This is a genomic window from Alishewanella maricola (genome assembly GCF_016343785.1).
Taxonomy (GTDB): Bacteria; Pseudomonadota; Gammaproteobacteria; order Enterobacterales; family Alteromonadaceae; genus Alishewanella; species Alishewanella maricola.
This window is the reverse complement of the sequence record NZ_JAEINI020000006.1, coordinates 57,004-114,674: the sequence shown is the minus strand read 5'-3', so window position 1 is coordinate 114,674 and position 57,671 is coordinate 57,004. Positions and strand designations below refer to the sequence as shown.

The 57,671-nt window shown below is 46.1% G+C and carries 57 protein-coding genes and 1 pseudogene (2 of these 58 only partly in view); 21 read left to right on the top strand and 37 right to left on the bottom strand.

Annotated elements, in window-relative coordinates; genetic code table 11:
• The 11 genes and pseudogenes from JAO78_RS10925 to acuR form a co-directional block, all read right to left on the bottom strand.
• On the bottom strand, positions 1-412 hold the 5' portion of the coding sequence (locus JAO78_RS10925) for a hypothetical protein (protein ID WP_226751387.1). Its footprint begins 161 nt before the window's first position; only the first 412 of its 573 coding nucleotides appear in the window; its start codon is at positions 410-412; the stop codon falls past the left edge of the window.
• Between the two features lie 554 nt (positions 413-966).
• Positions 967-1,080: pseudogene (locus JAO78_RS10920) on the bottom strand (IS5/IS1182 family transposase); the annotation flags it as partial.
• A gap of 119 nt (positions 1,081-1,199) precedes the next feature.
• On the bottom strand, positions 1,200-2,663 hold the full coding sequence (gene zapE, locus JAO78_RS10915; RefSeq protein WP_226751386.1) for a cell division protein ZapE: 1,464 nt from the start codon (positions 2,661-2,663) through the stop codon (positions 1,200-1,202).
• A gap of 1,000 nt (positions 2,664-3,663) precedes the next feature.
• The gene (locus JAO78_RS10910; RefSeq protein ID WP_226751385.1) at positions 3,664-4,272 is read right to left on the bottom strand and encodes a hypothetical protein; all 609 of its coding nucleotides are present in this window, start codon (positions 4,270-4,272) and stop codon (positions 3,664-3,666) included.
• Between the two features lie 583 nt (positions 4,273-4,855).
• Complete coding sequence (locus tag JAO78_RS16785) at positions 4,856-4,981, bottom strand: hypothetical protein (RefSeq protein ID WP_255654572.1); 126 nt, start codon at positions 4,979-4,981, stop codon at positions 4,856-4,858.
• A 127-nt stretch (positions 4,982-5,108) separates the two neighbouring features.
• Positions 5,109-7,484 (bottom strand): FtsX-like permease family protein, encoded by a 2,376-nt coding sequence (locus JAO78_RS10905; RefSeq protein ID WP_226751384.1) that lies wholly within the window; start codon positions 7,482-7,484, stop codon positions 5,109-5,111.
• Positions 7,474-8,154 carry an ABC transporter ATP-binding protein gene (locus tag JAO78_RS10900; protein WP_226751383.1) on the bottom strand — a complete coding sequence of 227 codons (681 nt, stop codon included), beginning with the start codon at positions 8,152-8,154 and terminating at the stop codon, positions 7,474-7,476. The genes JAO78_RS10905 and JAO78_RS10900 overlap by 11 nt, the downstream gene beginning before the upstream one ends.
• Positions 8,147-9,412 (bottom strand): efflux RND transporter periplasmic adaptor subunit, encoded by a 1,266-nt coding sequence (locus tag JAO78_RS10895; RefSeq protein ID WP_226751382.1) that lies wholly within the window; start codon positions 9,410-9,412, stop codon positions 8,147-8,149. The genes JAO78_RS10900 and JAO78_RS10895 overlap by 8 nt, the downstream gene beginning before the upstream one ends.
• 20 nt (positions 9,413-9,432) lie before the next feature.
• Positions 9,433-9,924 carry a hypothetical protein gene (locus JAO78_RS10890; protein ID WP_226751381.1) on the bottom strand — a complete coding sequence of 164 codons (492 nt, stop codon included), beginning with the start codon at positions 9,922-9,924 and terminating at the stop codon, positions 9,433-9,435.
• Between the two features lie 450 nt (positions 9,925-10,374).
• Positions 10,375-11,358: an acrylyl-CoA reductase (NADPH) gene (acuI, locus tag JAO78_RS10885; protein ID WP_226751380.1), complete on the bottom strand. Its 984-nt coding sequence runs from the start codon at positions 11,356-11,358 to the stop codon at positions 10,375-10,377.
• Between the two features lie 35 nt (positions 11,359-11,393).
• Complete coding sequence (gene acuR / locus JAO78_RS10880; RefSeq protein ID WP_226751379.1) at positions 11,394-12,020, bottom strand: acrylate utilization transcriptional regulator AcuR; 627 nt, start codon at positions 12,018-12,020, stop codon at positions 11,394-11,396.
• A gap of 374 nt (positions 12,021-12,394) precedes the next feature.
• Between acuR and JAO78_RS10875 the strand changes: the two genes are divergently transcribed.
• Positions 12,395-12,718, top strand: coding sequence for a YajD family HNH nuclease (locus JAO78_RS10875; RefSeq protein WP_226751378.1), 324 nt, complete (start codon positions 12,395-12,397; stop codon positions 12,716-12,718).
• Positions 12,719-12,880: 162 nt separating this feature from the next.
• Here JAO78_RS10875 and JAO78_RS10870 read toward each other — a convergent pair whose 3' ends face one another.
• On the bottom strand, positions 12,881-14,965 hold the full coding sequence (locus JAO78_RS10870; RefSeq protein WP_226751377.1) for a choice-of-anchor I family protein: 2,085 nt from the start codon (positions 14,963-14,965) through the stop codon (positions 12,881-12,883).
• 140 nt (positions 14,966-15,105) lie between these two features.
• Between JAO78_RS10870 and JAO78_RS10865 the strand changes: the two genes are divergently transcribed.
• Complete coding sequence (locus tag JAO78_RS10865; RefSeq protein ID WP_226751376.1) at positions 15,106-16,263, top strand: serine hydrolase domain-containing protein; 1,158 nt, start codon at positions 15,106-15,108, stop codon at positions 16,261-16,263.
• A gap of 105 nt (positions 16,264-16,368) precedes the next feature.
• Here JAO78_RS10865 and JAO78_RS10860 read toward each other — a convergent pair whose 3' ends face one another.
• From JAO78_RS10860 to JAO78_RS10850, 3 genes are read right to left on the bottom strand one after another with little or no spacing between them, the layout of a single operon-like run.
• Entirely contained in the window at positions 16,369-16,866 is a 498-nt protein-coding gene (locus tag JAO78_RS10860) for a CC0125/CC1285 family lipoprotein (RefSeq protein WP_226751375.1), read from the bottom strand.
• An 18-nt stretch (positions 16,867-16,884) separates the two neighbouring features.
• The gene (locus tag JAO78_RS10855) at positions 16,885-17,610 is read right to left on the bottom strand and encodes an anti-sigma factor family protein (protein WP_226751374.1); all 726 of its coding nucleotides are present in this window, start codon (positions 17,608-17,610) and stop codon (positions 16,885-16,887) included.
• Positions 17,607-18,095, bottom strand: a complete 489-nt coding sequence (locus JAO78_RS10850) for an RNA polymerase sigma factor (RefSeq protein WP_226751373.1) — start codon at positions 18,093-18,095, stop codon at positions 17,607-17,609. Before JAO78_RS10850 ends, JAO78_RS10855 begins: the two co-directional genes overlap by 4 nt.
• Before the next feature lie 126 nt (positions 18,096-18,221).
• Here JAO78_RS10850 and JAO78_RS10845 point away from each other — a divergent pair, with 126 nt between their 5' ends.
• A complete protein-coding gene (locus tag JAO78_RS10845) occupies positions 18,222-19,607 on the top strand; it encodes a S8 family serine peptidase (protein ID WP_226751372.1) in 1,386 nt (461 codons plus the stop codon).
• Here JAO78_RS10845 and JAO78_RS10840 read toward each other — a convergent pair.
• The 6 genes from JAO78_RS10840 to JAO78_RS10815 form a co-directional block, all read right to left on the bottom strand.
• Positions 19,587-20,498, bottom strand: coding sequence for a surface lipoprotein assembly modifier (locus JAO78_RS10840; RefSeq protein ID WP_226751371.1), 912 nt, complete (start codon positions 20,496-20,498; stop codon positions 19,587-19,589). The two genes, JAO78_RS10845 and JAO78_RS10840, sit on opposite strands and share 21 nt — an antisense overlap.
• A gap of 56 nt (positions 20,499-20,554) precedes the next feature.
• Positions 20,555-21,367 (bottom strand): hypothetical protein, encoded by an 813-nt coding sequence (locus JAO78_RS10835; protein ID WP_226751370.1) that lies wholly within the window; start codon positions 21,365-21,367, stop codon positions 20,555-20,557.
• Positions 21,368-22,383: 1,016 nt separating this feature from the next.
• Positions 22,384-23,292: a LysR substrate-binding domain-containing protein gene (locus tag JAO78_RS10830; protein ID WP_226751369.1), complete on the bottom strand. Its 909-nt coding sequence runs from the start codon at positions 23,290-23,292 to the stop codon at positions 22,384-22,386.
• Positions 23,293-23,470: 178 nt separating this feature from the next.
• Complete coding sequence (locus tag JAO78_RS10825; protein ID WP_226751368.1) at positions 23,471-24,013, bottom strand: 1,2-dihydroxy-3-keto-5-methylthiopentene dioxygenase; 543 nt, start codon at positions 24,011-24,013, stop codon at positions 23,471-23,473.
• Positions 24,014-24,019: 6 nt separating this feature from the next.
• Positions 24,020-24,694, bottom strand: a complete 675-nt coding sequence (mtnC, locus tag JAO78_RS10820; protein ID WP_226751367.1) for an acireductone synthase — start codon at positions 24,692-24,694, stop codon at positions 24,020-24,022.
• Positions 24,691-25,332, bottom strand: coding sequence for a methylthioribulose 1-phosphate dehydratase (locus JAO78_RS10815; protein WP_226751366.1), 642 nt, complete (start codon positions 25,330-25,332; stop codon positions 24,691-24,693). The genes mtnC and JAO78_RS10815 overlap by 4 nt, the downstream gene beginning before the upstream one ends.
• 143 nt (positions 25,333-25,475) lie before the next feature.
• Here JAO78_RS10815 and JAO78_RS10810 point away from each other — a divergent pair, with 143 nt between their 5' ends.
• From JAO78_RS10810 to deoA, 5 genes are all read left to right on the top strand, one after another.
• Positions 25,476-26,624 (top strand): methionine aminotransferase, encoded by a 1,149-nt coding sequence (locus tag JAO78_RS10810; RefSeq protein WP_226751365.1) that lies wholly within the window; start codon positions 25,476-25,478, stop codon positions 26,622-26,624.
• Positions 26,612-27,388, top strand: coding sequence for an amidohydrolase (locus tag JAO78_RS10805; protein ID WP_226751364.1), 777 nt, complete (start codon positions 26,612-26,614; stop codon positions 27,386-27,388). The genes JAO78_RS10810 and JAO78_RS10805 overlap by 13 nt, the downstream gene beginning before the upstream one ends.
• Before the next feature lie 93 nt (positions 27,389-27,481).
• Positions 27,482-28,657 carry an MFS transporter gene (locus JAO78_RS10800; protein WP_226751363.1) on the top strand — a complete coding sequence of 392 codons (1,176 nt, stop codon included), beginning with the start codon at positions 27,482-27,484 and terminating at the stop codon, positions 28,655-28,657.
• Between the two features lie 54 nt (positions 28,658-28,711).
• Positions 28,712-29,140, top strand: a complete 429-nt coding sequence (locus tag JAO78_RS10795; protein ID WP_226751362.1) for a cytidine deaminase — start codon at positions 28,712-28,714, stop codon at positions 29,138-29,140.
• Positions 29,141-29,142: 2 nt separating this feature from the next.
• A complete protein-coding gene (gene deoA, locus JAO78_RS10790; protein WP_226751361.1) occupies positions 29,143-30,453 on the top strand; it encodes a thymidine phosphorylase in 1,311 nt (436 codons plus the stop codon).
• Positions 30,454-30,605: 152 nt separating this feature from the next.
• On the opposite strand, the gene rho is transcribed toward deoA, so the two are convergent.
• Positions 30,606-31,871, bottom strand: a complete 1,266-nt coding sequence (gene rho, locus JAO78_RS10785; RefSeq protein WP_226751360.1) for a transcription termination factor Rho — start codon at positions 31,869-31,871, stop codon at positions 30,606-30,608.
• A 194-nt stretch (positions 31,872-32,065) separates the two neighbouring features.
• The gene (trxA, locus tag JAO78_RS10780) at positions 32,066-32,392 is read right to left on the bottom strand and encodes a thioredoxin TrxA (protein ID WP_226751359.1); all 327 of its coding nucleotides are present in this window, start codon (positions 32,390-32,392) and stop codon (positions 32,066-32,068) included.
• A gap of 102 nt (positions 32,393-32,494) precedes the next feature.
• Here trxA and rhlB point away from each other — a divergent pair, with 102 nt between their 5' ends.
• Positions 32,495-33,784, top strand: a complete 1,290-nt coding sequence (rhlB, locus tag JAO78_RS10775) for an ATP-dependent RNA helicase RhlB (RefSeq protein WP_226751358.1) — start codon at positions 32,495-32,497, stop codon at positions 33,782-33,784.
• Positions 33,750-35,306 (top strand): guanosine-5'-triphosphate,3'-diphosphate diphosphatase, encoded by a 1,557-nt coding sequence (gene gppA, locus JAO78_RS10770; RefSeq protein WP_226751448.1) that lies wholly within the window; start codon positions 33,750-33,752, stop codon positions 35,304-35,306. Before rhlB ends, gppA begins: the two co-directional genes overlap by 35 nt.
• Positions 35,307-35,357: 51 nt before the next feature.
• Here gppA and hemB read toward each other — a convergent pair whose 3' ends face one another.
• The 10 genes from hemB to JAO78_RS10720 form a co-directional block, all read right to left on the bottom strand.
• Positions 35,358-36,365, bottom strand: a complete 1,008-nt coding sequence (hemB, locus tag JAO78_RS10765; protein ID WP_226751357.1) for a porphobilinogen synthase — start codon at positions 36,363-36,365, stop codon at positions 35,358-35,360.
• A complete protein-coding gene (locus tag JAO78_RS10760) occupies positions 36,355-37,155 on the bottom strand; it encodes a TatD family hydrolase (protein WP_226751356.1) in 801 nt (266 codons plus the stop codon). The genes hemB and JAO78_RS10760 overlap by 11 nt, the downstream gene beginning before the upstream one ends.
• A gap of 2 nt (positions 37,156-37,157) precedes the next feature.
• Positions 37,158-37,667, bottom strand: coding sequence for a hypothetical protein (locus JAO78_RS10755; RefSeq protein WP_226751355.1), 510 nt, complete (start codon positions 37,665-37,667; stop codon positions 37,158-37,160).
• A complete protein-coding gene (gene tatC, locus JAO78_RS10750; RefSeq protein ID WP_226751354.1) occupies positions 37,664-38,428 on the bottom strand; it encodes a twin-arginine translocase subunit TatC in 765 nt (254 codons plus the stop codon). The genes JAO78_RS10755 and tatC overlap by 4 nt, the downstream gene beginning before the upstream one ends.
• Entirely contained in the window at positions 38,406-38,786 is a 381-nt protein-coding gene (tatB, locus tag JAO78_RS10745; protein ID WP_226751353.1) for a Sec-independent protein translocase protein TatB, read from the bottom strand. The genes tatC and tatB overlap by 23 nt, the downstream gene beginning before the upstream one ends.
• 2 nt (positions 38,787-38,788) lie before the next feature.
• Positions 38,789-39,043, bottom strand: coding sequence for a twin-arginine translocase TatA/TatE family subunit (gene tatA / locus JAO78_RS10740; protein WP_226751352.1), 255 nt, complete (start codon positions 39,041-39,043; stop codon positions 38,789-38,791).
• 41 nt (positions 39,044-39,084) lie between these two features.
• On the bottom strand, positions 39,085-40,713 hold the full coding sequence (gene ubiB, locus JAO78_RS10735; protein ID WP_226751351.1) for a ubiquinone biosynthesis regulatory protein kinase UbiB: 1,629 nt from the start codon (positions 40,711-40,713) through the stop codon (positions 39,085-39,087).
• Positions 40,714-41,322: a ubiquinone biosynthesis accessory factor UbiJ gene (locus JAO78_RS10730; RefSeq protein ID WP_226751350.1), complete on the bottom strand. Its 609-nt coding sequence runs from the start codon at positions 41,320-41,322 to the stop codon at positions 40,714-40,716.
• Positions 41,322-42,077 carry a bifunctional demethylmenaquinone methyltransferase/2-methoxy-6-polyprenyl-1,4-benzoquinol methylase UbiE gene (ubiE, locus tag JAO78_RS10725; RefSeq protein WP_226751349.1) on the bottom strand — a complete coding sequence of 252 codons (756 nt, stop codon included), beginning with the start codon at positions 42,075-42,077 and terminating at the stop codon, positions 41,322-41,324. The genes JAO78_RS10730 and ubiE overlap by 1 nt, the downstream gene beginning before the upstream one ends.
• Before the next feature lie 123 nt (positions 42,078-42,200).
• The gene (locus JAO78_RS10720; RefSeq protein ID WP_226751348.1) at positions 42,201-43,223 is read right to left on the bottom strand and encodes a GGDEF domain-containing protein; all 1,023 of its coding nucleotides are present in this window, start codon (positions 43,221-43,223) and stop codon (positions 42,201-42,203) included.
• 252 nt (positions 43,224-43,475) lie between these two features.
• On the opposite strand from JAO78_RS10720, the gene JAO78_RS10715 reads away from it, so the two are divergent.
• Positions 43,476-45,221 carry a DUF885 domain-containing protein gene (locus JAO78_RS10715; RefSeq protein WP_439647510.1) on the top strand — a complete coding sequence of 582 codons (1,746 nt, stop codon included), beginning with the start codon at positions 43,476-43,478 and terminating at the stop codon, positions 45,219-45,221.
• A 90-nt stretch (positions 45,222-45,311) separates the two neighbouring features.
• Here JAO78_RS10715 and JAO78_RS10710 read toward each other — a convergent pair whose 3' ends face one another.
• Both JAO78_RS10710 and JAO78_RS10705 read right to left on the bottom strand, forming a co-directional pair.
• On the bottom strand, positions 45,312-45,554 hold the full coding sequence (locus JAO78_RS10710; RefSeq protein ID WP_226751347.1) for a hypothetical protein: 243 nt from the start codon (positions 45,552-45,554) through the stop codon (positions 45,312-45,314).
• 42 nt (positions 45,555-45,596) lie between these two features.
• The gene (locus tag JAO78_RS10705) at positions 45,597-46,055 is read right to left on the bottom strand and encodes an EVE domain-containing protein (RefSeq protein ID WP_226751346.1); all 459 of its coding nucleotides are present in this window, start codon (positions 46,053-46,055) and stop codon (positions 45,597-45,599) included.
• Positions 46,056-46,118: 63 nt separating this feature from the next.
• Between JAO78_RS10705 and tesB the strand changes: the two genes are divergently transcribed.
• A complete protein-coding gene (tesB, locus tag JAO78_RS10700) occupies positions 46,119-46,988 on the top strand; it encodes an acyl-CoA thioesterase II (protein ID WP_226751345.1) in 870 nt (289 codons plus the stop codon).
• On the opposite strand, the gene plsB is transcribed toward tesB, so the two are convergent.
• Positions 46,985-49,486, bottom strand: coding sequence for a glycerol-3-phosphate 1-O-acyltransferase PlsB (plsB, locus tag JAO78_RS10695; RefSeq protein ID WP_226751344.1), 2,502 nt, complete (start codon positions 49,484-49,486; stop codon positions 46,985-46,987). The two genes, tesB and plsB, sit on opposite strands and share 4 nt — an antisense overlap.
• 80 nt (positions 49,487-49,566) lie before the next feature.
• On the opposite strand from plsB, the gene lexA reads away from it, so the two are divergent.
• From lexA to JAO78_RS10670, 5 genes are all read left to right on the top strand, one after another.
• Positions 49,567-50,187, top strand: a complete 621-nt coding sequence (gene lexA, locus JAO78_RS10690) for a transcriptional repressor LexA (protein ID WP_226751343.1) — start codon at positions 49,567-49,569, stop codon at positions 50,185-50,187.
• 386 nt (positions 50,188-50,573) lie between these two features.
• On the top strand, positions 50,574-51,644 hold the full coding sequence (gene coxB, locus JAO78_RS10685; RefSeq protein ID WP_226751446.1) for a cytochrome c oxidase subunit II: 1,071 nt from the start codon (positions 50,574-50,576) through the stop codon (positions 51,642-51,644).
• A gap of 3 nt (positions 51,645-51,647) precedes the next feature.
• The gene (ctaD, locus tag JAO78_RS10680) at positions 51,648-53,231 is read left to right on the top strand and encodes a cytochrome c oxidase subunit I (RefSeq protein WP_226751342.1); all 1,584 of its coding nucleotides are present in this window, start codon (positions 51,648-51,650) and stop codon (positions 53,229-53,231) included.
• Between the two features lie 10 nt (positions 53,232-53,241).
• Positions 53,242-53,796, top strand: a complete 555-nt coding sequence (locus JAO78_RS10675; RefSeq protein WP_226751341.1) for a cytochrome c oxidase assembly protein — start codon at positions 53,242-53,244, stop codon at positions 53,794-53,796.
• Between the two features lie 2 nt (positions 53,797-53,798).
• Positions 53,799-54,677: a cytochrome c oxidase subunit 3 gene (locus tag JAO78_RS10670; protein WP_226751340.1), complete on the top strand. Its 879-nt coding sequence runs from the start codon at positions 53,799-53,801 to the stop codon at positions 54,675-54,677.
• A gap of 6 nt (positions 54,678-54,683) precedes the next feature.
• Here JAO78_RS10670 and JAO78_RS10665 read toward each other — a convergent pair whose 3' ends face one another.
• Entirely contained in the window at positions 54,684-54,893 is a 210-nt protein-coding gene (locus JAO78_RS10665) for a DUF2909 domain-containing protein (RefSeq protein ID WP_226751339.1), read from the bottom strand.
• Positions 54,894-54,914: 21 nt separating this feature from the next.
• On the opposite strand from JAO78_RS10665, the gene JAO78_RS10660 reads away from it, so the two are divergent.
• The 4 genes in view from JAO78_RS10660 to cyoE are tightly spaced (at most 1 nt apart) and all read left to right on the top strand, a layout consistent with a single transcriptional unit that may run on beyond the window.
• Complete coding sequence (locus JAO78_RS10660) at positions 54,915-55,640, top strand: SURF1 family protein (protein WP_226751338.1); 726 nt, start codon at positions 54,915-54,917, stop codon at positions 55,638-55,640.
• On the top strand, positions 55,633-56,145 hold the full coding sequence (locus JAO78_RS10655; RefSeq protein WP_226751337.1) for a redox-active disulfide-containing membrane protein: 513 nt from the start codon (positions 55,633-55,635) through the stop codon (positions 56,143-56,145). Before JAO78_RS10660 ends, JAO78_RS10655 begins: the two co-directional genes overlap by 8 nt.
• The gene (locus JAO78_RS10650) at positions 56,142-57,134 is read left to right on the top strand and encodes a COX15/CtaA family protein (protein ID WP_226751336.1); all 993 of its coding nucleotides are present in this window, start codon (positions 56,142-56,144) and stop codon (positions 57,132-57,134) included. Before JAO78_RS10655 ends, JAO78_RS10650 begins: the two co-directional genes overlap by 4 nt.
• A gap of 1 nt (position 57,135) precedes the next feature.
• On the top strand, positions 57,136-57,671 hold the 5' portion of the coding sequence (gene cyoE / locus JAO78_RS10645) for a heme o synthase (RefSeq protein ID WP_226751335.1). Its footprint extends 376 nt past the window's final position; 536 of the gene's 912 nt are visible here — the first part of the coding sequence; it begins with the start codon at positions 57,136-57,138; its stop codon lies beyond the right edge, outside the window.

Sequence of the window (57,671 nt, the reverse complement as noted above, 5' to 3'; positions counted from 1 at the left end):
TTGGATTTGCCAAATCAACTGCATAAATCCTTAAAACACCATCAGTGTTAGTGCTGAAACTGCCTTTTGTAATTTTCGTATAAAAAACGACTTGTTGTGGAGAATCAGAGTACTTAATGGCTTCTGATAAGTTCTTGCACTTTTGCCAACCTCGGAACCAAATCTCCTTTTCCTTAAAAGACGTAAACAAAATAATATCGTCTGGGCCAGATATTCTAGAATTACACCTAAACGAGTATAGAGTCCCCTCTACCTTTGTTAATTCAGCCTTATCGACGCCATCAGTGTAGTACCTGAAATGCCACGTTAAATACAACAACACAGCGATTAGTATAATTTGAAATGGCACAGGCAAGCGTTTTAACCAAGCCATAGTTTTAGAGCGTTTAGGCATCGCTGGGATTTTTTGCACGATTTACTCCCTTTTTTTCTCAGTCTCGTTCAGTCTTATTGACTCGACCTATACCACTGGCACTCCACCAGCCATCTTAGCAATATCTCTTATTTGGGAAGTGGCTCCAGCCGCATCACCTATATTGTAGCGATAAGCTTGGTTTTGCCGCGTAAAAAAGCAAAAAATCAGCTTGCCGCTTAATGGTCTGTCTTTATAAATGCGCTTGGTCTGCTTAGCGCTTTTTAAACTACAGCGAACGTAATAACGAAAAAATGGGGGCGCGTAATAACCTGATGATAGGTAGCGTTGCGGCAATTAACACTAAGATCAGCATAAGACAGCTTACCAAAATTAATAGAGCAGGTATTAATGCAATCGAGAAACTATTTAGCCAGCCAGCCAGCTGGGCTGAGCAGCCAAACGAGTAATGCAAAGGCTAAGGGCTGGCTGATGATGGCTGCGATTAAAGCTTGTTCCCACACTTGGAATATCCTACTCGTGGCTAACGTAAAAGATATTAGGGTCAGATGAACATTAATCTAGAAACCTTCATCTGACCCCGGTTTTCCCGCAAGGAGTTGAGGCCAAGGCAACAGAGCGTCCATCCGTGATAAAAAGATCTCTTTACGCGTTGTACGACGCTTGTTGGAAAACTCACTATCTGCAAAAGTAAGTTGATGGCTCATGATGCGTTCTTTATGAGTTATCATTTGTGGCAGATTATTTCATATTAGGGACTTATACGCATGTTCCCTAGGTAAAAATCTGCCATAGTTTCAATGGTTTGCAAGGTAAAGCGCTTTCGTCATTGCCGTCCCCATTCCTTTCCACCCATTTCTACCAACCGAGACGCGGCTCGTCGAAAGGAAAAGGCGAGATCATTGGCGGCTGATAATTGTGCCAGTGACACGCCACTTCGACCCGTCGCCGACCATTCAAATTGTTCACCCTCTTTGGTGCGAATCATGGTCGTCGCAAAGGAACTCGAGTTTCCCCCCTTTTCACTGACAAACAACTCTTCATTTCCATCACTGCTTTCAACTTGCGCGTCAAACTCGACAAATAATTCATCGAGTGGGACTTTTGCCGCTAGCACCAAGCGGGTGCGAGATTCATAACACACGTCAATGAGGGTCACGAATCGTCGCGCTTCGTCGAGGTGATTGACGTCTAATTGCGGTACCTGGTCCATGATGAGGACCTGAAATCGGTCGCAGAGGGAAATATAATCAGCCGCGCCGAGTGGTTGGTAGCATAACTCGGAAAAGTCAAACCAGGCGCACCGGTCATTCAATCGGGCGACCTGGACGGTGCGACCGAAGGGAACGTGAATGGCCTCGGCCTCAGTTCCGGATGCAGTGCTACCAAATATTTCTTTCAACTGCGCCTGCATGTTGTTATCACTATTATTATCGCCGTGAACATCCTTGTTTGACCAAAAATAGGATTGACCATCAGCTCGAGTTTCGAGTCGATAATCCTTGGCGGAATCCTCCATGGAGATAATGTCGAACGTGTGTTTTAACATGTCTATGAATGGCAAAAAGAGGGATCGGTTAATGCCTCCCTTATACAAGGCATCGGGGGAGCGATTCGAGGTGGCCACCACCACGACATTCCAATCCAATAATAATAAAAAAAGTCGTTTTAAAATCATGGCATCGGCAACGTCAGTTACTTGAAATTCATCGAAACAGAGGAGTTGGGCTTCCTGTGCCAATTGCTGCGCAATGATGGGTATCGCATCATCTCGTGGGTGCTTCTGTTTGTAGACAAAGATTCGATGATGGACGTCTAGCATGAATTCATGAAAGTGGACGCGGCGTTTGGTAATTTTTACGTGTTTGAAGCTGTGGCTGTCATTATTACAGCAAGAATCATCAGGAACATTAACCGACGCGTAAAAGAGATCCATTAGAAAGCTCTTGCCGACCCCGACCGGTCCATGAATGTACATGCCTCGCGGTGGTGGACCAAAAGACCACAAATGGAATTTCTTTCGAAGAAAGGACTGAGCGGATGCCAAGGATCGCGTCAGTAACAGTAACAGCGGACTGCTGCTTGTAGAGCTGCTCTCTGTCGGTCTGTCGGTGCGCACGGGTACTGGTGGGAGCGAGGTAAGAGACTCGTGCAGGGCATCGAGTTTTGCCGCCAGAGCGACTTGCGCGTCATCTCGTCGCACCTCCTCCGCATCCACCTTGCGTTCATACGCCGCTGTCACGGGGCCTGTCGGGAGGGACCGCCGAGCAACGCGATGTTGTGCTGCCATATTCTTCATCACCGTCTTCATCATCAAGTTGATGAGTTTATCAACATGGTAAGGAAAGTACGATCAAGTCCGCTTCTTCCCGCTTTTTTCGATTGTCTCAGGTCTAGGAACTTATTCGCAATTTACCTCGTCGGTTTCCCCAAGATCTTCAATGAGTTGCGAAAATGTATAAGAGATATTAGGGTCGGATGAAGATTAATCAAGAAACCTTCATCTGCCCCCGGTTTTCTCAGTTAACAAATCTATCGGAAATGGAATCGCTACCACGACAAAAATCAAAGCAAAAAAGGTTGAGCATTTAATAAAGTGCATGGGATTAATTGCCTAACGCTCCGCATAAATGGCGGCTAACAGTTGGCTAAACTTAGCGAAGAATGAGCGCCAGCCAACTGTTAGGCGTCCATTTTAATGCGTTTGTTATGTATTAAACGCACCTAGCTAAAATACCGTTTGAATAACACTGGGCAAAGAAATTTAGAGTGTTCAATATCAGGTAAACTGTTACCAGGATGAGAGCAATAACTAAATACTGAATCAACAAAGTAAGCAAGATCTATAAGGTATTTATTAGCTTTTTTTAGAGTGAAGAGCTTTACTTACTCGAATCTTTTTTAAGTCAGCTAAATCATTTTTATCAAATTGAAGCATTTTTTTGCTGAATGCTATCAGATGCCGAGCTTTCAGAGCTTAACGTTTTCACCGTTGGCGAGACACTTTCTTTTGCGTCGCCAAAAGAAAGTATCCAAAGAAAATGCGACCCCACTTCCGCTCGAAAGCCCTACTGCTCATGCGCTTTCCAAGGCGAAAACGTAACTCGCGCGGCGCTACCGTCGCCGCACTCAAACACCCGTTTTCTTAAAACCTTGGCCAACGATGATCAGTCGGCTCGCTCTAAGGGGAATTAAAGCCAGAGCGGTATTCGCTTAGCTGAATAGCTTGTTTGTGACAATAGCGGACTTGGCAATTTATCGTTCTATATGAAACAGTGCAGGTAGTACGGTTATTGTACGCTTAAACTCTCAACTTGAGCTTGTAAGTCTTTTCGATGGTCGTTAAGCAAAATTATGAAAGAGTCGATTGAGTCTCGAATTTGATTTAATCGATTATTTAAGACTTCATCAGTAGCTGGATAATGTCTTTTGGTTATTATTCCAAGGTCGTACATAGCGAAACTTAAAGACATGGCAGCTCGTTCCATACGGAGAAAACTTGCGGTTTTTTGATGTGTCAGGGTGTATCTGTTGAATAATACCTGATCGAGTAAACCTGAGTTGGCATCGATTTCTTTGGTAATGCTTGAAAAAACCTTTTCTTGAACGTCTATATTTTCATCAAGTGACTCAAAAATCTGGACAGACAGCGAAGTCAGGTGGCTATACAACTTTCTGCCGATCAAAGTATTTTCCAGTATAATTTCTAGTTTAAGAGGCTTCTTCCACACACTGACTGTATGAACTGCAAATATGACAGCTCCGAGAGATATTAAGGCAGACAAAATTGACGCGTAGTTTGCTAAATTACTAAGAGATATATCCCATGAGAAAGCTGTTACAGCCCCTGCAAAAAAAACTAGTACCAAAATCAGAGTATAAAAAAATGAATCTTTCATTTTAGATATCCATTGGCGATGTAGAATTTTCAAAGTTAATATCCCTAAATACGCATGCACATTCACAAAACTAATAAGATCTGTCAACAATTAACTTATGATCCATATTAATGCTAGCTAGTGTTAAAACTAAAAAAGTACTCAGGTGTTATGAAGTGCATCCTCAATCGGGATTATTAGGGTGGGACAAAATTCCATTGAACGTCCAATAATCGCTCAAATCAGTAATAATCTTAAATCGAAATACTCCAAAGGCTGAAGTCCTTTTAAACCCCATTACGTTTTCGCTGCAACGTGGGTCGAATTTTCTTTGGTGACTTTCTTTTGGCGAGACAAAAGAAAGTTACTCGCCAACGGCGAAAAAGTGGTTCATTTAATGAGTAATTGCGGACATGCGCATAGACATTTTGATGCGGCAGAAATTTCTGTTGTTCGCTCAATGCAGCTATTTAATACTTTTAGGCAAGAGAGTAGGGGTTTAATTTTTTATTAATTAAACTCAGTGATGCAGGCGAATTATTTCGCTGCTGTTAAATCAAAACTGCCCGCAAAAGCGGGCAGGTTATCAATGTAACGCTAAGCATTACTCAGCAACTTTCACAATAACTCGGCCGCGTACTTTACCTTGCAGCAGGTCGTTCGCGGTCGTGACCACTTGCTCTAAGGTAATATCGTGGCTGATGGTGTCAAAATCTTCTGCCGTTAACAATTCACTTAGGCGTTGCCAAGCACTATAGCGATAAGCTTGGTTTTGCCGCGTAAAAAAGCAAAAAATCAGCTTGCCGCTTAATAATCTGTTTTTATAAATGCGCTTGGTCTGCTTAGCGCTTTTTAAACTACAGCGAACGCAATAATAAAAAAATGGGGGCGCGCAATAACCTGATGATAGGTAGCGTTGCTGCTATTAACACTAAGACCAGCATAAGACAGCTTGCCAATATTAATAGAGCGGGTAATAACGCAATCGAGAAACTATTTAGCCAGCCAGCTGGGCTGAGCAACCAAACAAGTAATGCAAACGCAAAAGGCAGGCTGATAATGGCTGCGGTCAAAGCTTGACTGGCAGCACGAAATATCAAGCGCCAATCTTCAGCACCCAGAGCCAGTAGTACAGCATATTCTTGCTGTTCTAAGGTAATGCGGCTGCGGATTTGAAAATATAAACTAAAAAAAATCGTAAAAAGTACAGTGATGATGATCACTGCACTGAACCCTAGGATATATCGATTGGCTCGATCTTGTTGAGCGACTAAATCAGATACTTTACGTTGCGCGGCAAACTCAGGTTGCGACATCTGTTGCGATAACCAATCGGTTAAACCTAGGCTAATAGTAGCTTGCAACTGTTTAGGGTAATAAAACTCTATGGTACGGCTGGATGCTGCCCACAAAGCAGCGGAATTGATATGCAGATAAATTGTCGGTATTGGGCTTTGGCTGCGCCCTTGGTGCGGTAAGTTGTCAACAGTTGCTTGAACAACATGGCGCCCAAGTAGACCACCGAGATCAAGCTGGCTGCCTTGAAGAGGTATTCCAGGTTGTTTGCCTAAAAATTGCGCTAAGCTGTGGTTGATGATCACGCCTTGCGACCAATCTATTTCACCTTGTACTAAGCTTAGCCCCAGTCGAGAAAAGTAATTACCACTGACAATTTGCAATTGCACCGCGATGGGATTGTCTAAGCGGCCATCTTGGATTTCTATCATGTTCTGGCCACTAAAGGGGGTTAATGCAAAAGCAATATCTTCTGCTTTAAGTTGTGGCAAAGTGTTTTGCACTAATGCTGATACATCCACCCCCTGGCCACGTTGTTTCACCTGTAATACCACAACGTTATCGTCTAGCGCATTATCGTAAAATTGTTGCCATTGCTGCCAACCGAGGTTAAGTAAAAAACCTAGTGCTACTGCAGCGCTCAGTAATTGGCTGCTTAAATTAATTTGCGCCAGTAATTTTTGGCTGAAACTTCGCGATTGACCTACCTTGCGACTAAACAGCGCTTGCCTGTTAAGACGTAGCAAAGGAAAACACGTACAGCACAGCAGCAATAAAGCAATTAAGGTCAGTGCAGCTAACCAGCGTAAACTATCTAGCGGTAGGCCTTGCTCACCCACGATGACGAGGTAACTGTTTTGCTGCATTAAAACGTCATGTAACAGAATTAATATCAGCCAAGAACACAGCGCGACACTTATAAGCATGACAGAGAACAGCAGTAATGGACCTTGTAATAAATGATATAGATTGGCCCCTAGCGTCAGTTGAATGCGATAGTTTTCTTGTTGTTGAATTAAGCGGTTAGTAAAAATCGCTAATGTATTAAAACTTAACACCAGCATAAAACCGACCAACAACACCAAGGCCAGTTGCCATTGTTGCTGCAGCTTTTTCTGTGCGGGTGGATCCAGCGTTAAACCCTCTAACACCATCAGTTTTGAACCGTCTCTGGCCATGTTCATGCCAGGCACAGTCAGGTCTTGTTGGCGCAAGTGTTGAGTTAATTCCGTTGCGGCTAATGATTGTTTAGTAAACAGTAACCCATAGTAAAACGGTGCTGCTTTTAAAAAGCGATCGAGCATAACGCCAGAGTCTGCAGCAAACGGCGTTAAAAAACGTTTAAAGTTATCTGGTAACCAAATATCTGGTTGGTGTGGTCCAATCCGGTTTAGTGCGGCGGGTAGTACGCCAAGAATAGGCACAGGGCCGTTAAAACGAGGATGGAAAAGTGTTGAGTCAACGATGGTCGTTGAACGATTAGTTTGTTCTCGCCAGAAGCGTTCACTGAGCCATACTCCTGCCTCCGTTTCAGAGTGGTTCAGCATGGCAATGCCAAGCGTGGCTGCAAAGTTGTTAGCATAAAACAATACTTGCAACTCTTGCTCAGGCAGTGATGCGATAGCGAAACGGTTTTGTTCTAGTGAAAACCACGTATAGTCAATTATGCCGGGTGTTTGAGAGGCGATATCAATAGCTTGCAGATGAACTGGCGCTAGCCTTTTATCATGATGTTGCTGAGCAAGGGTGTAGATATTCCCTACTGGGTTCGACCAAGCTGGCGGTGCACTAAATAGCGCGCTACCTAATTGTAATAGTAAGGTCAGAACGGCTGTCGCAATACTAAAACTGCAAAGTAAAAACAGTAATTTAAAGCGTTGACCCTGCCAATAGCGCCATTCTATCGATAATTGAAAGCGTAAAGGATTATTGTGCATCAGTCAGACAACCATCCACCAGATGGATCGCTCGCTGGCATTGTTTAGCGATTGCCAAATCATGGGTAACGAGCACCACTGTTGTGCCTTCTGCAGCCAGTTGCAATAGCAAGTTTACGATGCTTTGTCCGGTTGTGGTGTCTAAATTACCGGTAGGTTCATCGGCTAAAATTAAACTGGGTTGGCTAACGAGCGCACGGGCAATTGCCACACGTTGCTGTTGTCCTCCAGACAGTTCGGCGGGTAATGCATTAAGTTTATCGGCTAAGCCGACTTTGATTAAAGCCGCTTCGGCAGTTGCGCGGTAATGACTACTCGGTACGGTAGTATTAAAACGCAGTGGCAGTGCAACATTCTCAAGTGCCGTCATGTCACCAATCAGGCTAAAGTTTTGAAATATCCAGCCAAGGTGTTGATTACGGATCTGGGCTTTTTGTTGACGATTAAGCGTGTTCACAGATTGCTGGCGTAAATAGTACTGGCCCGAGCTAGCCGTATCGAGTAAACCAAGAATAGAAAGTAATGTAGATTTACCGCTGCCAGATGGGCCTGTTATCGCCACGGTTTCACCATCATTAATCGACATTGAAATGCCTTTTAAAATAGGATGCTCTTGTTTGGCTTGCCAAAAGCTGTGGCTTAACTGCTCTAAGCGAATTAACTCAGCCACGCGTTAGCTCCTTCAGACTAATTTGCTCTTGGCTTTGCAGGTGGCTTGGCGGGTCAAGGAGAAGTTGCTCACCTACCTTTAAGCCATCAAGAATTTCCATGTAATCTTGGCTTCTAGAGCCAATGGTGATTTGCCGTTGCTGGAAATACTCGCCGTGTTTAACAAAGACGTTTAAAGCTGTTTGCCCTTGGCGGATACCTAACACCGGTGTGACTCGCAGTGCTTGATGGGACTCTGCAATAATAATTCTGGCGCTGATGTCTAAATTTGTTCGGGCATTGTCAGGCAGCATTTCTGGTAACTGAACTTCAACCCTAACTTGATTATGTTGCACGCTGGGATGTACCCGAATAATCTGGCCTTGCATTTGCTGCTGCCGAATTTGTACCTGTACTTGTTGCCCTGGGTGCACCTTATTGACCTCGCTGGCAGCGATGAGAATATCAGCATAAAGCGTTGACGGATCAGTAATTTGCGCCACAATATCTGCGCGCCTTATCGGTTTGCCTACTTCGATTTGCTCACTTAACTCGTTTAGTAGGCCAGTGCTATCGGCTCGAATTTGTAACTGTTGTATATCATATTCAGTCATAGCGAGTTGCTTCTGGGCTTCTAACAAACGGTAATGGTGTGCATTTTCGTCTGCTTGCCGTGCTTGTTGAAAGGCGCTGAGATTTCGCTGACTTAATGTATGCTTTAATTTAGATTGTTCAAGTTTGGTTTGAACGCGCAGATAGTCCAATCGAGCAATAATTTGTTGTTGAAGTAGGGTTTGTAAGGTGTGCATTTCTTGTTCGGCAAAGCGTATTTCGGCTTCAAGCATCGCCACTTCATTTTCTAAAGTGATTTTTTCTCGTTCTAACCGCGCGGTGGCCGCTTCCATTGCGGCTTGAGCTTCTAATACCGCTAATTCGGCTCGTTCTTTTTCCCGATCCAATAACGGGTTGCGCATACTGATTAACAGATCACCTTGCTTGACTGCTGAACCTGGGTAAAGGTGCAGTGTTTGAATCACGCCGTCAACTTCAGCCATAACACTATGATTATATCGAGGGAGTAATCGACCCTGACCTGCAACAAACTCCAGTACGGGGCCGATATCCACTACCGCAAGATTAAGAGCGGGTTGCTGGTTTTGCACCAGCTTTTGCCACGAATAAAACATCAGCCAGCATAAAAAAATGGCTAATACTAACCACAGCGTAACCATTCTGAGTTGATGCCAAAGAGCGTGTTTTTGCGGGATCTGTAAAGACACTCTGCTGCTCCTTTGGTTGGTTAAAACGAGCTTTTAAAGCCGGTCATGGGTGTTAAGATCCGATAGCGCGGTAATGTGTTTAACTGTGCAACTAAGGCCTGTTTTTCGTCATAGTGTTTTCTGCTGCTTGAACCCGGTTGGAAAAGCACCTCTAACATGCCGGTAGGCGGCTCAAAAAACAGCACGGTTAAGCCGGGCTCTGCTGGCCAATTAAGGTTGAGTAATTCTGCTAATTGCTGTGCCGAATAGGGCATTTCACACTGCTGTGACTCAAACAGCGTTTTAAGATGAGGAAATGCCGTTTTAGCTTCTTCAGCACTGAGCCAATGTGCTGTGCGGGTGTCAAAAAGGTAGACTGCAGGAAAGGTAAATTCACATTTACCGTTACTAAATAAGCGCTCAACAGTAGGAAAGTCGGCGGGTATTGCCTCTCTCCAGGCATCAGTTGCCAGACTAACGTTACTCAGCAAACTGCAATAAATACCGAAGAGTGTTATGGGCAAGGTTTTCATGTTGTTGATTATCCTTAATAGCTAAATCATGAAAAAAGCAGTCTAGTTATTTTAAAATTCGCAGTGGCATAGGTTCTTGGTGTCAATAACATTGAACTTAGAAAGCGTCCTTTGCGGTTTGAATTTGTTAAGCATCGATGCTTTTGGCATAGCGGGATCTCGCTCTTGCAAGATACACATAACAATTAAATTCATGTTACCAATGTCGATAATAGTGTAGTTTTTGTATCTTTACATCCTTTTATTATCTCTTGGAGATACTATGAATTTTCATTGTGTTTACTTTTTAGCATTATTTTCGGGGGGGAAGTCATTTTTTATTATTTATAGCGAAAGTGAGTAAGGTGTTAATTTTTATCGTTTCAATTAAGTAATAAAGGCCGTTTATTTTGCCACTGCTAAATAAAAATGCCCGCTAAAGCGGGCAGTTTATCAACCTAACTCAAAGCATTACTCAGCGACTTTCACAATAACTCGGCCGCGTACCTTACCTTGTAGCAAGTCGTTAGCGGTGCTGACCACTTGCTCTAGCGAAATGACATGGCTTATCGTGTCAAAATCTTCAGCGGTTAACAATTCACTTAACCGTTGCCAGGCTTCAATTCGATCTGCTAATGGGCGCATTACGCTATCAATGCCGTATAACACGACACCGCGCAGGATAAAGGGCGCCACGGAAGAGGGGAAATCCATGCCTTGTGCCAAGCCGCAAGCAGCAACGGCACCACCATAACGGGTGCTAGCACAGGCGTTGGCGAGGGTATGGCTACCGACGCAATCGACAACTCCTGCCCAACGTTCTTTTTGCAGCGGTTTGCCCGGCGCACTTAATTGTTCACGGGCTAAAATGTCGGTTGCACCGAGTTTTTTCAGATAGTCACTTTCTTCAGGCCGCCCGGTGGCCGCCACCACGTTAAAACCCAGCTTGCTGAGTAAGCGCACGGCATAACTACCGACACCGCCATTGGCACCCGTCACTAAAATTTCACCTTGCTCAGGGGTAACGCCATGTTTTTGCAGCGCGAGCACACAAAGTATCGCGGTATAGCCTGCCGTACCTACACCCATCGCTTGCGCTGGGCTGATGCCTTTAGGAAGCGGGATCAGCCAATCACTTTTTAAACGGGCTTTTTCAGCTAAGCCACCCCAATGACCTTCGCCCACCCCAAAGCCGTTGAGCAGCACCTTATCACCGACTTGAAAACGGCTAGAATCAGATTGCAAGACTTCGCCAACCAAATCGATGCCGGGCACCATGGGGAATGCGCGCACAACCGGCGCTTTGCCGGTAATGGCCAAGCCGTCTTTATAATTGAGGGTACTGGTTAACACTTTTACGGTGACATCACCGGCAGGCAGTTGTTGCTCGTCTACGGTTGTTAACTCAGCGCGATAACCTTGCTCATCTTTATTAATTAAAATGGCCTTAAACATACGATTCTCCGTTTTACAGTGGGGTGTAATTAAAATTAATGGGTAAGTTGTTTCAAAAAGAACTGACCAAATTGTTGTAACGGTTGTGCGGATTGCAACAAGCGCGCTCGCGCGACCGCACCTTCCCAACCGATCCAAAATACTTCTGCTAAAGCTGCTGGGTCTTTATCTGCCGTGATCTCAGCTTGGGCTTGTGCTTGTTTTAAGCAATTCGCGACCAATGCTTGCCAGCTGCTATAGGTCGCCACAATAGCGTGGCGAAAGGTGTTGGGTAATTGCGGTAGTTCCAGTTCTAAATTACCGATCAGGCAGCCCCGACTAAATTGATACTTGGCCATACCGTTACTGGCATCGCTCATAAAATGGCTAAGCCGTTGCAAAGGGGGATAACGGGTGTCGTTAAGATGTTTGCTTAATTTCGCTTCAAAGTACTGGCGATAGTGAGCTAATACTTCTAACCCATAAGCTTCTTTGTTTTCGAAGTAATGATAAAACGAACCTTTGGGGACCTGCACCGAGCTTAATATAGTATCCAAACTGCTTTGGTTAAATCCTGACGAGGTCAACCATACTAAGCCTGCGCGCAGCAGCACGGCCTTGGTATTCGGATCGGCATCTTGGTTTTTCTTCGGTCGGCCGCGTTGGCGCTTTTGGTTATCCATAGCTCACTTTAATTAATTAGACTGTTTGGTCTAATTTAGGCCAACTGCTGCCATTTTGCAAGCGACAGGGCTGTCGACTTTGGTCTAGGTGTTGAGAATGTTTAGTCTAAAAGACGCGGTAAGGACCACAATGGTTTAAAAATGGGTGGCAGCCGCTAAGTCATTTAAGCTCAGGTATTAACCCCTGCGGTTACGCCCACTCAATGGTGTTGCTGCAATAGAGAGAGCCGTTGCAATAAGCTGCATTTTTTGCGGTGACGCAGCGCTGATGAATTGCATCAATCAAACAGGCTGGTAAGATAACCCTTCATCGAAATGGTTTGCCTCGCAGTGGCGGTTATCTGCCATGCCAACCCAAAAATACTAGGACAGTCATGAGCAAAAGTGCCTATCAGCAACAAGAGCAAGGTTATCGCGATAAAGCGTTAAAAATGTATCCCTGGGTTTGTGGCCGTTGTGCCCGTGAATTTGTGCACTCAAACTTGAGAGAATTAACGGTGCATCATATTGATCATAATCACAGCAATAACCCTGCAGATGGCAGCAATTGGGAGCTGTTGTGTATTTATTGCCACGATAACGAGCACAATAAATTCCACGAATATGTGTTGTATGGCGGTACCACCGAGCAAAAGGTCGCAGCGGCAACGCATAATCCTTTTGCTGATTTAAAAGCGCTGCTGAATAAACCTAAATAAGGACGGTTACTCTCTTTTCTGGCCTGGTTTTGGCTGTCCGTAGCGGCAAACCTGTTACTGCTCAGTTACGTTATTGGCAAATGGTAGTTTAGGCGTTGTGCTAAGGCCTAACACCTGCGTGGTTTCGCAGCAGGTGTTAGGCGATAACGTCAAGCGCAATGTTTACTGTAACTGGATATGATATACGCTAGTGGTGCCACTGACTTCATTGCCAACAAGCAGCATGGGTTGGCCGCTAGGTGAATGTTTTGCGGGTACAAAAAATAAACCTTCAGGACCCAAGTCGCCGCTGTTGCTTAAATTGAGTGACGGATCAGCTTCATCCCAAAAATCACGGCTATTGAAGTAATCTTGAAAAATCGGCGCTGCAGGATTACTGATATCAAATACCACTATACCGCCCATCCGCTCTAAGCCTATAAAAGCATAATGCTTATTACCAATTTTGCCGACAGCTAAGCCTTCTGGCTCGGGTCCTTTATTATCGCTGCGATTGTCAAAGGCATCACCTTCTTCATGGTTGCTGTTAAACCAGTCTTTGCAAGGTATGTCGCGGTTACTACCCAGCCTACAATCGTCACTGGCTAGCAGCTGTTCTAAAAAGTCGCCAGAATCATATTTTAATGACATATCTGTGGTATCCCAGATGGCAAAGGAGCGCGCCCCGTAGGTATAGAGTTTGTCATACATCAATCTGTCGCCTGTTTCACCCAACGCAGGTAAAGTGCCATCGGCTTTGTAAAGCAATGGTGAGCCATCAGCATGAGTTTGGTAACCCATGGTCCAGCTCATGTTTACGCGGCCTAACAGATCATCTTCGCGACAGTTGCCGGGTTCGCCCAGCGCTGCGCCACAGTAAGCGAAAACGCTGGGGTTAAGTAGGGCGCCGGCTGCTAACTCACCTAAATGGGCGGGTAAGTCATCGCCACAGCGTCGATCAAAACCATTACGATGCACTAAATGTTTAACGCGGAACTCTTCGATAAACCCCTTGTTGGTATCGCCATTACAAGGAGTGTTGCCGGCGGTACCAAAATAAGCGGCGTTGTTTTCGCCCCAAGCTCGGGCATCCCCCTCGTTGGCCGTGATGAGATAAGTGGTATTGCCCACTTGATAAGCGGCCATCGCATCAGGTTGGTACATACCGGTGATACCGGGCCATTGCGCAATATTAATACTGTCTTCAGTATCACTCAGGTCAAGGCCATGGCCACTGGCACCATGATCTTTAAAGCCTAGTGGTAATATATTGGTAACAGTGGCGTCGTCGATATTGATAACGGCGATGGCGTTATTTTCTTGTAAGATCGCCCATGCGGTTTTACTGTCTGGCGCAACGGCAAGATATTCAGGTTCCAGATCTTGAGCCACGCTAGCATTCGGGCCATACACCCGAACACCGGTTGTTAAGAGTTCGGCTTTTGCTGTGTTGAAGGCGTTAAATCCGGCCGTGCGTACTTGTGCTTGAGTGATATTATTCAGATCACTGACACTAATTATGCTGATTGAACCTTCAGGATCAACTTGATAATCGTCACTGGGCTCACCTTCATTAGCAACTAATAAAAACTGACCATTTGGGGTAAAGGTGAGCATATCAGGTAGCGCACCTACTTGTACCTGAGCCAGTTTGCTCAAATCTTCAGCGCGATAAAAGGCGACAAAGCCGTTATCTGTTTTATTTGCAGCTTCAATGGCTACTGCAATTAGTCCTTTGTATATTGCTACGCTATTAACTTTTGCACCCGCAGCGATATCTGCCACGGAAATGCTGCCTATTTTCATTGGAGCGATTGGATTGTCTACGGCTAACACATCCAGCTCACCCAGTTGTGCGTTAACGACAAAGCTGCGTTGTGTTGCGGGGTCAAATGTTATAATTTCAGCTGCGCTTTGCCCAAAAACACCGCTTTCATATCGGCCAGTAAATGCCAGCTTGATGCTATTTGGTGTAATTTCTGCCGCCGCGGCATTACACAATAAAGACGTTTGCGAGACTTCATTATCGTCGAGTTGATTATTGCGATTGGTGTCTAAGCCTGTTTCCAGTTTTACTTCACCGACGTCACATTCACGATCTAAGCCAATTTGAGTTGTGCGAATAACAGTGTTTAAGCCAGCTGCACCCTCTGAACCTGCAGCACCATCGCTGCCATTTTCACCATCGTCACCAGAACAGCCGGCCATTATTAGCGCCATGCTAGAAAAACAGATTAACCGAGCCAGTCGAGTTTTGTTAAAGCGCATTATCATCTCCAGGGTTTTTGCAAATGAAAGCACTTTAAGCAGTAAAGATGACAGCGGGGTGTTGTTTACATGACCAAGTTGTGACAGTAGCGCCATTACTGTTAGCATGGGCTTTAAAACCAATTTTAAATGAGCCCGCTATGAAGTTAACGTTGATCAGTGCCTTAATGTTATTTAGCAGCGTTGCGATTAGCGCTGAAACTTACTACCCCCCAGCCGGTACTTGGCAGCAGGTTAGCCCACAAAGCTTGGGCGTTAACGCCAGTAAACTGCAACAAGCGGTGGATTATGCGATTGCCAGCGAAAATCCCGCCTCCAAAGATCAAGCCCTAGTGCAAGCCACCACCTTTGGCGCACGCGAACCCTATGATCAGATTATTGGCCCAATGTCGGTAAGAGCCGCGGCCAATGGCATGGTGATTTATCAAGGTAAAGTGATTGCGACTTGGGGTGATACGCAAAGTGTCGATATGACACACAGTATTAGTAAAACCTTTTTAACCACGGTAACCGGTTTGGCTTTGCAGCAGGGCTTGATCCACAATGTGCAGGATTTAGTTGGCCCTTATTTACCTTCAGCGAGTGATCTCTTTGCCAGTGAGCACAATCAGCAAATTCGCTGGGATCATTTGCTGCGGCAAACCAGTGATTGGCAAGGCACCTTATGGGGTAAACCCGATTGGGCTGATCGCCCTGAGGGCGAAGCAAAAGACTGGCCCAATCGGCCACTTTATACGCCGGGTAGCCGTTACAAATACAATGATGTGCGCATTAATGTGCTGGCGCTGGCCACCACCTATGTCTGGCGCAAGCCATTACCCGTCGTGTTACATGAGCAAATTATGAAACCGATTGGCGCCAGCAGTACCTGGCGTTGGCATGGCTATGACAACAGCTGGATAGAACTGGATGGCCAGAAAATTCAAAGTGTTTCTGGTGGGGGGCACTGGGGCGGCGGTATGTTTATCAATGCTTGGGATTTAGCGCGTTTTGGTTATTTATTTTTACGTGACGGCAATTGGCAAGGCCAACAATTAATTAGCCAAGACTTCATTCGTGCTGCCAGAACGGGCGGCAGTGCCAAAGCCGATTATGGTTATGCTAATTGGTTTCTCAACCCCGGCCGGCAAGCGTTACCGGCTGCACCAGAAAGTGCAGTAACCTTTCAGGGCGCAGGGCGTAACGTTATTTACCTCGATCAAGAGCATGATGTACTGCTGGTTGCACGCTGGATTGGAAATGGCGATGAGTTGAACCAGTTAATTGCTAAAGTGTTGGCGGCGTTACCAAAAAAATAAAACCGCCTATTTAACTGCCCACGTTGCGCTAACCTTACGTGGGCAGTAATTGCGGCTTGCTTGCCGCGCTGTTTTGTTTAAGCCGCTTGCGATTGAGCCTAGTAGTTAAAGCGTTTTCGCGGGGTAAACTTGCTGGTTTTCTGGTGAAACACCTTTACCCATGCGAACTTCTAAAGCCACCTCAACATGCTCGCGGCTGGTGCTCACGCCAACGCCAACACCGGCTTCATAACTGGGTCGATTAACCGTGCGGGTACGGCAACCTAATAACGTACACTTTTGTTCGATATCGCGCTGGTAGGTTACGCCAAGTTGGCTGTTCGCTGCAGTTTCACGTTCTTTCAACGTTTCTTTGTCGACTAACACAAACCAGTCATAGCCTTGTTGTGCCGTTAATTCGGCAGCACGACGTAAGGCATAGGCTTTGGTTGCGGCTTGATCATCGCCGCGCGCTTTAAAGGTCACGCGATAATAGTTATCGCTAATTTGTTGTTCTGCATAACCAAAGCCATTGCCTTTAGCGGCCCGATAACTGGGTGCACTGCTACAGGCGGCCATACTAAGGGTAGCGATAATGACGATATAAGGTAAAAACGCTTTCATAATATTCTCCTAGTTTTGTTATGGCTGCAGCCGTTGCTGCTCTTCGGCTAAGGTTAATGCTGGGCCGACCATAAATTGATCAAGCATGGCATCCAGGGCCGAGCCGCCGCTTGCTGTTTGATAACCGGTTTGCACCATCACCGGCAGGCTGGCAATCGAGGCTTTTAATTGCCATTGACCTTGTTGCTGACAGGCAATATTTTCGCTGCGCTCGCTGACACTTTGCAGACTATACTGTCGGCAAAATTCGCCATGTTGATTAACAAAGCTCAATTGCGGCGTCAGTTGTTGTTCTGCGATCTGATATGTTTGCCCGCTGGCCGAGCAGCTGAGGTGCTGCTGCACCGCCGGTTGGATTGCCAGCATACTGCCTGGCTCTGGGTTATTAAGTTGTGAAATACCATAGCCACCAAATAAAGCCACACAAGCTACGGCTGCGGCATAGCGCTGCCAGTGCTGTTCCACTTGCCGCCAACGTGACATGCTAACAACATTATTAGGCTTGCTATCATTGGCTGCGGTTGGCGCGTCGTTTTCGGCTAACAGCGCTAATAAGGCCGCTGGCACAGGGCGCTGTTCAATTTCGCTGTAGTGCTGTTGTAATATAGGGTCAACCATCGCTAAATCGGCCAAGCGGGCAACCAGGTCATCGTTCAGTGCTAATTGTTCGCGCACCTGTTGCATCTCGGCCTCGGGCAGCGCCGCATCTAAAAATGCGGATAATTGTTCATCAGTAATCTTCATGCGGGGCTCCCAGTTAGCGGTTTAAAGGCGGCGACCATGGCGCTGCGTGCGCGTGCCAAACGGCTCATAATGGTGCCGGTGGGCACCGCTAATACTTCGGCGGCTTCGGCATAACTCATGCCTTGTACGGCAACTAATGACAACACTTCGCGTTGGTCATCGGGTAATGTATTCATTGCGCGGTCAACTTCCTTTAAGTGCAAGTCATTGATCAGGTCCTGTTCGCCATCACTGCTGTTTTCAGCTTGCAAGTCGGGATTATGTACGGCATTTTGCCGAACTTTTTGCGCGCGATATTCGTCTATCCAAACATTGCGACAAATTTTAAATGTCCATTGTGCTAAGACGATACCCTCTGGTGCTGGCGCGTTTAACAAGCGTAATACGGTGTTTTGTACCAAGTCATCGGCGTCTGCCATACTTCCGGTTAGCGAGTAGGCAAAGCGGCGTAATGCCGGCAAAAGTAAGGTTAATTCGGCTTTCATGGTAAGGTTTATCTCCTATTTACCTTGATAACGGTTGGGCCTAGCGTTTTATTCCAGCATACGGGGAATATTTTTTGCTACCAGACGTTTTATAAGTAAATAAACGTATTAATGATCGGGGTAAAGATGCGATTAGCCATATTGTATAGCAGTGTGTTGTTGTGTTTAAGCAGCGCCGCACACAGTCAGTTACTACCAGAGCAGCCAGTGACGGGGGTATTACTACCGCAAGTGACCGAGCGGCTGGAACGTACCACGCAAAGTCTGGCACAGCAAAAGTTATTGCAGCAACAGCAGTTGCTTGATCAACAGCGGTTAACGGAGGCGTTGGCATTAAAAGCTAACTTAGCCGATCCGTTAACAGTGTTGCCTGAGGTATTGCCAATCGTTAATGTACAAGGCCAAGTGCGCTGGACAGAGGTTAGGGTTGAACAAGGCTTTCGGGCTGTAGAGCGGGAATGGTTGTTATTAGTTTCGGACACTGAGTGGCAACAGTTACAGCAACGTTGGCCAAGGTTGCGCGAGTACACACAGCAACAACAAGACTTAGCCGCCATTGGGCTATTAATGATTACCTTAAAAGTGCCAGAGGAGCTGGATTCAGCTGCGGCTTTAGACCGTGAGTTTCAGCAAACTTTAACTAAGCTGGCCGGTCGTAACCATTTATATCAGCCGCAACAAGCGAGCACCACGACCACCACCACTGTTACGTCGCTGCAAACTCATATGTGCCAGTTACCGGTCACACTTGGCATGATCGACACCGCCATTGCCGAGGCGCTTCCGGCGCTGACTCCCGAAACCGAGCGTTTGCACATTAGCCAGCAACATTTTTTACCGGAAGACATTCCACGTAGTTATGGTCACGGCACTGCAGTAGCGGGAGTATTAGCGGCAAAACATCCACAAATCACCCCTTTGTTAGCCAACTTACATTTATATAGCGCCAGTGCTTTTTATCCGAGCAATGAATTTCAACAATCGGCTACCTTAGCGCATATTTTAAGTGCGTTAAATTGGCTCGTCAGTCAAAACGTGACGGTGGTTAATATGAGTCTAACCGGTCCGGCCAACCCGGTGTTAGCAGCGACAATTCAGCAATTAGCCAAGCGAGACATTATTTTAGTTGCGGCAGCAGGCAATGGCGGGCCTGCTGCCGCGCCTTTGTATCCTGCAGCTTATGAAGAGGTGTTAGCTGTCACCGCAGTGGATGCGCAGTTACAGCTGTATCGCTGGGCTAATCAAGGCGATTATGTGGAATTTGCCGCGCACGGCGTGAAGGTTAATACCTTAGCGGTTAGCGGCGAAGTGTCGCCGCAAAGTGGCACGTCTATGGCAACGCCGGTGGTTAGCGCGGCGGTTGGTTGTTTGCGGGCGCAATATCCGCATTGGTCTGCAACACAAATTCGGCAGCATTTACGACTACAGGCCCGCGATTTAGGCGAGCCTGGACAGGATAGGGAATTTGGTTATGGTGTGATTAGCGCGCCATTAAAAGCTGACTTGCAATGACACTGAGCTGCGGGTTTCACGATAATCTGCGCTTTCAAGCGTTGAGCTAAAATCACCGTGCTCTACAGCGGTGACCACACTAAACACTGGCGTGACATTCAGCTGCCACTTGGCTTCTAGTTGGCTGTGCGTATCTTGGCGTGGCGCGGTATCAGTGTCGAGCTTTTGGTAATCACGCTTGGAGATTTTCATACCGAGTTGCAGTTGTTGCGTCAGATGCCATAAATCAAAACGACCGGACACTTTAAGGCGCAGCCCAGGTGCACGGTAACTAAAGCTGTTATCTTGGGTGTCTTCATCTTCATACACCAAGCCTAAACTGACAAAGTGTTGCCCTTCGGCAAAAAACCAGAAGCTATCGGTACTGATACTAAGGTTGTTGGCACCTCGAGCGCCAATGTTAGCAAAGGTTTTTTCGGTCGCAGTAATAGCAGGGCGCACAAACCAGCTGTCAGATGCGCTATGCATGGCATACACACTACCTTGATTTAACGTTAAAAAACGTTCGCCAGCTAACTCTGCCATGGCGTAGTAGTAATTGGTACCGTAGGTGGTGTTGCCATGTTGATAACCGGCATCAATATTGGCTAAATGCAGCCTAGTATTGAAATCGTCCGCTTCGCGGTAGTTTTTATCTTGCACAGAATAGCTACTACTCAGTGTCCACTTTGGATTAACTTGCCAAGTCGCGTTCAGATCTGCCGCAAGTAAAGTGGCCACATCAGAACGGCCAGAGGCTTGCTCCAGTTGGCTAATATTAACGTTAGATTGTTGCTCTAACCCTGCGCTTGCCTTGCCTGAGATATCCCAGTTGTCGGCACTAAAACTGGGTGCGCTCGAAAACAAACTTACAGCAGCTGTTGTTACAGCCAGACGAGTGACGAATAACATGGTAATTCTCCTACAAGAAAAAGGCGCCGACGGTGTGGTCGGCGCATCAGGGGGGCTTATAAACCGGTAGATAACTTCAGCGTGTTGCGCACGGTGTTAGATACTTCAGCGCTGACGGCTTGACTTACACTGTTCATCACTTCGGCATTGGCATTTTGCTGCACCAATTGGTTGGTATTGCTGATCACTTGTTGTTGAATGGTGCCAGCCGCATTGCTAGTAATTGCTGCTGTCACTTGTTCGGTTGCTGATGCACTGACACTGCTGAGCAGATCAGTATTGACTGCCGATTGTAATGTTTGTGCAGCGGCGCTAGTTAAGTCACTTGCAGAAGTCGCACTGGCAGTAAAGCTGGTCATAACGGCGCTACTGGTTGATGCGGCTAAAGTAGCAACATTGCTGCCAGTATCTAACAGCGCGGTCTCGCCTAAACTCACTAAGGTTTCGGCATTTGCTGCCAATGGTGTTGCCAGTTCAGTGACTGCCGAGGTGGTAGCTTGGGCTTCTTCATTGACACTTAGCTCTTCAGCTGGCGCTGTTTCAGTTGCTTCTTCAGGTTCGCCGGCTGCTTCATCACTTTGTGGTTGTTCAGTTGTCACTTGCATATCAGCGTTGGCATTGGTTTCGCTGTCCATCTCAGCGGATGTCTCAGTTTCTGGCGTTGCGGCAGAGTTGGCAGCTACATTTGCGTTAGTTTGTTGATTGGCATTGGCTGAGCTGGCACTGTTGTTACCGGCTGCAGATAACTGTTGTTGCAGTTGTAATTGGCTAGAGGTATTGGTTTCAGCAGTTACGGCAACTTGCGCTGCAGTTGAGAATACAGTGAAACAGGCTAAGGCGATTAATGTTGGCTTGAATAATGTTTTCATGATGTTTTCCTCGTAATGTCATCAGTGACACTGCGATAACGACTCAGCTGTTCGTTTTATTCCAACGACCAGTAAAAAAAATTAAAAAAAAGCGCGCATGCTGGCGCATTAGTCAAGTTTTTGCAGGTGAATTCTATTTTTTACTGTTTAATATGAAGGGCTTATTGCTAGGTAATTTATTTTTGAGTCCATAAAAAAATAAATAAAAAATTTGCACCAAGCATTAGGGCTTCTTGACGTTTGATGGTTGTTTTTGCAGCTGAGTGGCTGGTATTTATACAAGGCAGAGCTTGTGCCGTGTAGTTATTCTACATAAACAAGCGACCCGTTTGTCTGGAACAAACGGGAACAGCTCTGCTGGCCGAAGGCGAAATATAGGATATATTTCGTATAACGCAGTAGAAATGCCAGCCACACGCTGCCCGAAGGGTTCGTCTGGCGATGCTTTGCTCTTTGTCTTTCGTCGTTTATTTAGAATGACAAACCGGGTATCGCGTACTGCACTTCTCATTTCGCGATCAAAACATCGCCAAACGAACAAAATCTAATCAGCAAACGGCAACAAGCCCTAGTGACTGTTGCTTTTGGCTAGGTAGCCTAAGAAATTTTGGGCAAAAAAATGCCCGGTTTATAAAAACCGGGCTAAGACAAGGTAGACAGGTAAGGGTAGGTTAAACCCTTCAACAACTTTAACCGCTGCATTCGAATCTCGAACACGGGTTAACTATAGAATTTTGTAGCGATCGGTACAAACGATAAAAAAAAACCTGATAGATTAAATTTATTCAACTGTATTATGGGAACTTTTTAAGGTTAATAAAGCGGCGATAATAGCCTAAAATGCAGTAAATGCGGGGTATTTGCGCAAAGAGTAGTCGATTAGGCTGGAAAATTCGCAGCTGCGAAATAAAGAAAAAATAGTCATTTACGCGACTTGGCAATCATGAATAAATTAGCTTGAGCGAGGAAGAAAGCGATTGGCTGTTATGGTCTTAGCGCATATTGCAGAGAAATCATCACTTAGTCATGGCGGGTAAAGAGAAGTCGGCGGTATGAAAGCTTTTTAAGATCCAATCAATCAGCAGTTTAATTTCCGGACGGTCGGTATCATCATTATGTTGCACGAGGTAATAGCGATCGCGACTGACTAATTCTTGTTCAAATAATTTAACTAAAGAGCCGCCAGTAAACCATGCGTGGCTGATGGGCATTGGAATTAACGCAACGCCCAAACCCTGTTGCGCAGCACGTGCTACACTAAACATACTATCGAGTTGGATAATTTGTTTCGGCTGAAATTGATGATAACCGACACGTTCGGCCCATTGATGCCAAGCAGTTGGCCGTGCTTGATGCAAAATAAGCGGTGTTTTTTCTAATACCCGGTAGCCTTTGTTATGCAATTTTTGAAATAGCGCCGGGTTACAAGCGGGTAAGTAACTGATTGGGAATAAATCGTAAACGGAAGCGTCTTCAGGTTTTTTACCGGATAGAACCACAGAGACATCGGTATACTTAGTGTTTTCGCGTCGTGATTTAACGGTTTCTAACTTTAAGTTGATATTGGGGAATTGCTCTGACCATCCCCGCAAACGTGGCACAAACAGTTCACTGGCAAAGAATTCAGGCATGGAAATACTAACTTCACGCACGCGCTCAACTTGGCTAAATTGGGTAATGGTTTGGCTTAACTGTTCCAGTAACGGTTTTATTTCAAGATAAAATTGCTTGCCCGTTTCGGTTAATTCTATGGCCCGCGTTTTCCGTTCAAATAAGCTTAAATTTAAATTGTCTTCAAGTTGTTTGATCTGATGGCTGACAGCAGAAGGCGTTAAGTACAGCTGTTTAGCCGTATCTTTGAAGCTTAAACATTCAGCTGCAACACAAAAACAACGTAGACCGCGAAGCGGTGTTTGCAAAGACATAAAAGACTTACCTGCAGTAAAGCATGGGATAAATTGGTTAGTTTAGGTGTTAAGTATGACAAAATTAATGCAAGAGCTGAACCACTAAATGCAATATCTTCGCATTCAGTGGTTTACTGGCAACAATAAGCTGACTTTAAGCACAAGATGCACGGAGTTGGTGCATTTTGCGCTAAATTTAGTCTAACAGCGGAAACTGACGAGACACTGCACTGCCGGTAAAATGGGCGACCCAGCCTTCGGTATTATTAAAAAAACGGATAGCGGTAAAATCTGGGGCACTGCCCATATCAAACCAGTGCGGTGTGTTGGCAGGCACGCTAATTAAATCATTTTGCTGACATAACACTTGATAGATTTCATCGCCTAAATGTAAGCAAAATAAGCCTTGGCCTCGCACAAAAAATCGTACTTCATCTTCCGTGTGGATGTGCTCATCCAAAAACTTTTGTCGCAATACCGCCTTGTCAGGATGGCTTGGATGCAAAGAAATGACATCGACAGTGCTGTAACCTTGCTGTTGTTGTAGTTTGGCAATATCTGAAGCATAAGCCAACATTACTTGCTCAGCGCTGCTGTTTTCATCAATAGGAGCATTGGCTTGCCACTGCGTAAATTGCACGCCTTGTTGTTGTAACTGTGCACTGATCTCATGCGCGTTGCTTGAAGAAAAGCGAGCTTGTTCCGGTTGATTAATAGCGAAAATACGCAAAACACTCATGCTTATTTATACCTCTATTTGATAAAAGTTTTCGGCAACGGGGTGATCGCTAGCGGCTTGTTGTTCACGGATTAACTGCACCGTAGCCATGCCTGCTTGTCGGGCGGCATCTAATTCTGCGACGACATCGGATAAAAACAACACCTGTGCTGGCGGCAATTGCAGCTGTTTTAAAATAGCTTGATAACTGGCTAAGTCGCGTTTCCCCCCAATGCGCGTATCAAAATAGCCACTGAGTAAGGGAGTAAGATCACCCGCGTCAGAGTATTTAAACAAGAGTTGTTGGGCAGTAACAGAGCCTGAGCTGTAAATGTACAATGGAATACCGCGCTGTTGCCACGTCTGCAATTGCGCTACGGCATCGGGATACAGATGGCCCGTAAAATGACCTTGCTGATAACCCTCTTGCCAAATCATGCCTTGAAGGCTTTTTAACGGCGTTATTTTTTGATCGGCATCTAACCAGAACAACAAGGCACTAATGCATTGTTCTATATCTGCTTCTGGTTGCTGTAGCTGTTCGCGCACGGCGGTGAGTTCCGCCAAGACCGCCGGTTGCTGTTGATGCTGACGAACAAAAGCCGCTAAATGTAAGCGAGCATAAGGAAACAGCACCTCAGTGACAAAGCTAATGCGTGTTGTGGTGCCTTCAATGTCGGTAATAATGGCTGAATAAGTCACGGTTTTCCTGTAATTTTTAGACGTTCAAGCTCGCAGTTTATGAGAAATTCCCAGCCTTCTAAATGCCTTTTTGCTTCAGCTAAACTGTATCCCCACACATAAAGGCCATGGCCTCTAACTAACAGCGCAAATGGTAAGGCTTTGCTTTTCCAGCGTTGCTGTACTTGTCGAGCTAAAGCCGGAATATCTTGGGTGTTGTCAAAAATCGCTAAAGTGAGCGTTTGCTCATGGCTCTGAATGCCGCTGATGGCTTTTTGCATTTCATAACCACGAAATGGGTAGTTATCGGCACCGATCAAGCAAGAAAAAACGGTAGCATGCACGGAATGGGTATGCAAAACGGCTTTGATCTGAGGGTCCAGTTGATAAAGCTGAGCATGCAGTGCGGTTTCTGCCGAGGGAGTACCATATTGGCAATGCAGTTGATCGGCTTGCCAGCTCACCGGTAATAAATCTTGGGGGCTAAGTTCACCTTTGTCTTTACCTGATGCGGTAACCAACGCCATATTGTCAGTTTGACGGATCGAGAAGTTGCCGCCGGTGGCGGGTACCCAGTGGCGGCTGGCGATCCAACGGCCTAAAGTGCATAGCGCAATAGCGTTTGGATTAAGTTGTTGCACCTGTGCGGTATTATTCATCAGAACCTTACCTTCATAACGGTTTGCCTCATCGCGGGAAATAATAAAGCCATACGTTTAAGTGTTTAAGCGTATAGATGTCTATACATGAAATAAGCCAAATGATAGCATTGAAGGCGGTTTTCGCAACTTTTTCTGCACTTATGTCGATAGTTTCCAAGTTACCTGCGGTAGGTACCACCATCTTTAGTCAGATGTCGCAATTAGCGGCAGAGCATCATGCCATTAATCTGTCGCAAGGTTTTCCGGATTTTGCAGCTAATCCGTTCCTGTTACAGCGCTTAGCTAAGCACAGTGCGGAGGGTTTAAATCAATATGCGCCGATGCCTGGTGTGCCGATGTTACGAGCACAAATTGCGGCGTTAACCGCGCGTTGTTATCAGCGACAGGTCTGTGCCGATAATGAGATCACGGTAACGTCAGGTGCAACGGAAGCCTTATTTGTGGCAATCCAAATGCTCGTGCAGCCTGGTGATGAGGTGCTGCTGTTTGATCCCGCCTACGACAGTTATGCTCCGGCAATTCAGTTAGCCGGTGGTACGCCCGTGCATGTTAGGCTGCAAGCACCTGATTATCAGGTTGACTGGTCACTAGTATCCGCGGTGATGACGCCTCGGACCCGATTAATTATCGTCAATAGCCCGCATAACCCCACCGGTATGGTGTTTAAGGAATCAGACTGGCTGGCTTTACAGCAGTTGGTGCTGACACATCAACTGTATTGCATCAGTGACGAAGTGTATGAGCACATGGTGTTTGACCAGGCTGCACAACTGAGCGCGCATTGCTTCGCGGCATTAGCGGCGCGTACCGTGGTGGTATCCTCTTTTGGTAAAACCTTTCATGTTACCGGTTGGAAATTAGGCTATGCCATAGCCCCACCTTCGCTCACTGCAGAGTTTAGAAAGATTCATCAATATGTCACCTTTGCCAGTTTTACGCCGGCCCAATATGCCATTGCGGATATGTTGCAACAGCAACCCGAACAGGTTGCCGAGTTGGGGCAATTTTATCAGCAAAAGCGCGATTTTTTTGCTGCGGCGCTAGCGACTAGCCGATTTACCTTGCTTCCCTGTGCCGGTACTTACTTTCAGTTGTTAGATTACCGTGCAATTGCTGCCGAAATGACCGATGTGCAGTTTTGTCAGTGGCTCACCACTGAGCATAAAGTGGCAGCCATTCCGCTTTCTGTGTTTTATCAGCAAGGTTCAACAGATCGGATTATTCGTTTATGTTTTGCTAAAGAGCAACATACTTTGGCGCAGGCTGCGGAGATCTTATGTCAACTTTAAAGGTCGCGGTGCTGCAAACCACGTTAGTGTGGCAAGATTGCCACGCAAACCTGGCTCAGTTGACGGCGCAATTAGCTGATTTAGAGCAGGTAGACTTAATTGTGCTACCTGAAATGTTTAGTACTGGCTTTAGTATGGACAGCTCGCAAGTGGCAGAGCCTGAACCGGGTGAGGCCTTGTTGTGGTTAAAACAGCAAGCTGCGTTGTATCAGGCGGCCATCACTGGCTCAGTTGCTGTGCGCACGGCAGAAGATCATCGGGTAAATCGATTATATTTTGTGACGCCGGATGGCTCAGTGCAATTTTATGATAAGCGGCATTTGTTCCGTATGGCCGGAGAGCATCATGCTTATCAGGCTGGGCAGCAGCGCGTTATTGTTAATTACCGTGGCTGGCGCATCTTGCTCCAAGTCTGTTATGACCTGCGTTTTCCCGTATTTAGCCGTAATAAAAATGACTATGATGCGATGATCTACGTGGCTAACTGGCCAGCACCGCGCAGTCGTGCCTGGTGGGTGTTATTGCAAGCGCGGGCGATTGAAAATCAAGCTTATGTGTTTGGCTGTAATCGGGTGGGTGAAGATGGTAATGGCATGCAGTATGCGGGTGACAGTTTAATTGTGGACTATCTGGGAAAGCCAATAGCAGAGCTTGCCGCAGACGAAGCCGGAGTGCTCTATGCCACAGCCGATCTTAAGGCATTACATGCTTTTCGTGAAAAATTTCCAGCCGCTTTAGATGCCGACCACTTTAACTTGGTTTAGCGTTAAAACGTGATCCGCCATACTGCCTAGCAGGGATGAAGCAATTATTTCGCTGATACCGAAGCTCATTCGGTCAGCATTTTGGAGTAGGTTATGTCGCGTGCAGCGCCAACCGCAGTGATTTTTAGTGGTTTTTTTCTGTTAGGTAATTTGATCATTTTATGGGGCATTTTATTGCCTGATATGGCCAAAGACCTACAAATGTCGACCAGTATCAGTGGTCTATTTTTTAGTTTGTTGTCGATGGGTGCCATTTTTGGGGCGGTGATGGGCGGCAAATATGCGCAGCGTTTTCACTTTTTAAGGTTGTTTGCCAGCTTGGCGTTGGTTGAAACCTTGTTACTGTTATTGTTCTCATTTATTACAAGCTGGCAGTTATTACTGCCGCTCATCGTGTTAGTGGGCATGACTTACGCGGTGATGTTTACTGTGGGCCACACCTTGATCGCGAGATTGTTTGCGAATAAACGCGCCGCGATGATGGGGCTGATGGATTTTATGTTTAGTTTAGGGACCTTGGCCGCGCCATTATGGGTCGTGGTGTTATTTTGGGTGCTAGACGATTGGCGCTGGCCGCTGCGCTTTATTGCGCTGGGTTTACTGTTATTAGGGTTCTACAGCTTATATGTCGCCAAGGCGCAGCCACAAATGGCCAGTAAGGCGGAGCACAAAGGCAGTAGTTTGTCTTATGTCAAAGTGCTGCGCCAGCCGCTATTTTTCTTAATGTTTTTGGTGATGATTGGCTACGGCGCAGCCGAGTGGGGCCAAGGTAATTGGTTTGTCAGTTACGCAGCAGACGGTATCGGTATAGAAACCGAGCAAGCGCGATTATTACTTGCTTGGTTTACCGGTGGTATGGTGCTCAGCCGCTTGGGCTTCGCTTTACTACTGCGGTGGTGTAGCCCAGCGCAATTAATGTTGCTGCTAGCCTCGCTCGCACTGAGTGGTGCTTTGTTATTAAAACTGAGTGTCGGTTTGCCACAACTTACCGCAGGTAATTTATTACTGGGCTTAGGCATCGGCGGCTTATTTCCACTGATGTTGGCAACCGCGATGGGTATGGATAGTGATAATGGCCCTGTGTTATCGGGTATTGCCAGCATTGGCACTTCTGTGGGCTTTCAATTTGCCGGTTTAGCCACTGGGGTGTGGGCGCAACAGGCTGGTATTTTAAACGCTTACTGGTTAGTACCTTTAGCCTGTGGCTGGCTACTGCTGATGATTCTGTTGTTCTGCCGTCGTTTAACGTCATTAACCGCAAGCGCTTGACCGCAGCCGAAAACCCAGCAAAACTATATGCCCATTAGTTACTGAGTTTTAGCTGTGAAGACAATTAATTGGGCCGCGTTAGAAGCGGCCGCCAAAGACGCTGCGGCACAGGCTTATGCCCCTTATAGTCAGTTCCCTGTCGGCGTAGCTGTACTGGCCGAGAATGGCCACATCTTTGCTGGTTGTAACGTTGAAAATGCTTCTTACGGTGCAACGGTATGTGCAGAGCGCAATGCCATCGCCGCTGCCGTGTTGGCGGGGCATCGTAAATTACTGGCCGTGATGGTCTATACCCCACAAGAAAAGCTGACACCGCCTTGCGGTATGTGTCGTCAAGTAATTGCTGAGTTTTTCCAACCAGACAGCCTTATCGCCAGTTGTAACCATTTAGGTCAACAGCAACATTGGGAACTGCAATACTTATTACCCGATGCCTTTACCCCTAACTATTTAGCTGCTAGTAACAAGATATCAAAGGATTAAGCATGGCGATCCCACAGGAAATTATTAAAAAAAAACGGAATGGCCAAGTATTAACTGAGGCCGAGATTAAACAGTTCGTACAAGGTTTAACAGACGACAGCTTTAGCGATAGCCAAGCGGCTGCGCTGGCCATGGCCATTTATTTAAACGGTATGACGGTAGCCGAGACCGTATCCTTAACGTTAGCGATGCGCGATTCAGGCACGGTATTGAATTGGCAAGGTCAGTTAAATGGCCCGGTAGTTGATAAACACAGTACGGGTGGTGTGGGTGATAAAGTCACGCTTATGTTAGCACCGATGGTCGCAGCCTGTGGTGCCTATATGCCAAGTATTGCCGGCCGCGGGTTGGGCCATACGGGGGGCACAGTAGACAAACTGGAAGCAATCCCAGGCTATAGCTGTACGCAATCACTGAACCGTATTCGCCAACTGTTACCTGAGTTAGGTTGCGTTATTGTTGGTCAAAGTAGTGAGCTCGCCCCTGCAGATCGTCGTTTGTATGGCATTCGTGATGTGACGGCCACGGTAGAATCTATACCACTGATTACCGCGTCTATTTTGTCGAAAAAGTTGTCTGAAGGCTTAGATGTGCTGGTGATGGACGTTAAAGTGGGCAATGGGGCCATTATGGCAACGGCGGATGATGCTGCTGCGCTGGCGAACAGCATTGTTAACACTGCAACCGGTGCAGGTGTCGCTACCCGCGCGTTAATTACTGATATGAATCAAATCTTAGGGGCTACTGCGGGTAATGCGTTAGAAGTGATGGAAACGCTGGATTATTTAACCGGTAAATACCGTGAGCCAAGATTACATCAATTAACCTTAGAACTCGGTGCGAATATGCTGGTTCTAGGCAAGGTGTATGCCGATAAAGCCGCTGCAGTAGCTGCGTTAGAGCACAGCCTGAGTTCGGGTAAAGCGGCAGAGATTTTTGCGAAGATGGTCAGTGCCATGGGTGGCCCCGCAGACTTGTTTGAAAAGCCTGCGCAATATTTAGCGGCAGCACCAGTGAGTTTAGTGATCGAGTCACCTCAAGCAGGAGAACTGCACTATGCCAACACCGTTGGTTTAGGCATGGCCGTTGTAAGATTGGGTGGAGGGCGTTCGCATCCTGCACAGAAAATTGACCCTGCGGTTGGCTTTAGTCAGATTGTAAGTGCGGGAAATCAAGTCAGTATAGGGCAACCTTTAGCCACCGTGCATGCGGCAACCACGGCTGCAGCCGAGATGGCAAAAGCAGAGTTTTTAGCTGCGTGTCGTTTTGATCGTACCGCGGTAGCACCGTTAGTACATCAAGTGATTGGTTAACGCGAGTGACGGTTTGCTATTGAGATTTTTTAAGCGGTGTTTTTACGCACGAAACGAGTAGTGCATAACGCGCTATGCGGTTTGTTTTGTTAAATGCTGCATACAGTCACAAAAAAACCGGCTTGAGCCGGTTTTTTTATTAACAACTCAACTTAAGACTTTTGACGCTTCATCGCATCAAAGAATTCGTCGTTTGTTTTAGTCATTAACAACTTATCGATAAGGAATTCCATACAATCGGTTTCATCCATGGGATGTAAGATTTTCCGCAGGATCCACATTTTTTGTAGTTCTTCTGGTGACGCCAGTAATTCTTCACGGCGCGTACCTGAACGGTTAAAGTCGATAGCAGGGAACACACGGCGCTCAGCGATTTTCCGCGATAAGTGCAGTTCCATGTTACCGGTACCTTTAAATTCTTCGTAGATAACCTCGTCCATTTTAGAACCGGTATCTACTAAGGCTGTGGCGATAATGGTTAAACTGCCGCCTTCCTCAACGTTACGTGCCGCACCAAAGAAACGCTTTGGTTTGTGCAAGGCGTTTGCATCCACACCACCGGTTAATACCTTGCCTGAGCTAGGGATCACGGTGTTGTAAGCGCGAGCTAAACGCGTAATCGAGTCAAGCAGGATGATCACGTCTTTCTTGTGTTCAACCAAGCGCTTGGCTTTTTCGATAACCATTTCAGCAACTTGTACGTGACGGCTAGCCGGTTCATCAAAGGTAGATGCAATTACTTCCCCTTTCACTAAACGCTGCATCTCGGTGACTTCTTCTGGGCGTTCGTCGATTAACAACACCATCAGTACACAATCAGGATGATTGGCGGCGATAGATTGGGCGATGTTTTGCAACAGAATGGTTTTACCGGCTTTTGGTGGCGCGACAATTAACCCGCGCTGCCCTTTACCGATAGGTGAGGCTAAGTCTAGGACACGTGCCGTGATATCTTCGCGGCTACCGTTACCCCGTTCCATGCGTAAACGTGAGTTCGCATGCAGCGGCGTTAAGTTTTCGAATAAGATTTTGTTACGCGCATGCTCAGGTTTGCCGAAGTTAACTTCGCTGACTTTTAGCAGGGCGAAGTATCGCTCACCTTCTTTAGGTGGCCGAATTAAACCGGAAATGCTGTCACCCGTACGCAAGTTAAAGCGGCGGATCTGGCTAGGCGAGACATAGATATCGTCTGGGCCAGCTAGGTACGAGCTGTCAGAGGAACGAAGGAAACCAAAGCCATCCTGTAAGATTTCTAAGCAACCATCACCGTAAATTTCTTCACCGTTTTTGGCATGGGATTTAAGGATGGCGAAAATGATATCTTGTTTGCGCAGACGAGCCATGTTCTCTTGGCCCATAGACTCAGCTAACTCAACCAGCTCGCTAATTGGCTTCAGTTTCAGTTCTGTTAAATGCATATTTGATGGGTTCTTGTTGGTGGAAACAGATTAAATGCTTATCAATTCGATAAATATGGGATAGAAGTTGGTTTATTCGACAGACAAGCGTGGTTCAGGGTGTTTGCTACTGCACACAATAGCAGCTGCGATAACGTCCGTCCAGCGGACAATAGAAAAAAGGCGTACAAAAAATACGCCTTTTTAGCACATCGTTAGATATTGCTGTCTAAAAACTGCTTTAATTGCGTTTTTGACAGGGCACCTACTTTAGTAGCGGCAACTTGACCATTCTTGAATAAGAGTAAGGTTGGAATGCCACGAATACCAAATTTTGGTGGTGTGTTCGGGTTTTGGTCGATGTTGACCTTGGCCACTGCAACTTTACCCGCATATTCAGATGCGACATCATCCAGGATCGGCGCGATCATTTTACATGGGCCACACCATTCCGCCCAGAAATCAACCAGTACTGGCGTTTCTGCTTTTAATACATCAGCTTCAAAGCTGTCGTCAGAAACCTGTAAAATATGTTCGCTCATCTATTTCTCCGTTCATGCTGTGCAGTTACACTGCAAAAAATATATTATCAATTTAATCGCGGCTGTTTCTTATTGCAAGCGTAACAGTTATGCTAGGTAGATATGAATAAAACACACTTAACATCGCATAAATTCGCCGATTTCGGATTGGCACCACAGGTTCTTGACGCTCTTGCAGCGCAAGGTTATGACTATTGTACGCCAATTCAGGCACAATGTTTACCCCTAGCGCTTGCTGGGAAAGACATTGCAGGTCAAGCACAGACGGGTACGGGTAAAACACTCGCTTTCCTTACTGCGACCTTTCATCATCTGCTTACGCATGAACCCAAGGGTTCAGGTCAACCGCGTGCCATTATAATGGCTCCTACGCGAGAGTTGGCCGTTCAGATCCATAATGATGCCGTTATGCTAGCGCAAAAATCGAATCTGCGCCTTGGCTTGATTTATGGGGGCGAGGGTTACGATTCTCAACGCCAATTGTTAGAACAAGGCGTAGATATTTTGATCGGCACTACCGGTCGCTTAATTGATTATTTAAAACAAGGCTTATTTGAGCTGTCACAAATTCAAGTGGTGGTGTTAGATGAAGCTGATCGCATGTTCGATCTGGGCTTTATCAAAGATATCCGCTTTATGTTTAATCGTATGCCGCCAGTCACTGAGCGGTTAAGTTTACTTTTTTCAGCTACTTTGTCTTACAAGGTACAAGAACTGGCCTTTGAAAAAATGAATCAGCCAGTGCATATCCATATCGCACCAGAAGAAATGACCGGCAGCCGGATCAGTGAAGAGCTGTTTTATCCAGCACATGAGCACAAAATGGCTTTGTTGCTGACGTTATTAGAAGAAGAATGGCCAGATAAAGCCATTGTTTTTGCGAATACTAAGCACGCCTGTGAAGACGTGTATCATTGGTTAGATGCTGATGGTCACCGCGTCGGTTTACTGACTGGCGATGTTATTCAGAAGAAACGTTTAAAAATTCTCGACGATTTTACTACCGGTAAGTTAGATATTTTAGTTGCCACCGATGTGGCTGCGCGTGGTTTGCATATTCCGATGGTTAGTCATGTATTTAACTATGACTTACCCGATGATTGCGAAGATTATGTGCATCGTATTGGTCGAACCGGCCGTGCGGGTGAAAGTGGTAAAGCGATCAGTTTTGCATGTGAGCGTTATGCCCTAAACTTAACCGCGATCGAAGAGTATATTCGGCATCCGGTACCTGTTACCCAGTATGATGCTGATGCCTTGTTAACTGATGTTACACCACCGAAGCCACGTGTTAGACGCCGTCCAGCACAAGCACGAAGTGGTGCAGGTAACCGCGGTAATAGTGGACGCCCGAGTAATGGCACAAGATCTCCTCGCAGCCGCCCTAGATAATCACTCCCTCGACAGCGATCACGCTGCCTCGATACGCTCACCGCATAGTGATATTTATGCGGTGATTGATCTCGGCTCCAACAGTTTTCATATGTTGATGGTCAAAGTGGTTGGCGGTTCTGTGCAAGTTATTGGCCGGGTAAAACGCAAAGTACGTTTGGCTGCGGGTTTAAATGACAACTTAGTCCTCAGCCACAAAGCCATGAAACGTGGTTGGGAGTGTTTGGCGTTATTTGCAGAGCGCTTGCAAGATATTCCGGCTGAAAATATTCGCATCGTCGGCACTGCCACCTTACGTTTAGCCCAAAACGTCAAAGTGTTTTTGCAAGAAGCAGAAGCGATCCTTGGCCAACAGGTGCAAGTGATTAGCGGTGAAGACGAAGCGCGCATTATTTACTTAGGTGTTGCACATACCTCCAATAGCGACAGCAACCGCTTGGTGATCGATATTGGCGGTGCCAGTACCGAGGTCGTCATTGGCCAGGGTTTTACACCGACTTTACTATCTAGCCTGAATATGGGCTGCGTAACCTACCTTGAGCGTTATTTTACAGACCAACAATTAAGCGAAGATAATTTCTCGGCGGCGATTCAAGCGGCTGAAACGGAGATCGTTAAGATCCGTGATTCTTTTCTTAATGAAGGTTGGCAAATTGCGGTGGGGGCGTCAGGCACCGTGCAAGCCATGCAAGAAATCTTGGTGGCACAGGGCAAAGACGAAGTGATTACACTGCGCCGTTTAGAAGACATTATGCAGCAAGCCATGGCGTGTGGTCCGGTTGAGCAATTAAGTATCTTAGGTTTAGCGCAAGAACGTAAACAAGTGTTTGCCTCTGGTTTAGCGATTTTGATTGCGCTGTTTCGGCAGCTACAAATCAGTGGCATGACCTTATCCGGTGGCGCTTTACGCGAAGGCGTGCTGTATAGCATGTTGCCGGGCCTGCAAGACAGTAATGTGCGTAATCGTACGGTAAACAGCTTGATGGTACGTTACTTTATTGACCAGCAACATGCCGAGCGGGTTGCCGAGATGGCGACGGAGTTGGCTGGGCAATTACAAGGCCGTTGGGATCTGCAAAAGTTTGAAGGGCACAGTATGCTTCGTTCAGGTGCCTTATTGCATGAGCTGGGCTTACTGATTGAATATAAAAATCACCATCATCATGGTGCTTATATTATCAATCATTCTGACTTGCCCGGGTTTACCCGTGCGCAACAGCAGTTAGTGATGGCTTTGGTGTATAACCATCGTGCTGATATTGCACGGGAAGTGATCGCCAGACAAACTATGACCTCGGTGTTATTAACCGTGCGTTTAACGCGGATCTTACGTTTAGCGGTGATTATGTCGATGCGGCGTCGGCTGGAGGCTTTACCGCAGGTAACGATTAGCGCTAAGGCAGAAACCCTAACCTTAACCATGCCAGCGGGTTGGCTAGAGCAGCATCCGTTAATGCGTGCTGAGTTAGAACAAGAAGTACAATATCAGCAACAGGCGGGTTGGGAATTAATTATCAATTAAGTCTGCTTGCCGCCATTGCTAAAAGCAAGGCAGCAAGCATCCTCTTGTAACTTAACCGTTTTGTTTTAACCAGATCGCGACCTTCTTCGCAAAATACGTCAAAATGCCATCTGCGCCTGCCCGTTTAAAGGCTAATAACGACTCCATAACCACCGGTTGCTCTGCAAGCCAGCCATTTTGGATAGCGGCCATATGCATGGCGTATTCACCACTAACCTGGTAGGCAAAAGTTGGCACGCCAAACTCATCTTTCACGCGACGGACAATATCCAGATACGGCATACCAGGCTTTACCATGACCATATCTGCACCTTCTTCCAGATCCATGGCCACTTCGTGCAGGGCTTCATTGCTGTTTGCCGGATCCATCTGATAATTCTTTTTATTACCGCCTTTTAGGTTGCCAGCTGAGCCAACCGCATCGCGGAACGGGCCATAATAGCTGGAGGCATATTTAGCAGAGTAAGCCATGATGCGGGTATTCACATAACCGGCTTCTTCTAATGCTTCGCGGATCGCCCCAATTCGGCCATCCATCATATCAGAGGGCGCCACCACATCGGCACCGGCTGCGGCATGCGACAATGCCTGTTTGACCAGTGCTGCGGTGGTAATGTCGTTTTGCACATAACCCTTTTCATCAATAATGCCGTCTTGGCCATGCGTGGTAAAAGGATCTAATGCCACATCGGTAATGATGCCCAATTCGGGTGTATGTTCTTTTAATAACTGAACTGCGCGCTGCGCTAAACCATCGGGGTTCCACGCTTCCTCAGCGGTTAATGATTTATTGGCGGTGGGAGTGACTGGGAACAGCGCGATAGCAGGGATCCCCAGTGCGACTAATTCTTTTGCTTCTTCGAGTAGCAAATCCAGTGTTAGCCGCTCTATGCCAGGCATTGAGGCAATGGCTTCGCGTTTATTAACACCGTCGATAATAAACATCGGATAAATCAGGTCGTTCACTGTTAGCTGATTTTCTGCCATTAAACGTCGGCTAAAATCATGCTCACGCATGCGGCGTAAACGGCTAGCAGGAAAAAAACGGTTAGTGTGCATCAATAATATCCTCAACGGGTAATTGCAATAAACGACAGCTATTTTGGTAACTCTGCTCGGCTACTTGCGCTATGCTTTGCCCCGTTAAACGCGCAACTTCGGCGCCAATAGCAGGCAATAAAGCGGGCGTATTATGCCGAGGGCGCGGCCTGATAGTTCGGGGGGTTAAATAGGGTGCGTCGGTTTCTAAGATTAAACGATCAGCCGGTAAATATTGAATAGCTTGCTGTAAGGCTTGGCCTCGGCGCTCGTCACATAACCAACCGGTAATACCAATATAAAGCCCAAGCTCAAGGTAGGCTTTCAGTTGGTTAGTATCGCCCGTAAAACAATGGGCAATGCCACCACGAAGCGGGGGTTGTTCTTTTAGCATGGCTATTTGCGTAGCAAAGGCATCGCGTTCGTGCAGATACACGGGTAATTGATACTGCTTAGCCAGCGTGAGCTGTTCGGCAAAGACCTGTTGTTGTTGGTCGCGTGGTGAAAAATCGCGATTAAAGTCTAAGCCACATTCGCCTATCGCCAATACATGGTTTGCTTGCAGCTGCAGGGCAAGTTGTTGCAGCCAGTCTGCCCCGACGTTGCCCGCTTGGTGCGGGTGCACGCCAGCAGTACTGTAACAACCGGTATGTTGCTGGCAAAAGCTGAGATTTTTCTGGCTTTCGGCTAAGTCGCTACTAATTAATAAACAATCAGTGACACCCGCGGCATTTGCTGCAGCGATAATGGCGCTTTCTTGGGCCGCGAATTGGGCACTAAAAAGATTAAGCCCACAGTCAAACCAGCGCATGATTAGTCAATGCGTCTTACTTTAAGCGTACGGTTGTTTTTATCATTGGCTAGATAAAACGATCCGACCGCGCCACGCTTAATGTGATGTACCTCACCTACACTGATGGGATAAAAAGCAGAATGAGTTTGGCGCCACACTTGGTTATTCTCGAATTCTACAATCACTTCTTTGCGCAAGCTATAGCTGACTTTACGCACGATAGAGGTAATTTGCTCAATATTATCCACGGCTTGCTTACGTTCGTGACCAAATTGGCTTTCTATCGTTTTAAGATCAACTTCGGCTGCAACCTCAGGCTTAGTTTGCACGACTTCTGCAGGTGCAAGTGTCGGTGCTGAAGTACTTAACGTATTGGTCGATGTATTAATGGCATCATAACAGGCCAAGCGTTGCGCTGTTTGCGTTAGCGTGCGGCACTGTTCAAGTGCATTCGCAAGGGGGCTTTGTGCCATGCTGAACGGGCTGAAACACAGCAATAAACTGCTAGTTGTTAACAAGCGTTTGATCATGGTTGTTGCTCCTCAGTGTTGTCTGCTGCACTGTTATCGGCTTTAGGCTCATAAAAGCGGCTAAGCCACAGGCCCACTTCAAATAGCATCCACATTGGAATAGCCAATAACGTTTGTGATAACACATCTGGTGGGGTTAATAGCATGCCGAGAATAAAGGCCCCGACAATAATGTAAGGCCGTTTTTCTGCCAAGGTGGCACGGCTAACGCTACCACTCCATACCAGTAATAGAATGGCGATAGGAATTTCAAAGGACAAACCAAAAGCAAAAAACAGCTTCAGAACAAAGTCTAGGTAACTGGTAATGTCAGTGGCAATGGTTACACCTTCTGGCGCGACGCTAGTGAAAAAGGCAAAAACCAATGGGAAAACAATAAAATAAGCGAAAGCGATGCCACCATAAAATAACAAGGTACTGCTCGCCACTAACGGCGCCATTAAGCGTTTTTCCCGGCTGTATAGCGCTGGGGCAATAAACTGCCACACTTGCAGTAAAATATAGGGAATCGCTAAACAAATAGAGACCATAAAGGTTAATTTAAACGGCGCAAAGAAAGGCGCAGCCACATCGGTGGCAATCATGCTGGTACCTTCTGGTAGCACCGCCAGCAAGGGTTTGGCTAGTAAAGCGTAGATGTCGCGTGCAAAATAAGCCAAACAAAGGAATACCAGTAATACTGCAATAACAGAGCGCAGTATTCTATTGCGTAATTCAATTAAATGACCAAGAAGGCTATTAGGATCCGGTTTTGTTTTCATCTTTTACGACAGTCTCACTGGAAGTAGGGGTGAGGTCTTTGCCAAGTTGTTGAGTTAAGTTGTTCAATGACATTTGGGCATTGGATGGTCTTACCGAATTTGCCGCTTCAGTTAATTCTTTGATGGCTGCTTTTTCATCATCACTAAGATTAAGTAAGTTTTTAGCTTCAGCATCTTTAAGTTTTTGATGTAATTCGTGTATCCGTAGGTTGTCGCTGAGTTCGGCTTGCATTTGTTGGCCAAACTGCTTCACGCTACGCACTGTTTTCATGGTACTGCGGATAGCACCTGGTAAACGTTCTGGCCCAAGCACGAGTAACGCTACTATGGCAATGACGAGGAGTTCCCAAAAGCCCATAGTTAGTGTTTATCTTTCTCAGAGTTAACAGACTGTGTAGAAGTTGACTCAGTTGCACCATGCGATTTCTCAGCAAGTTGCTCTGGTTTTTTAAAGCTTTCGTCTGTTTCGTCGTCGGCTTTTTCATCTTTTACTGAGTTACGAAACCCTTTGATAGCAGCGCCAAGATCATTGCCTATGCTGCCTAGACGTTTCGTGCCAAACAATAACACCACGATGACTAAGACAATTAATAATTGCCAAATACTGATACCCATGTTGCACTCCTCATCGATGCTAAAACTATGTTATGCGCTGGCTAAGCCAAAAGGGCTTTAATTACAAAGAAGGCGGCGAACAGCCCCAGTGTGGTAGAAAGCCAAGTGTTCCCTTGATTGAGCGTTATACTAGCACTAATCACGCTGGCTGCAGCAAGAATAGCGTTAATTATTTGCCGATTGCTTTGTTGTTGCTGCAGTTGCAGTTGTTGTAGTTGCAATAACAAGGCTTGCTGCTGTTGTGGGCCTTGCTGCAAATAGCGATGAAATAATTCCGGCATTTGCGGCATCTTCTCAGCCCAAAACGGCAGGTTTTCTTTTACTTGGCGCCAAATAGCCGGTAAACCGACTTGTTGTTTTACCCAATTCTCTAAAAAGGGTTTCGCTGTTTTCCACAGATCCAGTTGCGGATAGAGCTGGCGACCTAGCCCTTCGATATAAAGCAAGGTTTTTTGTAAAAGAACCAGTTGCGGCTGCACCTGCATTTCAAAGCGTCGCGCGGTATTAAATAAATTGAGCAGGACTTGGCCAAAGGAAATTTCGGCCAACGGTTTTTGAAAGATCGGTTCACACACGGTACGGATTGCGCTTTCAAACTCTTCTACTTTGGTATGAGCCGGTACCCAGCCCGAATCCAGATGTAGCTGTGCCACTTTGCGATAATCACGGTTAAAAAAGGCGACGAAGTTTTCAGCTAAATAGCGTTTATCTTCAGCATTTAAGGTGCCGACGATGCCACAGTCGATGCCGATGTACAGTGGGTTATCGGGATGTTCACGCGAGACAAAGATATTACCCGGATGCATATCGGCGTGAAAAAAACTGTCGCGAAACACCTGCGTAAAAAACACTTCTACACCGCGTTTGGCCAGCAATTCCATGTCGGTGCCTTGTGCTTGCAGCGCCGGAATATCCGATACTGGAATACCATAAATACGTTCCATCACCATGACATTGTTGCGACAGTGATCAGCGTAAACCAAAGGAATATACAGCGAATCTGAGCCTTCGAAATTTCGTTTTAATTGAATGGCGTTGGCGGCTTCACGTTGTAAATCTAATTCATCTAAAATGGTTTTGCGGTATTCCGCGACGACTTCGCGTGGTCGCAAACGTTTGCCGTCAGGTAAAAACCGTGCTGCAATTTGCGCTAAGCTATCCATTAGCGCTAAATCAGCCAAAATTTGTTTACGAATACCGGGGCGGATCACTTTGATTACGACGTCTGCGATACGGCCATCGTCTTGGCGCAATTGCGCGGTATGCACTTGGGCAATAGAGGCTGAGGCTAAAGGTGTCACATCAAAATCGGCAAATAAATCACTGATGTGGTTTAACGCTAGTGCTTGCTCGATCAGTTGCTGTGCCTCCTCTCCAGGAAAGGGTGCCACTTTATCCTGCAAAATACTTAATTCATCCACCAAGGCGGCGGGAAGCAGGTCGCGGCGAGTCGAAAGCATTTGGCCAAATTTAATCCACACAGGCCCTAAACTTTGCAAGGCTAAACGCAATCTGGCGCCCACGGCGTGTTCTGGATAACGATTACGTAACCAAAAGGCACAACGACGGAATAAACGCGCGTACCAAGGTTGCCAGTGTTTTGGCAGTAGTTCGTCCAGACCGTATTGCAGCATAGTTTTTTGGATCTGGTAAAAACGACTTATCCGCACCTAAAGCTCCTGGTATTGTTTTAACTGGCGACGTAACATTTCTAATCGTGCCTGTAGCTCGCTAAGTTCTTGGGTAAATTGATCTGCTTCTAAACGGGTTGGGCTGAGCCGCAGTTCATCTTGAACCAACTCCAGTTGTAATTGGCTGAGTAATTTTACTTTTTCTTGCAAATAGGCTTGTAACTGGCTCAAGGTAATACTGATTTTATGTGCTGCGGCATCACCGATATAGCCCGATAAAGCGTGCTGCCAATCGGGATTTAATTGCTGTAAAAAATAAGAAAATTGCTGGGCAACTTGTAAATCACCATCAATGTCTAGAGCATCACTTTTAATCAATTTAGTGAGCTGGCTGGGATCACGCAGCTGGCGTAAGGTCGCTAAATTTGTAGAGATTTTACAATCAGTAGCCTCGTTATGCATATTAATCAGTAACGAGTCATGACTGGCGCTAACCACTAAGGTTAAGTTTAAGTCGCGTAAACAAAAAGACAGCTGCTTGCCTTGCAGACGCTGTAAAGCAGGCTTACAAGCAGGATCCATCGCAATTAACTTACGGCTGAGTTTTTCAGCAATGGCACAAAGTAATTGCGGTAGTAAGGGTAACATTAGAATTTATACCCGCGGTGTAACGCTACAATACCGCCGGTTAAGTTTTCGTAGGTGACTTCGGCAAAGCCCGCAGCGCTCATCATGGCTTTTAAGGTGTCTTGGTCAGGGTGCATACGGATAGATTCTGCCAGATACTGATAGCTTTCTTTATCATTCGCAATTAATTGCCCCATAAAGGGCAATAAGCGGAACGAATATAAGTCGTAGGCCTTACTTAACCATTCATGGCTAGGCTTAGAGAACTCCAGTACCAATAAGCGCCCCCCCGGCTTTAATACGCGAAAGATGGAACGTAAGGCGGCGTCTTTGTCGGTGACATTGCGTAAACCAAAGCCGATAGAAACGATATCGAAGCTATTATCGGCAAAAGGCAGGGCTTCTGCATTCGCTTGCACATATTCAATATTATTGACCAAGCCCAAATCACGTAATTTATCACGGCCAACATTGAGCATCGATTCATTGATATCGGCTAATACTACCTTGCCAGTGGTGCCGACGCGTTTTGAGAAAAGTGCGGTAATGTCACCTGTTCCTCCGGCTAAATCAAGGACCTGCTGGCCAGGACGCACACCACTACAATCAATGGTAAAGCGTTTCCACAACCGATGAATGCCCAGTGACATGACATCATTCATAATATCGTACTTGGCAGCTACCGAATGAAACACATCCGCAACCATGGCAACCTTTTGTTCTGCCGGTACCGATTTAAAGCCAAAATGTGTCGTGTTGTTGTTGGAATCGCTCATAACAGTGCCTGATTTAAATACTAGACTGTTAGTGTAAAAGATTACTGCAGCCGAGCCAACAGGCGTAACTGCAGAACAGGGGAAAATTCGGTAGTCAAGTCAACGACTGCCGTAAACGGCAACTTAGGCAAATGCTAGCATGCTTTCACTGGCAACTTGATTACGCCCACGCTGTTTAGCGAGCAGCATGATGCTGTCAGTACGTGCTAAGAACTGATACCAGTTTTCTGATGATTGATACAGGGCGACACCAAGAGAAATGGTGATTTTAGGCAAACTCTTTTTGTCTTTTGCAGAAATAAAACGGAGTTTTTCTACGCCTTTACGCACTTGTTCGGCAATTTCATTAGCAGTGCGTAAATCAACATCGGGTAGTAATAACAAGAATTGTTCACCACCAGAACGAACAGGTAGGCCGCTTTCTTGCACATAACTGCGCACTTTAGTTGCCACTTTAGACAATATTATGTCGCCAATAAGATGACCATAATCCCGATTAAAGCGGCTGAAATGGTCTAAGTCGACCGCGATGGCCGCAATTTGTCGATCAGGCTGTTCACTAAGCCATAAATCAACTTGGCTTTGCATCGCTACGCGGTTATACAAGCCGGTTAAGGGGTCTTGTAAACGCTGTTGCTTGATTTGCTCAAGTTCATTGCGTAGTTGGTGGCTTTGTTGATTGGCACTTACCAGCTGTTGATTTAGCTGTTGCTGTTGTTTGCGGTAAGTCAGGGTAACTTGTTTTAACTCTGCTAATGCCGGTGGCATTGGCATGGCATCTTGTTCAAGTTTAAACACGGTATGATCAAGCTGATCAATAAAATCTTCAGTGGCTTCAGCCGCTAAGTCGGTATAACCAGACAGGCGCGTGACCATACCAGAAACATCTTGCAGTAACTGCTCTTGTTGTTGTTGTTCGGGAAGCAAATGACGGTTGTATAACTCCGCCATAATAAAATCATCAAAGCGGGCTTTTGCAGCCAGTTTTTCTTCAATTGCTTGGCACAACGCGTTGTTGTTACCACTGATATACTCATACCCAACCGTGTAGTTTGTCGGATGAGCCGCCAGCTGGTTATGTTTCAGAAAAGCAACGACTTGAGCGGCTTTATCCGTGGCTTGCTGCATCGTATCTTTATACTTCATAGCACGACTTAGAGCTCCGTTAACGGTAAGCTGTTAATTTACAAAACCATAGTACGTGATATAACGTCAGTGGCAACAGGTTTTATGGATAATTTGTTATATTCAGTGAATAAATCCCAAAGTTGATACGGAATTTAAAATTCCATTACTTAATTCTCACGATAGACATCAGTAATACTGCGTTTCGTAGGGCTGCTATCTGAGAATAAAGCCGCTACAATCAAGAATGAGCGATTAAAACAGGGTGTGTTTATGCTAATGACAATAAAAAGAGTGGCAGGCGTATTAACTGCATTAGCCTTGCTGAGTGGTTGTGCTTCAAAAGCGCCCGCACCAGCAGCCTTAAGTTTTGAAGAGGTGGCAAATACCATTTGGTTGGCGGAAAGAGCTCTTCAAACTGCCGCACCAGGGCAGTTAATGGATATGTCTGCTGAGGCCATGAGCTTGCGGCAAAATCAGCGTTTAGCATTACAGCAACGTTTATTGGCGATTGACAGCTCGCAGTTAAATGAACAAGAGCAAATTGACTATGCCATTTTGGCCTATCGTTTAGCTGATGAAATTGACCAGTATCGTTTTAATGCCCATCTGATGCCGCTGACATCTGAATCCGGTTTTCATACTGCTTTAGCGTTTAGCTTGCAGCGTACTGCCATCAAAGACATTAACGATATCGAGCAGTACTTACAGAAGTTAGCAGCGGTACCCCAGTATATGTCGCAGCAAATTAGCTGGATGCGTCAAGGTTTAAGTCAGGGTATTACTCAACCCAAGGCCGTGCTGGCGGGATACGAGCAAAGTATTAGCTCTTATATTGTGACAAATATAGAACAAAGCGTATTTTTTCAGCCTTTATTGCAAAAGCCGGCGGCTGTAACCGATATGCAATGGCAGCAGTATCAACAACAAGCCAAAAATGTGATCAGATCAGAAGTGAATACGGCTTTTCAAGCGTTTTATCAGTTTATGATTGATGAGTATCTGCCTGGGGCGCGGGATGATATTGCCGCAAGCAACTTGCCCGATGGTAAGGCGTTTTATCAAAATCGTTTAGAGCATTACACAACGTTAAAATTAACACCTGAACAGGTGCATGCTACCGGTGTGGCTGAAGTAAAACGTATTCGAGCTGAAATGCAGCAAGTGATTAATAGCTTGGGATTTGACGGCAGTTTTGCTGACTTTGTTCAGTTTTTACGCACCGATCCACAATTTTATCCGCAATCAGCAGACGAACTGCTGCGTTACGCCGCGTATTTGTCAAAACGCGCCGATGCGCAATTACCGCGTTTTTTCAAGCTATTGCCGCGGACACCTTATGGTGTGGTAGAAGTCCCTGCTGAAATTGCTCCTAAATACACAACCGGTCGTTATTCGGGAGCAACCCGTGATGATCAAGCAGGTTTTTACTGGGTTAATACCTATGCGTTAAATCGGCGGCCATTATATGAAATGGAAGCGTTAACGCTGCATGAAGCGGTGCCGGGCCATCATTTACAAATTTCCTTGGCCAGAGAGCAAACAACACTGGCTGATTATCGTCGCACATTTTACACCTCAGCTTTTGGTGAAGGTTGGGGCTTATACGCGGAGTACTTAGGTATTGAGATGGGTTTTTATCAGGATCCCTACAGTAACTTTGGCCGCTTAACTTATGAAATGTGGCGCGCCGCCAGATTAGTTGTGGATACCGGTATGCACAGTTTAGGTTGGAGTCGGCAACAGGCTATCGATTTCTTAGCACAAAATACCGCACTGTCGTTACATAATGTGCAAACCGAGATTGACCGTTACATCAGTTGGCCAGGGCAGGCTCTGTCGTATAAGTTGGGTGAGCTAACCATTAAACGTTTGCGACAAGAGGCCGAGCAGAAACTGGCTGAGCGTTTTGATATTCGAGAGTTTCATCAGGTGGTATTAGGTAATGGCAGTGTGCCATTAGCGGTGTTAGAGCAACAAGTTCGGCGTTATATTACTCAAAAACTGGCTACAGAGTAGATAAATCAGTCTAAATAAGTATGCCGGCAAGTGCCGGCATACTTATTTTAAACCTGAAGCGAAGCTGTAATAAGCAGCAGGCAAACAAATTTAATGACGTAAGACAATATTGGGTGCGGTATCTATTTCACCATGATGATCAATAGCTGCCAGCTTGCCATCAAAATCAAGCACCGCAATTTTTCCAAATGCCATATTCCTAACAAACTGTAATTGGTAACCATACCGCTGCAGTTCAGAAACAGCAAATTTCTGAGCTAAGCTAAGTTGTTGCCAAAAATAATCAATGTCCCTATTAATCCGGCGCCTTTCTTGTGACTGAGTTGCAAACATACTGGGCTCCATGATGGTTAAGATCGATTAATCTGCACTGCATTACTGTAAATCAAGTAATGATTGCCACTGTTCTTTAGATAACGGCATGACAGATAAACGATTTCCTCGTTGGGTTAACGAGTGATTTTTCATCATAACTGAGCTTTTGATTTTGTCCAACCTGACCACTTGCGAGAATCGTGTCAAATATCGCAAATCCACGGCGGTCCATCGCGGTTGCTCAGTTGTTGCTGTTTTATCATAGTATGGGCTGTCAGTTTGAAACTGACTGGGATCAGCGTAAGCCGCCCGGACAACTTCTACTATTCCTGCCAAACCTATAACGCGGCAACTGGAATGATAGATCAGCACTTGGTCGCCAATTTTTACGGCATCTCGTAAAAAGTTACGTGCCTGATAATTGCGCACACCCTCCCAAACAATAGCTTGTTCTGGCGCATTAGCAAAGTCATCAATGCTACATTCGGCCGGTTCTGTTTTAAAAATCCAATAGTTCATTTTGCCAGTCTCCATGAATTACGGCAGAATAACAGGACTTTTTATCATGGAACAGGCCGGAATATGAGTCAGGTATTAGCAAATCTATTGTCTTTACTGAAGCTAGAAAGCATTGAGTTAGGGTTATATCGTGGCCAAAGTCAAGATTTAGGCTTCAAAGCGGTGTTTGGTGGCCAAGTGATGGGGCAGGCATTATCTGCGGCGAAAGAAACCTTACCTGAAGAGCGCAAAATCCATTCGTTTCACTCTTATTTTTTAAGACCCGGTGATGCCAGCAAACCGATTGTCTATGAAGTAGAAAACATCCGCGATGGTAAGAGTTTTAGCACCAGACGGATCAGCGCTATTCAATTTGGCAAACCCATTTTTTATATGACCGCGTCGTTTCAAACCGGTGAAGTGGGTTTTGAGCATCAAATTGCCATGCCCGAAGTACCGGCACCGGAAGAATTAGTTTCTGATTTAGACTTTTATCAGCAACATGCGGCACAAATTCCAGAGAAGTTACGCAGTAAATTTATCTGCGAAAAACCGATTGAAATGCGACCTGTCGATTTTCAAAACCCTTTTTCGCCACAAGTGAGTGCCGCTAAGCGTTTTGTTTGGTTTAAAGCTAATGGCAATATGCCGGATGATTTACGCGTGCATAAATATCTCTTAGCTTATGCCTCTGACTTTAATTTTTTACCCACGGCACTGCAACCGCATGGTCGCTCATTTTTAGCGCCAAACATGCAAGTGGCCACGATTGATCATGCCATGTGGTTTCACCATGATTTCCGCTTTGATGACTGGTTGTTATATGCAGTAGATAGCCCTGCGGCATCAGGCGGCCGTGGTTTGGTGCACGGGCACTTCTTTACGCGTGAGGGCTGCCTTGTAGCAACCACCATTCAACAGGGCGTTATTCGCGAGTATGCCAGTGCTGATTAAGCCCGACATTCTTTCGGCATAATGCTATTAATACTTTGCAGTACGTCACTGCGAAGCAGCACATTCACGGTTTGAGATAGGGTGCTAAGCTCTGCCGTGGCACATACTCGGTTGTCTTGATCCAACTGAGTATAGCCTGCCTGTTTTAGTGCCTGACTTAACGTGGCGAATAAATTTTTATCGTAGTATTCCGGCGCATTAATACCGTGTAGTGTTAGCAAGCGTTGCGCCAACTGATGGCTTTGCTGCTCTAAATCTGCACGATCTAATGGGCCATGCGCGCGCAATAAATTAAAGACCACAGCATAACGCTGTAAAGTATGCTCGGCATTATGTGCGAGCAGCTCCAGCATCACATATTCGCGACTGTGTTGAGAGGGCGCACGATAATACTCATCATCTAACCGGACTAAACCCTGATGCATAAATTGTTGCAAGATGGTTTTTACGTAGTTGCCTACCGAGGGTACGTACAAAAATAATTCCTGGCGCAGCAAACTATACAATTGTTCGGCAATACGAATTAGCTGGCTTTGGCTCGTTTGTTGTTGATGTAAAACGGCTGAGGCTAAGATGGCTGGGATAATAAATAAATGCAGAATATTATTGCGATAATAGCTCATCAATACGGTATTAGCTGGCGTTAAGCTGATGACATCACCGAAACTATCCCGACTGACTTGGATTTTTTTCATCTGCAGGGCATGATCAATCATGTCTGCGGCAGACATATGCGGCAGTGTCACCAAGCTATGATAGGGCGCGCCTTGCTGGAGTTGCAGGTAGCAGTCAAGTTGCTGGATCAGCTCTTGCCGACTAATGGCTTGTTTATCGCTGGCTAATAGCGCCAGTGACAGCAAATTAATGCTATTCAGTGCCGCGGCCTGATTGATATGTCGCATAATTTGCTCAGACAATTTAGCCACCAGCGGGTTCAGCCACTGCGGTTTAGGCGCTTCAAGAGAATTAATCTCGCTTTTCCAATCCGGTATTTGCTGCGTTAAATAGTGATTGAGTGAAATGGGTTCACCAAAATTAACATAGCCAAAGCCATAATCGCGTAAATTTCGGATCGCCTTAAGTACACCACCAACCGATTCCTTTTTCTTGCCAGAGCCCTGCAATTCACTGAGGTAAGTGTTTACTTCCATGACATGCTCATAACCCAGATAAACCGGCACTAAAGTAACGGGGCGATCGATGCCACGCAGCATTGATTGTACTGTCATCGCCAGCATGCCGGTTTTAGGGTTTAATAAACGTCCCGTGCGACTACGGCCACCTTCGGTGTAGTACTTCACCGCATAACCTTTCATAAACAGCAAGCTTAAATATTCGCGAAAAACGGTTGAATACAACTTATTGCCACTGAAACTGCGTCGAATAAAAAATGCCCCGCCACGACGAAAAATCGTGCCTGCAGGCCAGAAATTTAAGTTAATGCCTGCGGCGATATGCGGTGGCACTAACCCCTGATGATAAATAATATAACTGAGTAGCAAGTAATCCATATGACTTCGATGGCAAGGTACATAAACAATTTCATGTCCTTTTTGCGCCAGATCGCGCAAAGTGTCGACATTATTGACCTTAATGCCAGCATAAAGCTTTTGCCATAACCATGTCAGAATACGATCACCAAAACGTAAAGTTGACGTGCGGTAATCGGCTGCAATCTCTTGCAGTAATTTGCGAGCTTCTTGTCGCGCTGCGGCGTAATCTCCATTGCGGTTAGCCGCTTCATCGGCGATGGCTTTTTTAACCGCAGGCGTGGCTAATAGCGCATTAAATAACTGACTGCGGTTCATCAGTTTTGGCCCTGTTGCTGCCAGTCTCTGTCGATAAAAGTGGATCCGTGACATGCGCAGCAGTTTTCTGGCAGTGCTGGCTTCAGCGCCAAATTGTCCAGCCATTTGTTGTAGATCTACTGGTTTACTTAAGCGCACCAGCGTGTGTCGACCTGAGATAAATACAATCAGTAACTTAGCTAACCAGTTAGGTGAATGTGCTTCCCCCAGTAACCATTTAATACTGTCTTCCTTACCTGGTGCACGGCCCCATAAGATCGAGATCGGCATCAGCTGTGCCTGTAATTTGGGGTTGGCTAAATGAGCCGCGAGTAATGTTTGTCCTTGCTTTAATGCACGGGTATCGCTGCGGCCACCAATGATTTGGTGAGGTTTTTCGAGAAATAAGATGCGTGATAATTTCTGCCCCCGCAGTTCTACATGGCTAAGCGGATCGGGCAAGGCTAGTTGCTGGCAAACGCGACGCAGCGTGGCGACATCACTGGCTGATTCGGTGTGGCATATATAAAATAATGGCCGTTCTTTATTAACTCCCAGTTGTTGTAGGGGGTTATCAGGAACAATTTTGAATTTAACGAGTAGGCGAATAGGCCATTTTAATAATAAGGTCAGTAACGACAAGCTTGAGAACATAATGATACCGAGCAAACTGAACAGTGCTAAGAATACCACAGCTGCGTAAGCTGGCAAATTCAGCTGCAGAACAACGCTTGGCATTTCGAAAAAGGCTGTATATACTGACAGTACTTACTGTATAGGTAGCCAGCATTATGAGACCATTAACGCCTCGTCAGGCCGAAATTCTGCAATTAATCAAAGATTACCAACAAGAAACCGGAATGCCACCCACGCGTGCCGAGATTGCGCTGCGTTTAGGTTTTAAATCTGCCAATGCAGCGGAAGAACATCTCAAAGCCTTAGCTAAAAAGGGGGTACTGGAAATGATGCCCGGTACCTCGCGAGGGATCCGTTTATTGGAAGACGATTCCGCTCCCGAGCAATTGGGTTTGCCTTTGGTGGGTAAAGTTGCCGCTGGCCAACCTATCTTAGCCGCTGAGCATGTACAAAATCATTATCAAATTGATGCGCATTTATTTAAACCCCATGCTGACTTTTTACTTCGGGTACAAGGTATGAGTATGCAAGATATCGGCATCCTCGATGGCGATCTGTTAGCCGTGCATAAAACCACTCAAGCAGAACATGGCCAAGTGATTGTCGCCCGTGTCGATGATGAAGTAACGGTAAAGCGTTTCCAGCGGCAAGGACATGAAGTTTTATTGCTTCCTGAGAATCCAGATTTTGAGGTGATTAAAATCGATTTACGTGAACAGCAATTTGCCGTTGAAGGCCTTGCTGTAGGTGTGATCCGTAACGGCAGTTGGCTATAAAATAGTCGCTGTTCAACAAGTTAATTTATAATTGCACTGGTATGACCTCTTGGTTTTATCGGTGCTTTTGCATTTTAGGGGTTTACATAACGCTCATACTGGACAATTCTTAAGCGGTAACTGTTCAAAAAATAATTAAAGTTAACAGTTGCTGGTTTCAGCGCTTGCTTCGAAATCACAAAAAATAATAAAAATAAGAAATTGCGAAACTTACCACATAGATTCGGTCAGGATAGGTTTACATAAAAGCCGTGTAGTTCTGTGTTCTTGGTTTCTGCAGTTTGCAATGCAAATGACAGAGGAGAAGTACAGTGACAAACACGCGTTGTCTGGTTTGGTCGCTGCCGACCCTATTTTTTGCCGCATCGGCAAATGCATCAACATCTATGCCTTTGAATATGACCAAAGGCGCTACGGAGATCAGTCAGCAGGTTTATCAACTGCATATGACCATCTTCTGGATTTGTTGTGCTATCGGTGCAGTGGTGTTTGGGATTATGTTTGTATCCATGATCCTTCACCGCAAAGCAAGAGGGGTGCAGCCGGCTTCATTTCATGAAAGTACCAAGGTTGAAATTCTGTGGACGGCTATTCCGGTCGTTATTCTTGTTGTGATGGCATTTCCCGCCACGACCACCCTATTGGCGATGGATGACACCTCTGCTGCCGATGTGACCGTGCAAATTACCGGTTCGCAGTGGAAATGGCATTATAAATACCTTGAACACGATGTTGAGTACTTTTCATTATTAGCGACACCCAGAGAGCAAGTGGCCAATAAACTGGCCAAGGGTGAAAACTATCTATTAGAGGTCGATCGGCCTTTAGTGATTCCTGTTGGGAAAAAAATTCGCTTCTTAATGACCTCAGATGATGTGATTCACTCGTGGTGGGTACCTGCATTTGCCATTAAAAAAGATGCGAACCCTGGCTTTATTAACGAAGCATGGACTCGGGTAGACGAGCCTGGCACTTATCGTGGGCAATGTACTGAGTTATGCGGTAAAGACCATGGCTTTATGCCAATCGTGGTGATCGCCAAAAGCGAAGAAGATTATTTAGCGTGGATCCAGCAAGAAGAAACGCGGATCGCCGGTGAAAAAGCCGCCGAACAAGAATTACTTGCCATGAATATGAGCATGGCAGAGTTAATGAGTACCGGTGAAAAAATCTATCAAGGTTGGTGCGTCGCCTGTCATCAGGCTACTGGCATGGGGTTACCTGGTATTTTCCCTGCGTTAAAAGGCAGCGAGTTAATCCTTAACGATCGCAACGGCCATATTAATGTGTTGGTTAATGGTCGCCCGGGTACCGCGATGCAGGCATTTGGTAAGCAACTCAGCTTAAAAGAATTAGCAGCGGTTATCACCTATACCCGTAATGCTTTTGATAATAATACCGGTGATACCGTGCAGGCTGCCGATGTGTTCGCTGTCCAGCAAGGCAAGGGAGAATAACCGATGTCAGCAATTACTACTGAACATGATGATCATGCGCATGATCATAAACCTAGCGGCATAAAACGCTGGTTGTTTACCACGAACCACAAAGATATCGGCAGCATGTACCTTATTTTCGCTTTGGTGATGTTTTTCCTTGGCGGCAGTATGGCAATGGTTATTCGTTTGGAGTTATTCCAGCCGGGTATGCAATTTGTCGAACCTCACTTCTTTAACCAAATGACCACAGTGCATGGCTTAATTATGGTATTTGGCGCGGTAATGCCGGCCTTTACCGGTTTAGCTAATTGGATGATCCCAATGATGATTGGTGCGCCAGATATGGCGTTACCACGGATGAATAACTGGAGTTTTTGGATCTTACCTTTTGCGTTCTTGATCCTTTTACTTAGTTTATTTATGCCTGGCGGTGGCCCCAGTTTTGGCTGGACGTTCTATGCCCCGTTATCGACAACCTACAGCGGTGACAGTACGGCGCTGTTTGTGTTTTCGGTGCATATCATGGGTATTTCTTCCATTATGGGGGCAATTAACGTGATCGTCACCATTTGGAATTTACGTGCTCCTGGTATGACATGGATGAAAATGCCATTGTTTGTCTGGACGTGGTTTATCACAGCGTTCTTACTGATTATGGTTATGCCTGTATTAGCAGGTGCCGTGACCATGGTGTTGACGGATAAATTTTTTGGTACCAGTTTCTTTGATGCTGCCGGTGGCGGTGATCCCGTGCTGTTTCAGCATATTTTCTGGTTCTTTGGTCACCCCGAAGTGTACATCATGATTTTGCCAGCCTTTGGCATTATCTCCGCCATTATTCCAACTTTCGCCCGTAAACCGTTGTTTGGTTATGCCTCTATGGTGTATGCCACCGCCAGTATCGCTATCTTGTCGTTCTTGGTTTGGGCCCACCATATGTTTACTACGGGGATGCCGGTGTTTGCGACCTTGTTCTTTATGTATTGCACTATGTTAATTGCGGTACCTACCGGGGTAAAAGTGTTTAACTGGGTGGCCACAATGTGGCGAGGGGCCATGACGTTTGAAGTGCCGATGATGTTTGCCTTAGCCTTTATTGTGCTGTTTACCATCGGTGGCTTCTCGGGCTTGATGTTGGCGATAACGCCAGCTGACTTCCAGTACCATGATACCTATTTCGTGGTAGCACACTTTCACTATGTGTTAGTAACAGGCGCAGTGTTTTCGATTATTGCGGCGGCTTATTACTGGTTGCCTAAATGGACCGGCTACATGTATGACGAGCGTCTTGGCCAGTTGCATTTTTGGTGTTCTTTGATTTCTGTAAACATGTTGTTTTTCCCAATGCACTTCGTTGGTTTAGCGGGTATGCCACGCCGTATCCCTGACTATGCCCTGCAATTTGCTGACTTTAATGCTTTTATCAGTATCGGTGGCTTCCTGTTTGGCCTGTCGCAACTGATCTTTGTGTGGGTGTTGGTTAAATGTGCGCGCGGCGGTGTGCCCGCTACTGCGCAGGTTTGGGAAGGTGCTGAAGGTTTAGAGTGGGAAGTGCCGTCACCTGCGCCTTATCACACCTTTGAAACACCACCCGTAATTAAGTAGCGGAGGGCTTATGCAGCTGCATCGTACGCTGGTCAGTAAATTACTACTGGTTGTGTTACTGATGTTTGGCTTCGGTTTTGCCTTAGTACCTTTATATGACGTGTTTTGTGATATTACCGGTATCAATGGCAAACCCTCGGCAACGCCAGCCACTGTGCTGGCGAATAATATCGACACTAGCCGCGAAGTGATCATTGAGTTTTTGGCGCGACCAAACAAAGACATGCCGTGGATTTTTAAACCCGAGATCCGCCGTTTGACGGTGCATCCAGGTGAAATTTACGTGATGAACTATATCGCAGAAAACCCCACCAGCCGCATGATTGTAGGCCAGGCGGTGCCATCGGTTTCGCCAGGCCAAGCTGCACTCTACTTACACAAGATTGAATGTTTTTGTTTCACCCAACAGCAACTGGCGGGCGGCAATAATATGCTGATGCCTGTGCAGTTTTATGTCGATCCGGCGCTACCGGCGCAGTTCAGCACGATTACATTGAACTACACCCTGTATGACGTGACTGCCAGTTGGCAGCCGGACACTGCTACAGCAAAAAGTGGGGAATAATAATGAATAAGACCTATGAAAAATATTATGTACCGGCACAAAGCCCTTGGCCAATAGTCGGTGCGGTAGCGATGTTTTGTATTGCCTTTGGTGCTGGGCATTACGTGATTGATGTCAGTAAGCAACAAAGTGGTTTTGGCGGTTGGTTATTGCTTGCCGGTTTTGCCATCCTCATTTTTATGTTGGTAGGTTGGTTTAGAAATGTCATCGATGAATCTATGGCCGGTTTATACAGTGCGCAAATGGATCGGTCTTTCCGACAAGGTATGATTTGGTTCATTGTGTCTGAAGTGATGTTCTTTATGGCCTTTTTTGGTGCCTTGTTTTATGGCCGGGTGATTGCGATGGAATGGCTCGGTGGTGCCAGTAACAATGCGATGACTTTTGCTATTTTATGGCCCGATTTTCAGCCGTCATGGCCACTACTAAAAACGCCCGGTGGTATTGAAACACAAGCGATGCCAGCATGGGGTTTACCGACCATTAATACGGCGCTCTTAGTGATTTCGTCTGTCACATTGCATTTTGCGCATGTGGGGTTAGAAAAAGAAAAGCGTGGCCAATTAAAGTTGTTTTTGTTGCTGACGTTGCTCTTAGGCGCAGTGTTTTTGTGTTTACAAGGCTATGAGTATATTCATGCTTATCGTGATCTTGGCTTACGCTTAGACTCTGGCTTTTACGGTAACACTTTCTTTTTGTTAACCGGTTTTCACGGCTTACATGTCACGCTGGGTGCAATCATTCTACTGTTTATTTTTTTTAGAGTGTTAAAAGGGCACTTCACGCCAGAAAAGCATTTCGCTTTTAAAGCCGGTGCCCTGTATTGGCATTTTGTTGATGTGGTTTGGTTATGTTTATTTGTCTTTGTCTACATCATTTAAACGGCTTTAATAAGGGCGGGCATTAGGTGCAATCAGTCCGGTCGCCATCGCGATAATAATTAAGGCGAGGGCGATCGCTGAAAACAACACCCGTTTACCAAGATAGTGAGACAAGCTGTGGCTGGATTCAGTTTGACGCATAACGCTAAAACCGGCTTTTACCAGATTAACCACGATATAGATCAGCAATAGAACGATGGCTATTTTTATTATCATTTCATCTCCGGAGTTTGACTGATGCAGTTTAAGTTGTTCGGTCACTTATTTAACGTTAATCGGCTGTGGTGCTTTATTACTCTGGCCGCTTTTTTAATATTAATCAAGCTGTCGTATTGGCAATGGCAACGTGCCGCAGAAAAAACCGAGCAATTACAACAGTTGGCCGTATTGCAGCAGCAAGGTGCTATCTCTGCGTCGCAACTGTTTAACTTGGTCAGTGCCGAGGCCGATGGTGTGTTAGTAGAAGATGCTGGCCGTTGGTTAGCCCCTTACGTGTGGTTATTAGATAATAAAATTGTCGAAGGCCGCGTCGGTTACGATGTGTTAATACCGGTGCAATTTCAAGCAACGGCACCCGCGTTACTCGTTAATTTAGGTTGGGTTGCCGCGCCAAGCAGTCGTCAAAGTTTACCTGAAATAACCATCCCTGCTGAAGTCAGTGTATCGGGTCTAGTGAGAACAAAATTAGGTGGCGTGCTGCTTGGGCAAAACCTTGAAGGCAATACTTACCCGATGCGTATGCAACAAGTCGATATCACTGCTTTACAACAACAACTGCCGGTACCGCTTTATGCGGCCGTTATTTATCAGCAAGCGCCCTCTCGTTTTATTCCGCACTATAAAGCCGTGGTGTTACCGCCCGAAAAACATCGCGGTTATGCCGTGCAGTGGTTAGGTTTAGCCATCGCGGTATTAGGTGTTGCGCTTGCAGCTAGTTTGCAATTGGAGAAAAAACATGAATAAAAACAAATTTCTGCTGTTGTTTATCCTCTGCTGTGCTCTGCCATTGGCCTTGGCTAAGCTGGTGTTAGAGCTCGGTTGGTTTTCACCTGGTTCGAGCAGTCAGGGGGCTTGGTTGGAACAAGAGATCTATTTACTCGATGATGCCAGTGCTCGCCAAGATCATTGGCGTATTGCAGTGGTTGCTGCAGCGTGTGATCAAAAGTCCTGCCAGCAAGCTTTATACACCGTAAAGCAACTGTATACCGGATTAGGTCGCAAGCAAAACCAAGTGCAAACGGTGTATGTTGGCCAGCAATTACCGGCTGACTATGCCAATTTTCCGCAGTCAGATGTAACCAATGCGGCAACGGCGGCATTACAAAACCAAATTGTGTTAGTTGATCAACGCGGCCTGGTGTTATTGCGTTATCCGATGCCAGAGCAAGCAGAACAAATGGCGGTTACGGCTAAATCGATCCGCAGCGATTTAATGAAGTTGATGAATTACGACAGGACCAGCGTATGACATTACATAAAAAATTGGTCACTTTGACCCTGTGCTGGACCATGTTCGTGATCATTTTGGGCGCTTACACCCGTTTAACGGACGCCGGTTTAGGCTGTCCAGATTGGCCAGGTTGTTATGGTTTTTTGAAGGTGCCGGCCCATCCAGAAAAAGTGTTAATAGCTGCTGAGCGTTTTCCCGAGCGCCCCTTAGAAACGCATAAAGCGTGGAATGAAATGGTGCATCGCTATTTGGCCGGTACTTTAGGTCTGCTGATTGCCGCACTCTTTATCAGTAGTGTTTGGCAACAACGGCGTTTAACTATTATTCCCACGGCGTTAATTATCTTAGTGTGTTTTCAGGCCTTGCTCGGTGCACTAACGGTTACGATGGGCCTATTTCCATTGGTAGTGATGGCACACTTACTGTTTGGTTTTGGCATTTTTTGCTTATTGGCTTTATATTGGCTTAAGGTGCATCCTCATTGGCTTAGTCGAGAGCCTCAATTGCTTCGTCTAAAACCTCTCGCCATCTTGGCGGCTATTGTGGTGTTGATGCAAATTGCTCTAGGCGGCTGGACTGCAGCAAATTATGCGGCTTTGGCCTGTTTAGATTTACCCCTGTGTGAAACGGGATGGTCAAATCGTTTAGCTTTTGCAGAGGCCTTCGATTTACATCTTGGTCATGGTGATTACGAATATGGCGTGATGTCGCAAGATGCTCGTGCCACCATCCATGTATTACACCGCATTGGTGCGCTTATTACCTTTAGCGTGGTGGCCTTTTATGCGTGGCGTTTATTCAAGAATGCCCAATCTTTGCTAATGCAGCGCTTAGCACTGGCCATTGGCGCGACCTTGTTACTGCAATTTACCTTGGGCGTGCTCAATATTGTGCTACACCTACCTTTAGCAAATGCAGTTGCACACAACTTTGTCGGTGCCAGTTTGCTGATGTTCGTTGTGGTATCGGTCTATCAAATTAATCAGCAACAAGGCAGGGAGAGATAATATGGCAACCTTATTATTATCAGGGATGCACAGCCGGCTGTGGCGCGACTATTTAGAGCTTACTAAACCTAAGGTTGTCGCTTTGTTAGTGTTAACCGCTTGGGTGGGAATGGTGTTGGCGACAGATCAATGGATTTCCTTTGGTTTGTTGTTTTCAGCGACGGTGGGGATCGGTTTATTGTCGGCTGCCGCCGCAGCGTTAAACCATGTAGTTGATCAGCGCATTGATGCACAAATGGCTCGTACCCACAGTCGGCCAGTGGCTCGTGGTCGGGTTAGCAGCAAACAAGCGGTGATTTTTGCTTGCAGCTTAGCCTTAGCGGGCTTTGTTTTGCTGTACTTTGCAGTAAACCCGCTGACAGCATGGTTAACCTTACTCAGTTTGTTTGGGTATGCAGTGGTCTATACCATGTTTTTAAAACGGGCCACCCCGCAAAACATCGTGATTGGTGGTTTAGCGGGCGCCATGCCCCCTTTATTAGGTTGGGCTGCTGTTACCGGTGATATTCATGGTCATGCTCTGCTCTTAGTGATGAT

Coding starts and splice junctions, on each gene's coding strand:
- JAO78_RS10810 (WP_226751365.1), top strand. CDS start 25,476: ATGTCGATAGTTTCCAAGTTACCTGCGGTAGGTACCACCATCTTTAGT.
- JAO78_RS10905 (WP_226751384.1), bottom strand. CDS start 7,484: ATGCACAATAATCCTTTACGCTTTCAATTATCGATAGAATGGCGCTAT.
- JAO78_RS10825 (WP_226751368.1), bottom strand. CDS start 24,013: ATGAGTGTTTTGCGTATTTTCGCTATTAATCAACCGGAACAAGCTCGC.
- JAO78_RS10870 (WP_226751377.1), bottom strand. CDS start 14,965: ATGCGCTTTAACAAAACTCGACTGGCTCGGTTAATCTGTTTTTCTAGC.
- JAO78_RS10830 (WP_226751369.1), bottom strand. CDS start 23,292: ATGTCTTTGCAAACACCGCTTCGCGGTCTACGTTGTTTTTGTGTTGCA.
- JAO78_RS10655 (WP_226751337.1), top strand. CDS start 55,633: ATGAATAAAAACAAATTTCTGCTGTTGTTTATCCTCTGCTGTGCTCTG.
- JAO78_RS10665 (WP_226751339.1), bottom strand. CDS start 54,893: ATGATAATAAAAATAGCCATCGTTCTATTGCTGATCTATATCGTGGTT.
- JAO78_RS10910 (WP_226751385.1), bottom strand. CDS start 4,272: ATGAAAGATTCATTTTTTTATACTCTGATTTTGGTACTAGTTTTTTTT.
- tatC (WP_226751354.1), bottom strand. CDS start 38,428: ATGAAAACAAAACCGGATCCTAATAGCCTTCTTGGTCATTTAATTGAA.
- JAO78_RS10835 (WP_226751370.1), bottom strand. CDS start 21,367: ATGAAAACATTATTCAAGCCAACATTAATCGCCTTAGCCTGTTTCACT.
- JAO78_RS10860 (WP_226751375.1), bottom strand. CDS start 16,866: ATGAAAGCGTTTTTACCTTATATCGTCATTATCGCTACCCTTAGTATG.
- ubiE (WP_226751349.1), bottom strand. CDS start 42,077: ATGAGCGATTCCAACAACAACACGACACATTTTGGCTTTAAATCGGTA.
- JAO78_RS10710 (WP_226751347.1), bottom strand. CDS start 45,554: ATGTTTGCAACTCAGTCACAAGAAAGGCGCCGGATTAATAGGGACATT.
- JAO78_RS10675 (WP_226751341.1), top strand. CDS start 53,242: ATGCAGCTGCATCGTACGCTGGTCAGTAAATTACTACTGGTTGTGTTA.
- hemB (WP_226751357.1), bottom strand. CDS start 36,365: ATGCACACTAACCGTTTTTTTCCTGCTAGCCGTTTACGCCGCATGCGT.
- JAO78_RS10705 (WP_226751346.1), bottom strand. CDS start 46,055: ATGAACTATTGGATTTTTAAAACAGAACCGGCCGAATGTAGCATTGAT.
- JAO78_RS10850 (WP_226751373.1), bottom strand. CDS start 18,095: ATGAAAGCCGAATTAACCTTACTTTTGCCGGCATTACGCCGCTTTGCC.
- deoA (WP_226751361.1), top strand. CDS start 29,143: ATGGCGATCCCACAGGAAATTATTAAAAAAAAACGGAATGGCCAAGTA.
- gppA (WP_226751448.1), top strand. CDS start 33,750: ATGGCACAAGATCTCCTCGCAGCCGCCCTAGATAATCACTCCCTCGAC.
- JAO78_RS10890 (WP_226751381.1), bottom strand. CDS start 9,924: ATGAAAACCTTGCCCATAACACTCTTCGGTATTTATTGCAGTTTGCTG.
- JAO78_RS10650 (WP_226751336.1), top strand. CDS start 56,142: ATGACATTACATAAAAAATTGGTCACTTTGACCCTGTGCTGGACCATG.
- tesB (WP_226751345.1), top strand. CDS start 46,119: ATGAGTCAGGTATTAGCAAATCTATTGTCTTTACTGAAGCTAGAAAGC.
- JAO78_RS10730 (WP_226751350.1), bottom strand. CDS start 41,322: ATGTTACCCTTACTACCGCAATTACTTTGTGCCATTGCTGAAAAACTC.
- acuI (WP_226751380.1), bottom strand. CDS start 11,358: ATGTTTAAGGCCATTTTAATTAATAAAGATGAGCAAGGTTATCGCGCT.
- JAO78_RS10815 (WP_226751366.1), bottom strand. CDS start 25,332: ATGAATAATACCGCACAGGTGCAACAACTTAATCCAAACGCTATTGCG.
- lexA (WP_226751343.1), top strand. CDS start 49,567: ATGAGACCATTAACGCCTCGTCAGGCCGAAATTCTGCAATTAATCAAA.
- JAO78_RS10720 (WP_226751348.1), bottom strand. CDS start 43,223: ATGAAGTATAAAGATACGATGCAGCAAGCCACGGATAAAGCCGCTCAA.
- acuR (WP_226751379.1), bottom strand. CDS start 12,020: ATGGATAACCAAAAGCGCCAACGCGGCCGACCGAAGAAAAACCAAGAT.
- JAO78_RS10875 (WP_226751378.1), top strand. CDS start 12,395: ATGAGCAAAAGTGCCTATCAGCAACAAGAGCAAGGTTATCGCGATAAA.
- rho (WP_226751360.1), bottom strand. CDS start 31,871: ATGCATTTAACAGAACTGAAACTGAAGCCAATTAGCGAGCTGGTTGAG.
- JAO78_RS10755 (WP_226751355.1), bottom strand. CDS start 37,667: ATGATCAAACGCTTGTTAACAACTAGCAGTTTATTGCTGTGTTTCAGC.
- ctaD (WP_226751342.1), top strand. CDS start 51,648: ATGTCAGCAATTACTACTGAACATGATGATCATGCGCATGATCATAAA.
- JAO78_RS10670 (WP_226751340.1), top strand. CDS start 53,799: ATGAATAAGACCTATGAAAAATATTATGTACCGGCACAAAGCCCTTGG.
- rhlB (WP_226751358.1), top strand. CDS start 32,495: ATGAATAAAACACACTTAACATCGCATAAATTCGCCGATTTCGGATTG.
- zapE (WP_226751386.1), bottom strand. CDS start 2,663: ATGGCAGCACAACATCGCGTTGCTCGGCGGTCCCTCCCGACAGGCCCC.
- JAO78_RS10660 (WP_226751338.1), top strand. CDS start 54,915: ATGCAGTTTAAGTTGTTCGGTCACTTATTTAACGTTAATCGGCTGTGG.
- JAO78_RS10845 (WP_226751372.1), top strand. CDS start 18,222: ATGCGATTAGCCATATTGTATAGCAGTGTGTTGTTGTGTTTAAGCAGC.
- JAO78_RS10855 (WP_226751374.1), bottom strand. CDS start 17,610: ATGAAGATTACTGATGAACAATTATCCGCATTTTTAGATGCGGCGCTG.
- JAO78_RS10840 (WP_226751371.1), bottom strand. CDS start 20,498: ATGTTATTCGTCACTCGTCTGGCTGTAACAACAGCTGCTGTAAGTTTG.
- JAO78_RS10715 (WP_439647510.1), top strand. CDS start 43,476: ATGCTAATGACAATAAAAAGAGTGGCAGGCGTATTAACTGCATTAGCC.
- trxA (WP_226751359.1), bottom strand. CDS start 32,392: ATGAGCGAACATATTTTACAGGTTTCTGACGACAGCTTTGAAGCTGAT.
- coxB (WP_226751446.1), top strand. CDS start 50,574: ATGCCTTTGAATATGACCAAAGGCGCTACGGAGATCAGTCAGCAGGTT.
- tatB (WP_226751353.1), bottom strand. CDS start 38,786: ATGGGCTTTTGGGAACTCCTCGTCATTGCCATAGTAGCGTTACTCGTG.
- tatA (WP_226751352.1), bottom strand. CDS start 39,043: ATGGGTATCAGTATTTGGCAATTATTAATTGTCTTAGTCATCGTGGTG.
- JAO78_RS10760 (WP_226751356.1), bottom strand. CDS start 37,155: ATGCGCTGGTTTGACTGTGGGCTTAATCTTTTTAGTGCCCAATTCGCG.
- JAO78_RS10800 (WP_226751363.1), top strand. CDS start 27,482: ATGTCGCGTGCAGCGCCAACCGCAGTGATTTTTAGTGGTTTTTTTCTG.
- JAO78_RS10805 (WP_226751364.1), top strand. CDS start 26,612: ATGTCAACTTTAAAGGTCGCGGTGCTGCAAACCACGTTAGTGTGGCAA.
- JAO78_RS10865 (WP_226751376.1), top strand. CDS start 15,106: ATGAAGTTAACGTTGATCAGTGCCTTAATGTTATTTAGCAGCGTTGCG.